Origin of the sequence: Anaeromyxobacter sp. Fw109-5 (assembly GCF_000017505.1) — a bacterium.
Lineage (GTDB): Bacteria > Myxococcota > Myxococcia > Myxococcales > Anaeromyxobacteraceae > Anaeromyxobacter.
Window position 1 is genome coordinate 1,129,655 of sequence record NC_009675.1, and the last position, 56,585, is coordinate 1,186,239.

The window sequence follows — 56,585 nt, forward strand, 5'->3', positions numbered from 1 at the left end:
GCGCCGCCCTCGCCGCCGCGCGGCTGCGGCCCTCGCGGCGCGATCACCGGGGGCTCGCGTGATCGCGCGCCTCGCGGGGAAGGTGGCGGAGAAGGGCGCGGATCACGTCGTGCTCGACGTGGGCGGGGTCGGCTACCTCGTGCACCTGTCGGCCGTCTCGCTCGCCGGCCTGCCGCCGCAGGGCGGCGACGGCACGCTGCGGATCTTCACCAACGTCCGGCAGGACGCGATCGAGCTGTACGGCTTCGCCAGCGAGGACGAGGAGGCGGTGTTCCGCGCGCTCATCGACGTGAAAGGCGTCGGGCCGCGCGCGGCGCAGAACATCCTCTCCGGCATCGACGCGCGCGAGCTCGCCCAGGCGGTCGCGGGCAGCGACGTGGCGCGGCTCACCAAGGTGCCCGGCATCGGCAAGAAGACCGCGGAGCGGCTCGTCGTCGAGCTGAAGGAGAAGCTCGCGCTCTTGGCGCGCGCCGCGGGCCCCGCGCGGGCGAAGCCCGGCGCGGGCGTGGTCGAGCAGCTCCGCCAGGCCCTCGTGAACCTCGGCTACAAGCCGCCCCAGGCCGACGCCGCCGCCGACGCGCTGCGCGACGAGGCGGAGGGGAAGAAGCTCGACGAGCTGCTCCGCGAGGCGCTGAAGCGGCTGCGGGGTTGAGCGTCCGACGCGACGCGCGCAAGCGTTGCGAATGGGGGACGCGGACGGTTCAGCTCGCCAGCGGCTCGGCGTCGGCGCCCACGACCGCAGGTCCGTTCCAGACCCTCCCACCCAGCATCCAGACGAGCGCGTCCGGCGCCCGTCCGAACACGGCGAGAATGCCGCCGTGGATGCAGCGCAGGTGATGGAAGGCGCACAGGCCGACCTGGTTCTCCGGATCGTCGCTGCCGCCGCGCGAGCGGAAGTCGATGTGGTGCGAGTGGGCGGCGCGGTGGCTGCAACCCGGGACCTGGCACCAGCCCCGATCCCGCTCGCGGACCTTCTGCGAGCGCGTCTTCGAGCGTCTTCCCGCGCGTCCCCACGAAGCGAGGAAGTGGAACGCGATGATGGCGAGGCACCTCCCCGTCGAGAGCACCCGCCCGAACCGCTCCCGGACGCCCTCGATGGCGGCCGCGAGCAGCATCGCCACCCGGCGGGGCAGCGGAGCGAGCAGCTCCTGGCGCGCACGCATCTAGGATGAAACGTGTCTGCCGCTCGCGCTCGCCCTCCACGTCATGCCTCAACGCGATGCACGTCGCATCCAGTGCCCGGGGAATCCACGGACCGATGTCGGTCTCGGGCAAGCGCGCCAGCACCCGCAGCTTCTCGTACGACACGCCGCGTCCCTGCGCCTCCCTCGGCGCCGGGGATTCCCAGAGCCGCCTCTCGAGGGCGACGCGCTGCTCCACCGCGCGCGCAGGGAGCCCCAGCCGCTCCTCCACGTACCGGCGGAAGCCGTCGTAGCCCAGCAGGCCGTGCATCCCGCTCCGCTTGACGGCGAACCCGCAGAACCCGATGAGCCGATCCCACCCCGCGCGCAGGCGGGCGAGCGCGCGGAGCCGAGCGTCGATCTCCTGCGCCGTCCGAGGTCTCCTCGAACGGGACGTCCGGCGCGGCGAGCTCCGAGACCGGGGGGAGCTCCGCCCAGCGTTCCGTCTCGTCGCCAACCGCGCCGGGTCGCGAGCCGGGGCCGTACGCCCGGAACCCTGGCCCCAGCGGGGGCGTCGCGTCGGAGTCCGCGTCCGTGGAGAACTCGGCGAGGTACTCCTGCGCGAGCGCCTCGAGCTGCTCGATCCGGGTCGAGGCTGGCATTTCTCCGCGGGCGGCGGCGAGGGCCTCGTCCACGATGAGCCGCTCGTCCGGCGGCAGATGCGTGCGCAGCCTGACCCAGTCCTCCTCGGACTCGCTCGGCTCCGCCCGCGCCACGCGGACCGCCTCCTCCAGCTCCCGGACCGTCTGCACGCGCGCGCGCTCGACCCAGAGCGCCTCGGCCTCGCCGATCGCGACCGGCAGCACCGTCTCCGCGGCTCGGAGCCGGACGCGCCCGGACCACAGCGCGTCGCGGAGGAGGGGACGGGTGCGCAGGTCGGCCGCGAGCCGGGCGAGGTTCTCGGCGGAGCGCTTGCCGAGGTCCAGGACCTCGCGGGCGTAGTCCTCGAGGTGATAGCCCAGCTCCGCCAGCCGGTCCCCGTGCCTGAGCGCGTCGAGCCCCTCGCCTATCGCGAGATCGAGGCTGCCCCGGGCCCGCGCCGCCCACGCGAGGAGCTGCTCGCAGGCGTCCGCCTCCGGCTCCCCGCCGCGGAACCACGTCTCGAGCTCGGCGCGGGTGAGCCGATCGCGGCGAGAGCCGCCGTGATCGAACGGGCGCGGGCGCCCGCCTCACCTCGCAGCGGCGCCGCGACACGCTCGCGGGAGCCTGGATCCCGTTCGGAGAGGACGACGAACCATGGCGGCAGATCCCGGTCGGTGTGACGAGTCACCTCCCGTGTCTGGCTGAGAGCGTTTGGCGCCGCGGACATCCTCTGGGAAGATTCCGTCATGAGTTCCATCCCACGTCCGCTCGCGCTCGCGTCTGTCGCGCTGCTCTGCGCGTGCACGCACGGTGCCCGGATCGCTGTACGCCCCCCTGCGGCGGAACCCGGCGAGGCGGCCGCAGCGCAGCGGCGCGCGGCCGAAGACGCGGTCCGCGACGTCGCCGCGATGGGCCGCCTCCGGTGCGAGGCGCCGAAGGACGGCCACGAGTTGCTCGCTTGCTGGCCGGAGGACATTCTCGCGCGACCCATGGTGAGCCTCCACCTCACGAGCGCGGACGACGGGTACTTCGTGTCGATAGGGGTGTCGGATGCACCGTCGCGAGTCCTATGCGACCTTCAGGATCGCCTCGTCGAGCGACTCGCGCTGCGGTTCGGCGCGGACGACGGAACCGTGGTGCTGCGGGACCCGAGCGTCTCGTGCGGAAGAAATCCTCGCTGAGGGGTCGCCCTGCACGTCACGATCGGCTCCGCCTCGTGAAAGGGCACCCTCCCTCGCGGCAGCGTCAGCACGGGATCCGAAGAGTCGGCGCGGCTGCCGCGTCGGACCCGCGTGGTAGCGTGCCACCCTCATGACCCTGAAGCCCGTGCGCGAGGTCTCCCCGGGATCGCAGGAGGGCGAGGAGCGGCTCGAGCAGTCGCTCCGGCCGGCGACGTTCGAGGAGTACGTCGGGCAGGAGAAGCTGGTCGAGAACTTCCGCGTGTACGCGAAGGCCGCGCGCGCGCGGGGCGAGGCGCTCGATCACGTGCTCCTCTCCGGCCCGCCGGGCCTCGGCAAGACCTCGCTCGCGCACATCCTCGCCCGCGAGCTGGGGGTCGCGCTGCACGTCACGAGCGGCCCGGCGCTGGTGAAGAAGGGCGACCTCGCCGGCCTCCTCACCGCCCTCGCGCCGCGCGACATCCTCTTCATCGACGAGATCCACCGGCTCTCGCCGGCGGTGGAGGAGGCGCTCTACCCGGCGATGGAGGACTACCGCTTCGACGTGGTCCTCGGGGCGGGGCTGGGCGCGCAGACGATGGAGATGAAGCTCGAGCGCTTCACGCTCGTCGGCGCGACCACGCGCACCGGGCTGCTCGCGAGCCCGCTCCGCGACCGGTTCCCCATCCAGGAGCGGCTCGGCTACTACGAGCCCACCGAGCTCCGCGAGATCGCGGTGCGGGCGGCGCGGAAGCTCGCGCTCCCGGTGGACCCCGCCGGCGCCGAGGAGCTCGCGCGGCGCGCCCGCGGCACGCCGCGCATCGCCATCCGCCTGCTGCAGCGCGCCCGCGACTTCGCGCAGGTCGAGGGGGACGGGACGCTCACCCGCGAGATCGTCGAGACGACGCTGGAGCGCCTCGAGGTGGACGGGCGCGGGCTCGACGCCATGGATCGCCGCATCCTGGCGGTCGTGCTCGACACCTTCGGCGGCGGGCCGGTCGGGATCGACGCCGTGGCCGCGGCGGTGGGCGAGGAGCGCGACACGCTCGAGGACGTGTACGAGCCGTTCCTCGTGCGCGAGGGCTTCCTCGCGCGCACGCCGCGCGGCCGCGTGGCGCTACCGCCCGCCTACGCGCACCTCGGGCGGGAGCGGCCGCAGGGCAAGCAGGGATCGCTGATCTAGGTCCGCGACCGCGACCGCGACCGCGACCGCCGACCTCGGACCCCGACCCCGACCCCGACCGCGACCGCGACCTCGACCGCGACCGCGACCGCCGACCGCCGACCTCGGACCCGCGACCGCGACCGCGACCGCCGACCTCGGACCGCGACCCCGACCGCGACCCCGACGCTTGTCATTCATCACATCGGCTCGTCCTGGACTCGGGACGAGGTGCCGACCGCGCGCCCGCGGTGGGCACGCGCGAGGGAGCAGTACGAGCGAGGGAAAGCGGCCTACGAGGGGCCGGAGGGGCGGCGTCGCCGCGCGTCCGCCGCGTCGCCGGAAGGCGCTGCGGCCGGAGTTGCTCCCGTTCCGTCGAGCGCGGTCACGTTGCCCACAAGCCCTGCTGAATGGCAGCTGGCGCCGGCATGCCCCGGCGCTCGGCGAGGTTTCCGCGCCGGAAGCGGTCCATGTGCTCGCGCCCGTAGGTCTGTTCGGCGTGCAACGTGTTGTGGGACTTGCAGGCGACCCGGAGGTTCTCGACCGTCGAGGGTCCGCCCAGGGCCTGCGGCTGGATGTGGTCGAGCTCCAGCTGCCAGCGGCTGTTGCAGCGCCGCCCGTCCGGAGCGACCCACGCGCAGCGTCCGCCGTCGCGCTTCCAGACCTCGAGCCGCACTATCGCCGGGATCGTGCTCGTGGGCGCGGCGGGCTCGGCAGAGGGCCGTGGGTCCCGGTCCGCCTTCCGCTGCCGCTGCGGCGCGACCGCGCCCTTGCGCCTGCCGTGCTTCTCGACGGCGCAGCGGATGGCCTCGCGGAGCACCGCCGCGAGATCGCCGTCCGGGATCTTGTGCGAGAGCAGCGCGGTGAGCGTCTCGAGGTCCTCCTTGCAGCCCCGGTCGATGGTGACCCGCAGCGACCAGCCGCTCTCGCTCACGGCGCGGGTCTCCGCCCGCGTCTTCGGGCGGGGAACGTCGGGCAGCGCGGAGACCGTGGGCGGCAGCGACCCACCAGCAGCCGCTGGCGGCGCGTGGATCGCCTCCTGCGGCTCGGCAGGTCGGGCATGGACTGTCGCCAGCGGCAGCGCCGGGGCGCTCGCTGCTGAGGCGCGGTCGGGCAGCTTGCGCACGCCCGCCCGCGGAGCGGTGCGCGCCTGGAGCGAGGCGACGAGGTGATCCACCTCCGCCTTGGTGCGGTACGCGGCCCGGGCGACGAGGTCGGGCAGGTTCTCCTCGGTCAGCACCTGGCCGAGCAGCTGGACGGTGGAGATGCAAAGGCGGCCATCTCGCAGGGCGTCCTCGAGGCTGGGGAACCGGCGCAGCACCCGCATCGCCTGGATGCGTCGCCCGGCCGCGCCCTCGCGCAGGTGGAGCACCTCCAGGCAATACGCCCAGAGCGAGGGGTAGCCGGCCTCCACGTAGGCGCGGCGGCGATCGAACACCTCGAGGTGGAGGAGGAACTCGACCTGAACGTCGCGCTCCTGGCCTGCGAGCTCGCGCAGGCGCTGGGCGAGGAGGGTCGAGTCGAGGGCGGAAGGGGTGATCGCGGGCATGGTGCACCTCCTGTGCACCCTTCGTAACACGCGATTTCCGCACCTCCCGAGACGCACCAGGATCGCGCCTGCGCCGCTTTCCGGGCCCGCCCCTTCGCCGTCCACGCGGCGCGCCGGACGCGCACGGCGCGCCCTGCCTACGCTCGCGAGGAGCGTGTTCCCGACGCGCCGAAGACGTGTGAGCGCGTTTCGTCTCGAACCTCGTCAAGAGGGCAACGTTCACCCACCGCAACTGGGACTCGAGTGGCCCGCAAGCGCTGTCGCTGGAGATAGCAGGGACTCCTAGTGAATGCCGCCGTCGGCCGAGCGGCGCGCAACTTCCTCGGACCTGCTCTGCCCGCTCGTCCAGTCCTCGCGCCGACGCCGGTGAAGACGCACCGCGTGATGGGCAGAGGCGCGCCGGGAACCGGGCGCTTCTCCCCTCGATGCCCGAGCCCCATCACGGGCGACGGCACACGACCTGCCCGCAGGCGTGCGCTGTCGCCGTGGGATGTGATGAATCGAGAGACCCCGACCCCGACCCCGACCTCGACCCCGACCCCGACCGCGACCCCGGCCTCGAACCCACGCCCGTCACCGGGCTTCGCTCTCCCGACGCGGCGAGGTCACCAGCTCACTCGGCGCGCGCGCCAGGTCGACCGCCGGCCCATGACGCGCACGAGCAGCCACCCGGCCACGAACCCGAACACGTGCGCGATCACGGCCACGCCCGGCGAGCCGCCGAAGACCACCGACAGGAGCTGCAGCACGAACCAGAGCCCGATGAAGAAGGACGCCGGCACCGCCACGAGCCGGACGAAGATGAAGATGATGAGCGCGGAGAGCACGCGCGCGCGGGGGAAGAGGGTCATGTACGCCGCGAGCACGCCCGCGATCGCGCCGCTCGCGCCCACCATCGGCACCCACACGTCTCCGCTCGCAGCGGACGCGACGCTCTGCGCGAGCGCCGCCACGACGCCGGACGCGAAGTAGAAGGCGACGAACCGGCCGCGCCCGAGCGCGTCCTCGACGTTGTTCCCGAAGATCCACAGGAACAGCATGTTCGACCCGAGGTGCACGAGCCCACCGTGCAGGAACATGCTCGTGAGGATCGTGAGCGGGACCGGCACGAACGCGCGCGGCCAGGTGTCGGTCAGCGTGAGGATCTCGTAGGGGATGGCTCCGCCGCGGAGCGCCGACGCGTTGAGCCGCTCGCTCATGTGCCCGACCACGTCTCCCCCAGAGGCCGCGATCGCGGGGAGCGCGAGCGCGTCGATCTGCCAGAGGAAGGCGAGGACGTTGACGACGATGAAGGCGATGGTGACGACCGGTGTGCGCTCGAGCGGGGTGTCGTCTTTGAGTGGGATCACGCGCTGGCCTCGGGGCGTGCGTGCTATAAGGCGCCGCCCCGAAAATAGTCGTTCACGCGTGCCCGCCTGACACGGATGTCGCGGTCTCGCGACAGGCGGATGGGGTGGGAGAGGCTCGGCGCCTCACGGCGGACGAGCGCTTGCCGGAGACGAGCAAATTCATCCGCAGCTACGAGGGGTTGCAGCACGCCTACGCCGGGGCGAAAACCGGCCGGATTTCGGGGTGATTGGCACATCGATTGCTCGGAAGGGTGCCGCCCGGGCCACCGAGCCCGCCGGACTCTCATCTATGACCTACTGGAATCAGCGGACGGTGGCCAAGCGCGTGAGCTGCACGGGCGTGGGCCTCCACTCCGGCAAGCCCGCCACCCTGACCCTCGCGCCGGCCCCGGCCGACTCCGGCATCACCTTCGTGCGCATGGACCTCGACGTCGAGGTGCCGGCGCGCAACGACCTCGTCGTCGACACGATGCTCTCGACGAGCGTCGCGCTGGGCGCCGCCCGCGTGTCCACCGTCGAGCACGTGCTCGCCGCGCTCGCGGGGATGGGGATCGACAACTGCCGCGTCGAGGTGGACGGGCCGGAGATCCCCATCGTCGACGGCTCCGCCGCGCCGTTCGTGTGCCTCATCCAGGAGGCCGGCACGCGGCAGCAGCGCGCCGGCCGCCGCTACCTCGTCGTCGATCAGCCGGTGGAGATCCGCGACGGCGACAAGCTCGCCCGCCTCGATCCGGCCGACGGGTTCGTCGTCGACTTCACCGCCGACTTCGACCACCCGCTCGTCACGAACCAGTCGTTCCGGGTGGCGCTCTCGGACCGCGCCTTCGAGCGCGAGGTGGCGCGGGCGCGGACGTTCTGCTTCCGGCGCGACATCGAGCGGATGCAGGCCGCCGGCCTCGCCAAGGGCGGCAGCCTCGACAACGCCATCGTCATCGACGAGTTCTCGATCCTGAACCCGGAGGGGCTGCGCTTCCCCGACGAGTTCGCTCGTCACAAGGTGCTCGACGCCATCGGCGACCTGGCGCTGCTCGGGATGCCGGTGCTCGGCGCGCTCACCGCAGTGAAGAGCGGTCACGCGCTGAACCAGGCCCTGGTCCGCAAGGTGCTCGCAGATCCGGGCTGCCATCGCGTGGTGCGCCTCACCTCCGACGCGGACGTCCCGGCGCGCCGCCCGGTGGCGCTGGGCCTGCCAGAGGCGATCTAGCGCCGGATGGCGGCGCCGGCGCTCTTCCACCGCATCGCCGAGCCCGACTCCGCCGCGGCGCGACAGCACGTCCTCGCGCTCGGGCTCGCGGGCGCGATCCAGTTCCGCAACGTCGTCTTCGACGCGCACCGAGACGCGCTCGCCGCCCTCGGGGGCGGGGCCACGCCTGCGCTCTGGGACGGCTCGCAGCTCCACTCGGGCCTCGCCGCCGTCCGCGCAGCGCTCGACGCGATGGCGCGGAGGTAGCGGGTTCCCGAGCGGCCTCGCGAGGTCGGCGAGGGGCGCAGCCCTCAGGGTTGATCACTCGTGTAGGACCCTGAGGGCGCAGCCCTCCGGCGGCGAACGGCCGCGTGCCCGCGGAAGCGGGCCCCCTCGACTTCGCGCCCGCTTCGCGGGCGCTACGCTCGGGGTGAGCGGGAGGTCGAGGGGCCCCGCCGAGCAGGGGTGAGGCTCCAGCGCCCCTCGGCAGGCTCAGGACGCCGGAGCTGGGGCGCGGCGCCCGGTGCGATCGTTCAGTGCGGATGGGCGTCGCCGGGGTGCACCTCGCCACGCCAGGCCCCGGTCTCGCTGCCGCGCTCCTCGATGAAGCGCTTGAAGCGCTCGAGATCGCCCTCCACGCGGCGTGACACCACGCCGAGCGCGTCGCCGACCTTCTCGACGAAGCCCTGGGGGTCGTACTCGAGCGCGAGCGTCACGCGGCAGCGGTTCGCGTCGAGCGGCGTGAACAGCACGACGCCGGAGTTGATGGCGCCCGCGCGGTGCCGCCAGGCGATGCTCTGGTCCGGGATCTGGTGCACGATCTCGGACTGCCACTCCTCTCGCTTCCCGCCGATCTTCGCGACCCAGTGCAGCGTCGTGTCGTCCAGCTGGCGGACCTCCTCGACGCCCTCCATGAACCGCGGGAACTCCTCGAACTGCGTCCACTGGTCGTAGACCATCCGGAGCGGCTTCTCGATCTCGATGTGCTTCTCCACCCGTGCCATGGCTCTCCCCCTCGTTCGGTCGTTCCGTCTCGCGTCGCGCCGCCGTCGCGGCGAGCGAGGCTGGGCTCGGATCGGAGGGCGACCCAGCAGCCGCGAGGCCGCCGGCCAGTGCCCTCCGCTCCTGCCCCGACAAAACGCTTCGCACGGAGGAGGGGATTGTCAGCGGTGGTGCTGGCGCGCGGCGGCATGCCCATGATCCACGCGGCTGCCAACGGAGGCGCCGCGACGTCGGGCGGACGGCGGCGGGGCGAGGGAGGGACCATGAGCGGAAGCTGCGAGGTGTGCGGGAACGAGTACGACAAGGCGTTCGAGGTGGTCACCGCCGGCAAGCACCACGTGTTCGACAGCTTCGAGTGCGCCATCCAGGCGCTCGCGCCGCGCTGCGCGCACTGCGGCTGCCGCGTGATCGGCCACGGCGTGGAGGCGGGGGGGAAGACGTTCTGCTGCGCTCACTGCGCGCAGGCGACCGGCGTGCACGGGCTCCAGGACCGGGCGCAGTGAAGCCTGGGCGTCCGCCGGGCGCTCCCGCCCGGCGGCGCGGCGCCGCGGACGCCCTGCTACGCGCGTGGCCTGACCGGGGCGGCGTGGCCGTTCGCGCGGGCGCGGGGCGGCGCCGCCGGGGTCGGCCCGATGAAGCGGTCCACGAGCCGCCTCGCCACCGCGGTGCCGGCCGCGACGCCGGCCGCCACCAGGATCTTGTCGCGCGTGGACTGCTCGGCGGCCACGCGGTCGGGGTGCTCGAGGAGCCGGGCGACGGCGTGGCTCACCTCGCGCGCGCGCCGGCTCGGGCGCCGCTGCTCGCGCCGCGAGCGCATCGCGAGCGCGACGAGCCCGCCGATCACCAGCGCCGCTCCCGCGGCCGCCACCGCGAGCGCGACCGGGTGGCGCTTCGCCTGCAGCTTGAGGTCGAACAGCTCGTGGCGGCGCCGGTCCAGCTCGGCGACGAGGTTGCCGATGTCGCTGCGGAGCGTGTCGATCTCGCCCGAGACCCGCGAGACAAGCTCCGGGGATCCGTCCTTCATGCGATCCGCTCCTTCGCGAACTTCACGTTGTCCTGGAGGGAGCGGCGGGTGGTGTCGAGCGGCTTCTTCACGCGCTTCGCCCAGCCCCACAGCCCGGCCGCGGTCCCGATCGCGAGCACCACCGCGGCCACGAGCAGCGACGCGGCCCAGCCCGGCATCACCTCCGCCTCGAACAGCGCGAAGACGACCGCCGTCAGGAGGAGCTGCAGGGTCACGAGGGCGCACACCCCCGCGACGCCGAGCCCGCTCGCCATCTTGATCTCCGAGCGGAGGTCCGCCTTCAGCTCGACCTTCGCGAGCTCGACCTCCTTCCGCGCGAGCAGGCTGGCCTTCTGGGCGAGCTGCGTCACGAGCTCCTTGACGCTCGCCGCACGCAGCGGGTCCATGGGCGTGGCGGGCGGCGTCCGCACCGCGCCCGCCTCGATCAACCGGCCATGCTGGTCCATCCGCTCCCCCTCCGCGCCGGTCGGGCGCGCGATGCTCGAGTACAGAGAAATTGCGCCCGGGGCGAGGGCGGCGCACCGGGCCGGCGGGCTGCGCCCCCACCGCGGACCGGGCCCCCTAGCGGGCCACCGCGCGCTCGATGGTCCCAGGACCGGGCAGGCGCTGCCGCCTGATGAGGACCGGCTCGAAGAGGTCGCCCCTCCGCTCGACCCGGGCGAGGACGTCGGCGGCCTCGAACACGAGGCCCTCGCCCCGCCGGGTGCGGGCCGCCTTCTCCACCTCCGCCCAGGTCACGGGCGTGGACACCGTGGGGCGAGGGCGCGCCCGCAGGGAGTACACGCACACGGTCGTCTTGTGCGGGTCGTTCTGGCTCCAGTCCACGAGCACCTTGCCGGCCCGCAGCTGCTTGGTCATCCGCTCGACGACGAGCTCCGGGTTCGTCCGCTCCATCACCTGGGCGACGGCGTGCGCGAGCGGCTTCGTGTCGTCGTAGCTCGCCGGGCCGTTGAGCGGCACGTAGAGCTGGAGCCCCTTCGAGCCGGAGGTCTTGGGGAAGGCCTCGAGCTCGAGCCTCGCGAGCAGGCGGCGGAGCAGGAGCGCCACGTCGCAGCAGGTGACCACGTCCGCGGGCGGCCCGGGATCGAGATCGAAGACGAGCAGGGTCGGGGTGTCCACCGCGCGAGCGAGCGAGAGGGAGGTGTGCAGCTCGAGATCCGCGATGCTGGCCGCCCACACGAGCGTGGGCAGGTCGTTCGCGACGCAGTAGTCGATGAACTCGTCGTTGCCCGCGCTCCACACCTTCTCGGTGTGGACCCACGCCGGCCGATGGCGCGGGCAGCGCTTCTCGTAGAAGAACATGCCCTCGACGCCTTCGGGGTAGCGCTTCATCGTGAGCGGGCGGTCGCGCAGGTGCGGGAGCAGCACCGGCGCGACGCGGGCGTAGTAGTCGATGACGTCGCCCTTCGTGAACCCGGCCTGCGGGTAGAAGACCTTGTCGAGGTTCTTGAGGACGAGGCGGCGGCCTGCGACCTCCACCTCGACGCCCGCCGCCCTCGACGGCGGCCGTCGCGATCCCTGCCGGCCCGGCTTCGCCACCGCCTGAGCACGCGCGGGTCCTGCGCGCCGCGGACTCACGAGCGCGCCTTCCGGGTGGCCTTGCGCTTCTTGCCGGCGGTGCGCGCCGCCGCCGCGGGTCGGTGGCGCCGCTCGCCGCGCGCCGGCGTCGCCGCGGCCCGCTCGCGCTCCGGCGCCTCGCCACGACGGCGAGCGGCGGCGAGGCTCGCGGAGAGCGCGTCGGCGAGGCTCACCACCCCGGCCGGCGCGCGCTCCGGCTCGGGCGCCTCGATGGTCTCGCCCTCGGCCTTCCGGCGGACGAGCTCGAGAACGCGCTCGCGGTGGAGGTCGGGGTACCGCTCCGGCTCGAACGCGGCGGCGAGCGAGCCGACGAGCTGCTCGGCCATGGCGAGCTCGCGCTCGGACGGCTTCGCGCGCGCCGGCAGCTCGAGCGCCGAGACCGGGAGGACCTCGTCGGCGCGGTTCATCGTGGAGAGCGCCAGCGCGTCGTCGATCGGCCGGACGCAGCAGAGCGACTCGCGGGTGCGGAGCACGAACGTCGCGATCGCCACCTTCCCGGAGCGGCGCATGGTCTCGCGCAGGAGCGCGTACGCCTTGGCGGCGCCGCCGTCGGGCACCAGGTAGTAGGTCTTGTCGAAGTAGACCGGATCGATCTCGGCGAGCTCCACGAAGTCGTGGATGTCGACGGTGCGCGTCGCCTTGGGATCGAGCTTCTCGAGCTCCTCCGGCGTGATCGCGACGTACTTCCCCTTCGAGAGCTCGTACCCCTTCACGATGTGCTCGTAGGGGACCTCCACGTCCTCCTTGGCGCAGAAGCGCTTCAGCTGGATCCGCCCGCCGTCGGCGTCGTGGAGCATGTGGAAGCGCACCTCCTTCTGCGTCACCGCGGTGACGAGCTTCACCGGCACGTTCACGAGGCCGAACGTCAGCGCCCCGCTCCAGATCGCCCGCGCCATCGGCTCCCCCTCTCCCTACGTTCGTGCGCCCGGCGGGCCGCGGCAACGCGGGCGGCGCGGACGGGGTGCCGCTTCACGGCGGCGGCGCGCGGCCGCACCTTGTGGGCGAGGGGGAGCACATGCCGCGAAAGCCAGAGGAAGAGCGTCCGCGAGGGCGCCGGGACGAGACCCCGGCGACGGACCTGCCGCCGAGGAAGGAGCCCTACTACGAGGGGTACTTCGGCACGGAGGAGGAGGAAGGCGCCGTGCGGGAGGAGGAGAGCGGAGACGAGCCTCGCCGGGGGATGACGGAGGACGCCGCCGGCGGAGACCGCGAGATCATGTGAAGGGAAGCGCCCGCGCGCTCGCACGCCGGGCGCGCGGGGCGCCGTCCACCGCCCCCTCGCTCAGTGGAGCGGCACCCGCTCGGCAGACGTCGCTGCGGACTGCAGCGCCTCCACGTCCACGCCGAAGTAGCGGAAGATGCGGAGCTGGTGCTGGCGCAGCCCGCGCATGAGCAGCCGCTGGCGACCCCCCGCCAGCCCGTGGGCGAGCGCCGCCACGCCGAGGTCGGCGAACTCGCGGACGAGGCTGAAGTCGAGCACGACCTCGGTCGCCGCCTCCTGCTGCAGCCTCTGAGCCAGCTCGGCCGCGGATGCGTGATCGAAGACGCCGGACAGGCGAATCACCGTCCGGCCGCCCTCGGTCTCGCGGAGGAACACGCATGAGCCGGGCATCCCCTCGCTCCTTAGCGACGCTCCCGCGTCGACAGCGGTGTGGCGGCTTCGTTTTGAGAATTTGCACGATCGGGGCTCGCCGCAACCGGGACGGTGCGTCCGAGTCCGCCTCGAACGGCCGTATCCTGCGCGCTTTCGCGCGGCGCGCGCGCGACGATCGCGGGGCGTGTTCGTGACTTCAGCGGCGGCGAGGCCGAGGGGGGAGACTTCACGGCCGACGGGCGGCCGGCCCGGCGCCGCTCACCAGCTCCCGAAGCGGCGGCGCGCCTCGGCGGCGAGCGCGTCGCGGTGCTTCGGGTGCGCGATCGCGATCAGGGCAGCCGCGCGCTGGCGCAGGTTCTTGCCGAAGAGATCCGCGATGCCCTGCTCCGTCACGACGTAGTGGACGTGCGCCCGCGTGGTCACCACGCCCGCGCCGGGCCGCAGGTAGGACACGATCCGCGACTCGCCGCCGGAGGTGACGGACGGCAGGGCGATGATGGGCTTCCCGCCCTCGGAGAGCGCCGCGCCGCGGATGAAGTCCATCTGCCCGCCGACGCCCGAGTACTGGCGGTCGCCGATGGAGTCGGCGCACACCTGGCCGGTGAGGTCCACCTCGATGGCGCTGTTGATCGCGGTGACCTTCGGGTTGCGGCGGATGACGGCGGTCTCGTTCACGTACGCGATGTCGAGCATCGCCACGAGCGGGTTGTCGTGGAGGAAGTCGTAGAGCCTGCGGGTGCCGAGGGCGAACCCCGCCACGATCTTGCCCGGGTGGACCTTCTTCGCCTCGCCGGTGATCACGCCCTTCTCGACGAGATCCACGACGCCGTCGGAGAGCATCTCGGTGTGGATGCCGAGCCGCTGGTGATCCCCGAGGTACGCGAAGGTCGCCTGCGGGATGGCGCCGATGCCGAGCTGGAGGGTCGCCCCGTCCTCGACGAGCTCGGCGCAGTGCCGCCCGATGGAGCGCTCCGCCTCCGTGAGCTCGTGCTCCGGCAGCTCGTGGATGGGCTCGTCCACCTCGACGAGGTAGTCGATGTCGTCCACGTGGATGACGCCGTCGCCGTGCGTGCGCGGCATGCGCGGGTTCACCTGGGCGATCACCGTGCGCGCGGTCTGCACCGCGGCGCGGGTGACGTCCACGGAGACGCCGAGCGAGCAGAAGCCATGGCGGTCCGGGGGGGAGACGTGGATCAGGGCCACGTCGAGCGGGAGCACGCCGGACCGGAACAGCTGCGGCACCTCGGACAGGAAGACCGGCATGTAGTCCGCCCGGCCCTCCTCGACGGCCTTGCGGACGTTGGCCCCCACGAAGAGCGCGTTCACCCGGAAGCTCTTCGCGTGCTCCGGCGCGACGTACGGGGCGCGCCCCTCGGTGTGCAGCGAGACGATCTCGACCACCCGCAGCTCGCCCGCGCGCGCGGTCAGCGCGTCGACGAGCCGCTGCGGCGCCGCGGCGACGCTGTGGATGAAGACTCGCTCGCCCGACTTGACGACGGAGAGGGCTTCCTCGGCGGAGACGTTGCGGCTCATCGCGGGGCTTCCTCCCGGCGGGGGTGCGTTCGCAGCCGGGCAGTCTAGCAGCGGCCGCGGGCAGGGGGGAGCCTCGCCGCGCCGTGTCATGGACCCCGCATGTCCCAGGCGAGCTTGGCGGCGAGCCCGAGCGCGACCACCACCACCACCCGGCGCACGAGCGCGTCCCCGCGGCGGATGGCGAGGTGCGCGCCGATCCAGCCGCCCGCGAGCTGCGCCGCCGCCATCGGCAGGGCGATTCGCCAGACGACGACCCCCCGGGAGGCGAAGAGCGCGAGCGCGGCCAGGTTCGAGGCGAAGTTCACCACCTTGGCGCTCGCCGAGGCGTGGGCGAGCCCGTCGCCGAGCAGCGCCGCGAAGGCGACGATGAGGAAGGTGCCCGTGCCCGGGCCGAAGAAGCCGTCGTACGCGCCGATCGCGAGCGCGATCGCGGCGGCCGCGAGCGCCGCGTGCCGGGGCGGCGGCGCGTCCGCGAGGCGCGGGGGAGACCCTCGGCGCAGCCCGACGAACAGCGCGGCGAACGCGAGCAGCGCCAGCACGATGGGGCGGAGGGTCGAGGGAGGGGTCGCGAGGACGAGCGCCGCACCGGCGAGGGAGCCGGCGAGCCCCATCGGAAAGGTGACGCGCGCCCGGCGGCCGTCCACCAGGCCACCTCGCGCGAAGCGGACCAGCGCCGCGAACGAGCCGAACACCGACTGGCCCTTGTTCGTGCCGAGCGCGAGGTGGGGCGGGAGGCCGGTCCACAGGATCGCAGGGATGGTGAGGAGCCCGCCGCCGCCCGCGATGGCGTCCACCGTGCCGGCGACGAGGGCCACCAGCGCGAGAAGGGCGATCTCCGGCGGGCCCACGTCGATCATGCGCGGCGCGTCATACCATGCCCGCCGGCGGTCGTTCGCCCGGCGGCGGTGGAGCTCCGGTCAGCCCTCTCAGCGCACGTTCCGCTCGACCGCCTGGAGCAGCTCTCCGAGCCCGATCGGCTTGAACAGGAACTCGGACGCGGTGATCGACTGATCCTCGAACCCCCGGCTCGCCGTCATGACGACCACGGGGATCCCGGCGAGCCGCGCGTCGCGGAGCTGCTCCTCACGGAACTGCCAGCCGTTCATCTCGGGCATCATGAGATCGAGCAGGATGAGGGCGGGGCGCTCGCCCTTGCGCAGGCAGTCGAGGGCCACCCGTCCGTTCTCGCAGAGGCGAGCGTCGTAGCCCTCCTCCGCGAGGAGCTCGCCGATCGTCTCCCGGAGATCGTTGTCGTCGTCCACGACGAGGATCGGGCGGCCGTCGATCATCTGAAGGGGCGCATCCTAGGCGAGCGAAGCGCGGAGGGCGTGCGCCCATCCGGGGAGCGCGCGCGTCACCCCGAGCCGGCCGAAAAGTCGGACGCCAGCCCGGCCCGGCGCCGAGGTATGAAGGCGGCTCCGGAGGTCTCCGATGCTCATGACGCACCGTGCCGCTGCCGTCCTGCTCCTCGCGCCGCTCGCCTGCGCCGCCTCACCCGCGGCCGCCTCGCCGGACCTCGCGTCACCCGCCGCCGGGGCCGTGCTCGCCGCCGCCGCGCCGGCCGCAGACGGCAAGCCCCAGGAGCGCATGATCCGCGTCACGGGCGACGGCCGGGTGCGGGTCCGGCCCGACGTGGCGATCGTGCACGCCGGCGTGGAGGCGACCGGGAAGGTCCTCGCGCCGACGGTCGCAGACGCCTCTGCGAAGATGCGCCGCATGCTCGACGCCCTCGCGAAGGCCGGGGTCGCCGAGAAGGACGTCCAGACGACGCGGCACGACGTGCAGGTGGAGCGTCCGTGGGTCGACGGCAAGCCGCGCGACATCACCGGGTACACGGTCGTGGACGAGGTCCGGGTCACGGTGCGCGATCTGGGGAAGCTCGGGGCGATCCTGGAGCGCGTCATCGCCGCGGGCTCGAACTCGCTGCGCGGGCTCTCCTTCGAGCGCGACGATCCCGCGCCGGAGCGTCAGCAGGCGCTCGCGCGCGCCGTGGCCGTCGCGCGCGGGAAGGCGGAGGCGATGGCGAAGGCGGCGGGCGTGACGCTCGGCGAGGTGGTCGCCCTCGAGGAGGGCGGCGCCGGGCCGCCCATCCCGTTGATGAAGTACCGCGCCGAGGCGATGGTGGCGGCCGACGGCGCGCCGGTCACGCCGGGCGAGCTCGAGATCGCCGCGAGCGTGTCCGTGACGTACGCGATCCGCTGACCTGCGCCGTCCGGGCGGGCAGCACCGCGCGGACCGTCGCGACCGCGACGAGCACGACGAACGAGACGACCGCGGACGTGGTCATTCGGACGGAGCCCCCCGGAGCCCATCCAAGCGCTTCGGCCGTCTGAGCGACAGCCCCGCGATCGCGGGGCACGGCCGGCCCGCGGCGTCCGGCCGCGGCTCACGGGCCACCGCGGCCGCGCCGGGGCGCATCCGGCGGATCGCTCGACGATCTCCTCGGCCGGTCAGGCCACCGGCCGCGTTCCGAGCGCGGCGGGGGCGGTGAACTGCCGCTCGAGCCAGCGCGCCGCCAGGCGGGTCACCGAGTCGAGCGCGCCCGGCTCCTCGAAGAGATGGGTCGCGCCGGGCACGACCGACAGCTCGCCGGCGCGCAGGTACGGCAGCACGGAGCGATTCAGGCGGAGGACGGTGGTGTCCCTGCTCCCCACGACGAGGAGCACGGGGGCGCGGACCTGCAGGAGGGTTTCCGCGCGGACGAGGTCGGGGCGACCGCCCCGCGACACGATCGCCGCGACCAGCTCGGGCAGCAGGGCGGCGGCCGCCAGCGCGGCGGAGGCGCCGGTGCTCGCGCCGAAGTAGCCGATGCGCAGCTCGCGCGTGCGCGGCAGCGACGCCACCCAGCGCGTCGCCGCGACGACGCGGCCGGTCAGCAGCGCGATGTCGAACCGGAGCTCGGTCGTCACCTCGTCCTCGAGCGCCTCGGCGGGCGTGAGCAGGTCGAAGAGGAGCGTGGCGAAGCCGGCGCGCTGCAGCCCGCGCGCGACGAGCTGGTTGCGGGGGCTGCGGCGGGTCGAGCCGCTCCCGTGGACGAACATCACGAGCCCCTTCGCGCCGGGCGGGACGGCCAGCTCCGCCTCGAGCACGCCGGGCTCGGGGCCGCCGTCGAACGGGATCGCGAGGACCTCCGGCTCGTAGACGGCCGCGGAGGGCTCGGCGCCGCCCGCCTCGCCGAGCCACTCGCCGTCCCAGAGCTCGCCGAGCTCGCCTTCCGCGGGCTCCGCTCGGCCGCGCCGCAGGCAGCTCACCACCTCGTCGTCGGACACCTGCGTGAAGCGCTCGTACCAGAGCCCCACCGCGTAGAACGGCTCGGGCAGCTCGACGGCGATCACCTCGTCGAAGTCCTCGCGCAGCTCCGGGAGGGCTCCTCCCGCGATCACCGGCGCCGCCAGGACGACCCGCGCCGCGCCGCGCTGCCGCGCGGCCCGAGCGGCGGCGCGCGCCGTGGCGCCCGTCGCGACGCCGTCGTCCACCACGATCACCGTCCGCCCGGCCAGCCCGACCATCGGGCGGTCGCCCCGGTAGACCCGCACGCGCCGCGCGAGCTCGATCGCCTCGCCCGCGGCGAGCTCCGCGACGTCCTCGTCGCCGAGCTCCAGCTCGCGCAGCGCCTCGCGACGCACGAACACCGCCCCGCCCTCGGCGATGGCGCCGAGGGCGTACTCGGGAGAGCCCGGCGCCCCGAGCTTGCGGACCACCACGACGTCCAGCTCCGCGTCGAGCGCGCGGGCCACCTCGAAGGCGACCGGCACGCCGCCGCGCGTGAGGCCCAGCACCACCGGGCGCGCCGCCCGGAAGCGCGCGAGCTCATCCGCGAGGAGCCGCCCCGCCTGCTCCCTGTCCCGGAACCTCATGGCCCGCCTCCTTCGACTCCGCCGACTCCGCCGGCCGCGCCACGACCGGCGCCCGACTCGACTCGACTGAAACGCTAGCGCCACGTGCGGGCGCCGCGCCGGGACCGGCGGGGCGGGCTGTTCGGGTGGGATCGCGACGCCGCCGGGCCGGGCGCCCGCACGCGCGCTCGCTCGGGCGCCGCGCCGGGTCGCGGGGAGGTGTAAGCGGCGTGGCCGCCGTACGTTGAAGTCCACGGACGGGAGAGGCCCATGGAGCGACCCGGGGATCACGCGAGCGAAGGGCAACGCGGCGCCGCTGGCGGCGCTCCCACGCCGGGACGAGCGCCTGCGAGGCCGGGCGGCCCGAAGCACCCCGAGCGGCGAGGCGGTCCGCCGGACAGCGCCCATGCGCACGGCGAGCACCCGCAGCCCGCGCACGCCGGCCACGACCGACCTCCCGAAGCGGGCGAGCACCGCGGGCACGATCGCCACGCGGGCCACAGCGTGGAGCTGTTCCGCACGCGCTTCTGGGTGAGCCTCGCCCTCACGGTGCCGACGCTGATCTGGGGGCACATGCTCCCGAGCGCGCTCGGCTGGCATCCCCCCGCTTTCCCGGGCTCGGCGTGGCTGCCGCCGCTGTTCGGCACCGCGGTGTTCGTCTACGGCGGCCGGCCCTTCCTGGAGGGGGCGGTCCGCGAGCTTCGAGATCGCCTGCCAGGGATGATGACGCTCATCGCCCTGGCGATCGGCGTCGCGTTCGCGTTCAGCGCGGCCGTCACCGTCGGCTACCCGGGCATGCCGCTCTGGGAGGAGCTCGCGACCCTCGTCACGGTGATGCTCCTCGGCCACTGGATCGAGATGCGCTCCATCTTCCAGGCGCGCGGCGCGCTCCGGGAGCTCGCGGAGCTGTTGCCCTCCGCGGCGGTGCGGCTCGTGGACGATCGGGAGGAGGAGGTGCCGCTCGCCGCGCTGCGGGAGGGCGATCTCGTCCTCGTCCGCCCCGGCGCGCGCGTGCCCGCGGACGGCTTCGTGCGGCAGGGCGAGAGCGCCGCGGACGAGTCCATGATCACCGGCGAGTCGCGGCCGGTGAAGAAGCGCCCCGGAGACCGGGTGGTCGCGGGGACCGTCAACGCGTCGGGCTCGCTCCGCGTCGAGGTCACCGGGACCGGAGAGCGCACCGCGCTCGCCGGCATCATGCGGCTCGTCGAGAGCGCGCAGTCGTCGCGCTCGCGCGCGCAGGCCATCGCGGATCGGGCGGCGCTCCTCCTCACCGTGGTGGCGCTCGCGGCGGCGGCGATCACGGCCGTCGCCTGGACGCTCGCCGGCGCGTCCGGCGCGTTCACCGTCGAGCGCGTGGTCACGGTGCTCGTCATCGCCTGCCCGCACGCCCTCGGCCTCGCCATACCGCTCGTCATCGCCATCTCCACGACCCTCGGCGCCCGCTCCGGGCTCCTCGTCCGCGATCGGCGCGGGCTGGAGGAGGCGCGCCACATCGGCACGGTGGTGTTCGACAAGACCGGCACGCTGACGCTGGGCGAGCACCGGGTGGTGGGCATGCTCGCCGCAGACGGCGTCGCCGAGGCGGAGGCGCTCCGCGCCGCGGCGGCGGTCGAGCGCGACTCGGAGCACCCCGTGGCCCGCGCGATCGTGCGCTCCGCGCAGGAGCGCGGGCTCGCCGTCCCAGCGTCGCAGGGCTTCGAGGCCATCGCCGGTCACGGCGTCCGCGCGTGGGTGGACGGCCGCGAGCGGTTCGTCGGCGGGCCGAACCTGCTGCGCCGCCTGCGGGTGGCGCTCCCGCCCGGGGTCGAGGCGTTCTCGCGGACGGCGGCCGCGCGCGGCCAGTCCGTGGTGTACCTCGTGGAGGAGGGCCGGGCCGCCGCCGCGTTCGCGGTCGCGGACGCGGTGAGGCCGGAGTCGGCCGAGGCGGTCCGGCGGCTCCACGCGATGGGCCTGCGCGTGGCGATGCTCACGGGCGACTCGCGCGCGGTGGCGGAGGCCGTCGCGGGAGAGCTCGGCATCGACTCGGTCCTCGCGGAGGTGCCGCCCGAGCGGAAGGCGCAGGAGATCGAGCGGCTCCGGCGCGGCGGCGAGCGGGTGGCCATGGTGGGCGATGGCGTCAACGACGCGCCCGCGCTCGTCACCGCCGACGTGGGCATCGCGGTCGGCGCCGGGACCGACGTGGCGGTGGAGGCCGGCGACGTGGTCCTCGTGCGCAGCGACCCGCGCGACGTGCCACGCATCGTCGCGCTGAGCCGGGCCAGCTACCGCAAGATGATCCAGAACCTGTGGTGGGCCGCGGGCTACAACGTGGTGGCCATCCCGCTCGCGGCGGGTCTGCTCGCGCCGTGGGGGTTCGTCCTCGCTCCCGCCGTCGGAGCGGTCCTCATGTCCGCGAGCACCGTCATCGTCGCCGTGAACGCGCAGCTGTTGCGCAGGGCCCGGCTGTAGCGGGCCTCGACCGCCCTCGGCCTGCCGGCGTGAGCGGGCGCCGAGGCTGCTCAGCCCTTGAGCGATCTGCGCGAGCTTCGAGAGACTCCCGCTTGGGCCGTGGGCCGGTCCCGGGGCGGGGACGCCGTTAAGCGTGGGGGATGGAGCGAGTCCTCACGGCCGGTACGGAACTTGCGGAGCTTCGGGCCACGATGGCCGCGATCTCTCGCCTCCAGCCCACAGACGCTTTCCAGGCGGCCGTGGAGGCGCCGGTCCCCGAGGGCGTACCCCGCGCGCGCGGGCTCCCCGGAGACCTCGTCCCGCTCGCGTTTCACCTCCCGGCCCTGGCGGTGCTGGCGCTGTCCGGCCTGTCGGCCAACCGGCTCGGGGTGGTGGCCCTCGCCGCCGCGGTCCAGCAGGCCCACTACCTCACGTGGCGGAGGCAGCCCGGGAAGCTCTGCGTCAACGCCGACATCGACCAGATCGCGTGGATGGTGGTCGCGCTGCAGGCGTGCTTCCTCTTCACCGCCGGGGTCGCCGTGGCGGCGACCGGGGGGGTACGCAGCCCGCTGCTCGTGACGATCGCGGGCGGCTACGCCGCGGGCGTCGCAGCGGTGGGCGACCGGCTGCAGACGCGGGTCCTCCTCGCGGCGACCGCCCTCGTGGTCGGGGTGATCGCGCTGCTGCCGCCCGTTCTCACTGGCCCGGGGCTCGCGGGCGCTGCGCACGGCCTCCTCACCGTGATGAGCGTCCTCGGGATCGGCGCGCTGCTCGCCCCGGTGCACGCGCGGGCGCGCAAGCGGCGTGACGCCTTCGCGCGCGCCCGCAAGGAGATGGCCTCCGACGCGCTCGCCCGCGCGCAGAGCCTGGAGCAGATCGGGTCGAAGGTGGCCCACGAGCTCAAGAACCCGCTCACCGGCGTGAAGGCGCTCGTGCAGCTCGGGCTGCGCAACCCCGCGGAGGCGACCTCCCACGAGCGCCTGGAGGTGGTGGACCGGGAGGTCACCCGCATGCAGGAGATCCTGCACAACTACCTCTCCTTCACCCGGCCGCTGCAGACGGTGACGCCGCGCCGCGTCCAGCTCGGGCCGCTCGTCTCGGACACGCTGGTGGTGCTCTCCGCGCGCGCGGACGAGGCCCGCGTCCGCCTGTACGCCCAGGGCGACGCGACGCTGGAGGCCGATCCGCGCCGCATCAAGGAGGCGCTCCTGAACCTGGTCGCGAACGCCATCGAGGCCACGCCGGCCGGCGGGGAGGTCGTGGTGGAGGTCAGGCCTGCCGGAGACGAGGCCGAGATCGTCGTGCGCGACACCGGCCGCGGGATGCCCCCCGACACCCTCCGGCGCATCGGCACGCCCTTCTTCACGACGCGCGAGGACGGCACCGGCCTGGGCGTGGTCCTCGCGCGATCGGTGATCGCGCAGCACGGCGGGTCGCTGCGGTACGAGAGCGAGCCCGGCCATGGGACCCGGGTCAGGGTCACGCTGCCGCGGGTCTCCAACGGAGCGCGCCATGGTCCGTGTTCTGCTCGTGGATGACGAGCCCTCGGTGCGCGTCGCCCTCAAGGAGCTCGTGGAGGCCCGCGGCTGGGAGCCGCTCCTCGCGCGCTCGGGCGCCGAGGCGCTCGATCTCGTGGACCGCGCCGACGCGGTGGTGACCGACTTCTCGATGCCGGAGATGGACGGGATGACGCTGCTGCGCGCCGTCCGCGAGCGCGACGCCAGCCTGCCCGTGATCCTGCTCACCGCGCACGGGTCGGAGCGCCTCGCCGTGCGTGCCATCAAGGCGGGCGCGTACGAGTACGTCACGAAGCCGTTCGACGTGGACGAGATGCTCGTCGCGCTCGAGCGCGCGCTCGAGGCGCGCGCGCTGCGGCAGCGGAACCGCCAGCTCACGGCGGAGCACGCCATCGGGCGCCGGGTCGTCTGCGAGTCCACCGTGATGCGCCAGCTCCTCGACGCGACGTCGCGCGTGGCGGGGAAGGAGATCACCGTGCTCGTGCGCGGGGAGACCGGCACGGGCAAGGAGCTCATCGGCTCGCTGCTGCACGCGCAGAGCCGCCGCGCCGAGGGGCCGCTGGTGCGCTTCAACTGCGGCGCCATCCCGGCAGAGCTGGCGGAGGCGGAGCTGTTCGGGCACACGCGCGGCGCGTTCACCGGGGCCTCCCAGGCGCGGGCGGGGTTCTTCGCCGAGGCGAACCACGGGACCCTGGTCCTCGACGAGGTGGGCGAGCTGCCGCTCGCCATCCAGGCGAAGCTGCTGCGGGCCCTGCAGGACGGGGAGATCCAGCCGGTGGGATCGGGCCGGGTCGAGAAGGTGGACGTGCGCATCGTCGCGTGCACCAACCGCGACCTCGCCGCCGAGGTCCGCGCCGGGCGCTTCCGCGAGGACCTCTACTACCGGCTCGCGGTGGTGGAGCTCGTGGTCCCGCCGCTCCGGGATCGCCGGGAGGACATCCCGGCGCTCGCGCACGAGTTCGCGTTGCGTTACGCGGAGCGGTTCGGCGCCGAGGAGGTCCGCCTCGCGCCCGCGCTCGTCGAGCGCCTGACCGCCGAGGAGTGGCCGGGCAACGTGCGCCAGCTCGAGAACGTGATCGCCCGCATGGTCGCGTTGAGCGGGGGCGGCGAGCTCGGGCCGACGGCGTTCGCCGGCAGCGCCGCCGTCGAGGAGAGCCCGAGGCCCCCGGCCGTCGATGCGGCGGACGGGTCAGGGGTCCACACGCTCCGCGAGCAGCTCGACACCCTCGAGCGCAGCGTCATCGCGCGCACGATGACGGCCGTCCGCGGTAACCAGTCGGAGGCCGCCCGGCGCCTCGGCATCAGCCGCAACACGCTCACCGAGCGGCTGCGCCGCTACGACATCGCGGCCGACTTCGGCGCCAGCGGCGCGAGCTGACCTCCACCCGTCCCGCGGCGCGCGGTGCTCACGCCGTGAGCGATCTGCGCCGCCGGCGGGCGAGCCCCCCGTCGTCCCGGGCGCGAGGGTCGCTGCGCTGCCGGGGCGGGATCGGGTGGCGCGCCGCCTGCAACCTCCGGTCGAGCGTCGGCGAGGCCGACTCTCGACAAGGAGGCGAGACATCATGAGCGTCTACCAGCTCCTCATCTTCGTCCACGTGCTCGGGGCCGTGGGCGTCTTCGTGGCGATGGGCATCGAGGCGGTCTCGGTGCCCCGCCTGCAGCGGGCCGAGACGCCCGCGGAGGCCCGCGAGGCGCTGCGCGCCGTCGCGCCGTCCGGGCGGCTCGGCCCCCTCGCCATGCTCACCGCGCTCGTCTCGGGCGTGTGGATGATGGCGGTGGCCTGGCGGCACCAGGCCTGGATCGTGACCGCCTTCATCGCGCTCGTCGGCATGGGGCTGGCCGGCGGCGCCGTCACCGGCCGCGGCCTGCGGCGGCTCGGCGCCGCCCTCGCCGCCGAGCGCGGGGCGGTGCTCTCCGAGACGTTCCGCGCGGTCCGGTCGGGCGTTCCGCTCGCGGCGTCGCTGCGCGTCCGCACGGCGCTCGGGGTCGGCATCCTGGCCCTCATGACCATGAAGCCGGACACCGGCGGCGCCTGGCTCATCCTGCTGGCGGCCGGGCTGGCGGCGCTCGTCGCGGCCGTGCCGCTCGCCGGCCGCCGCGCGCCGCTGGCGCCCTCCCCGGCGCGCGACGCGAGCTGAGCGGTGCCGGCGCCCGTGCCCGGCGCTGGCGGTCACGCCGCCGCGCCGGGCGCGCGCGCCTCCTTGTCGGCGAGGTACCGCTCGAGGGAGCACCCTTCGCAGACCGGCGTGTCCTGCGTCACCGCCGCGGCCAGCCGGCCGCACCCGCAGCGCTGCAGGCGCTCGACGAGGAAGGTGGCCGCCTCGGCGACGATCCGCGCATCCCGGAGGATGCGCCGGTGCCCGAGCCCCGACGTGCTGAGGAGCCTCGCGCCGGGCCAGGCCGCCGCCACGGCCGCGCCGTCGCCCCAGGGCACCTCGCCGTCGCCGCGATCGTGGACGACCAGCGCGGGCGTGCGGAGCGCCGCGGCGAGCCGCGGCACCGCCAGCTCCGCCATCCGGACCCCGACGCGTCGCTCGATGCGGAGTCGCAGCGCCCCGCGAGCGCGCGCGTCGAGCCGCAGGTGAGAGGAGAAGGCCTCCAGCCACTCGGTGGGGGTGCGCGGAGGCGCGACGAGCACCGCGGCGTCGAGCGCGAGGCCCCGGTGGAGCGCGAGCGCCAGCGCCGCGCCACCGAGGGAATGCCCGACGGCAGCGCGGGGGCGGAACCGGGCGGCGACGGCGCCGACGGCGGCGGCGAGCTCGGGCAGGCTGGTCGTCCTGCCCGTCGACGCGCCATGCGCAGGCCCGTCGAAGCTGACGACGGAGCAACCCGCCTCGAGGAGCGGCGGGGCGAAGGACGCGAGCTGGTCGCCGCGGCCGCCCCATCCATGCACGAGGAGCACGGCGGGCCCGCTCCCGGCGCGGAAGCCGCGCAGCGTCGCCCCGGGGGTCTCGACGACGAACGGCACCGTGCCGGCGAGCGCGTCCCGGCCGCGGCGTGGCTTCCGGGGCCGGGGGGGCGTCATGAAGAGGCGGGCGGCGAGCCGCGCCGCGACGGCGGGGGCGACGGACTGCAGGGCGCCCAGCGCCACGCGGGCGCCGCGCTGCGAAAAAGAACGACCGATCGTGCTATTTCCATGGCGTGCGCTCACGGCTCTCTCTCCTCTTCGGTTCGACGGCGTCACCTCCGCGGCCGCGCGCCGGCGAGGAGCCGCTCGAACGCGGCCTCCGCCCGCTCGCGCGAGCGCGGATCTCGAAGGAGCCGGCTGTGCGAGTTCCAGGCGAGCCCGATGCCGTGGATCTCGAAGGCCAGCTGGGCGGGGTCGACGTCCGCGCGGAAGTGGCCGAGCTCCTGGCCGCGCCGCACGATCCGCGAGAGCGTGGAGAGCCACTGGCGCTGGATCTCGACGAGGAGATCCCGGGCCGCGCCAGGCCGATCGTCGAGCTCCGCCGCGGCGGCGACGAAGACGCAGCCGCCGGGCTGACGGACCCGCTTCGGCCACTCGAACCAGTTCTCGAACAGCGCGCGCAGCCGCGGCTCGCCCGCCGGGCGGGCGAGCGCGGGGCGGACGACCACCTCGGCGAACCGCTCGGCGGCGCGCTCGAGCGTGCGAACCTGGAGATCCTCCTTCGACGCGAAGTGCGCGAAGAGCCCGCTCTTCGAGAGCGCGAGCTCCTCGGCGAGCCGGCCGATGGTCACCCCCTCGAGCCCGAGCTCGCTCGCCATCCGCAGCGCGCGATCCAGGATCACCTCGCGCGTCTTCTCGCCCTTGCGCATGACCCCCGAAAATAGAACGACCGTTCGTTTCTGGAAAGGACCCGCCCGGGCGGGACCGGCGCGCGCGCCGCTTGCTCACGCCCTGAGCGATCTGCACAGCGCGCTGCGCACCCGCCGGGGCGGGGCGCCGCGACCTCCCGAGAAAAGCGGCGCCGCGCGTGCGCGCCTCGGCTGGCGCGCGCGCTGCAGAGGCGCGGTCCGTCGGCACCGCCGACGTTCGACGCAGCACATCGCCGGCGACCGCCGGGGAAGGAAGGCAGGAGATGAAGGCTGCAAGGTGGAGTTTCGCTCTCGGCGCGGGGCTGCTGCTCGCCGCGGCGCCGGTGATCTCGAGCGCGCAGGGCTGGCGAGGGACGGAGGCCCGCGAGCAGACGCCTTACGGCGTCTACGTCCTCCTGGGAGGCGGCGTGACCGACTTCGCCGACGAGGACGTGAAGGACCGCTTCGACGTGGGCGGGACGTGGGACGCCCGCGTCGGGATCGGCAACCGCTTCTACGTCGGCGGCGAGCTGGCCTACGTCGGCTCGGCGCTGAAGGCGGTCGGAGCGGGCCCGGATCTCGTGACGAACGGTGCGGAGGCCGTGCTCCGGCTCCAGTATCCGATCGCCAACGGGAGCTGGCTCGTGGAGCCCTTCGCGTTCGGCGGCATCGGCTGGAACCACCTGTCCGTCCAGGACGCGGCGCCCGGCGTGGACGACACCGACGACGCGGGGGTCGTCCCGTTCGGCGGGGGGATCACCGTGGGCTACGATCGGCTCCTCCTCGACGCACGGTTCACCTACCGCACCGCCTTCGACGAGGATCTCGCGCTCGCCGCGGGCGACGGCCCGGCGAGCCTCGAGCGGTGGGCCGTCTCGGGATCCGTCGGGTACGCGTTCTGATCGTGAGCCCGCGGGCGCCGCTCGCGGAGCCGGAGGGACCCCGGCCGTCGAGGGGTCCCTCCCATCCATCCCCTCTAGCGCTGACGCAGGCGCGCGCCGGACCGCGCGCGAGGAGTGATCATGCCGGTGAAGGTCTTGCTCGCGGCTTGCGGGCTCCTCGTCGCGGCCAGGGCGGGCGCGCTCCAGCCGCTCGAGGAGTTCCTGGACGGAGCGCGGAAGAGCGGAGTCGACAACGCCGAGGCGCGCGCGCTCCGCAGGCAGGCCGGCGCCGAGGCGCGCGCCGAGCTGGGCCGCGCGCTGCCGCGGCTGTCGCTGCGCGGCGAATACATCCGCAACGAGTTCGAGACGGTGCTGCAGCTCCCCGGCGCGGGAGGGGGGCCGGCCGAGAGGGTGACGGTCACGCCGCGCGACCAGCTCGACGGCACGGCCACCCTCGTGGTGCCGCTCGTCGACCTCGCCAGCTTCGCGCGCATCGGCGCGGCGCGGTCCGGAGCGAGGGCCGCCGAGCGGCAGGAGACCTCCACCGACCTCGCCTCCCAGGCGCGCGTGGTCCAGGACTACTACCAGCTCGTGGCCAACGTCGCGCTCGTGGGGGCCTCGAGCCGAGCGCTCGAGGTGGCTCGGGCCGGCCTGCGCATCGCGGAGGAGCGTCACGACGCCGGCTCCACCGGGCTGCTCGACGTGGATCGCGCGCGGGCCGAGGTGGAGCGCAACGTCCAGCAGCTCGCGAGCGCGGAGCTCCAGGTCTCGCTCGTCGCGCGCGAGCTGCGCTCGCTCACCGGGATCGCCCCCGAGGTCGGTGGCGAGGCGCCGCTCGCGGACGATCTCCACGAGGAGCCCCCGCTCGAGCGGTTCCAGCCGGCGGACGACCAGCTCCCCGCCGTCGCGGCCGCGATCGAGAGCCGCGTCGCCGCGGACCGGCAGGCGAGGGCGCAGCGGTTCGTCCTCGTCCCCAGCCTCGACGCGAGCCTGACGGAGCGGGTCAGCAACGCCGAGGGCCTCGCGGGGAGGGACGCCTACTGGCAGGCCGTCGTCGGCCTGAGCTGGTCCATCGACCTCACCACCCTCGCCGGGATCCGGGCCCAGGAGGCGGCGGCGGACGCCGCGCGCGCGAGGGAGGAGCGCGTCCGCCTCGCGGCGCGAGACGACATCCACCGCGCGTGGGCGAGCGTGCGGACGCACATCGCGCGGAGCCGGTCCGCCCGCACGGAGGCGCAGGTCAGCGGGCGGGCGGCGGAGCTGGCGATGCAGCGATACCAGGCCGGCGCGGCGGCGCAGCTCGATCTCCTGCAGGCGCTGCGCGACGCCTTCAACGCGGACGCCGCGCGCATCCAGGCGGATGCCGACCTGGTCAACGCGCGGGCCCAGCTCCGCCTCGCCGCGGGCGAGAGCCTGCTCCAGCGTTCGGGGAGGGGGGCGCCGTGACGCCCGCTCGTCGTCTCGGCCGGAGCTGCTCAGCGCCTGAGCGATCCGCTCAGGCGATCCGGGCCCGCGGCGGGCGGACGGCGCCAAATCCACGCTGCGGCGCCTGCGGGCCGTGGCCCGCCGCCTGCACGCATCCTGGAGTACTCGCTTCCCCTGGGGGCCGTTCATGAAGAGCAGAACCCGGCAGTGGCTCGTGGTCGTCGTCGGTGTGGTCGTGGTCGTCGGCATCCTGGTCGGGGTGAAGGCGGGGCAGATCGTCGGCATGGTCCGCGCGGGCGAGTCGTTCGTGCCCCCTCCCGAGGCCGTCTCCTCGGCGAAGGTCGAGGCCACCCGCTGGGAGTCGGCGCAGGCGGCGATCGGCTCCCTCGTGGCGGTGCGGGGCGTGGTGCTCGGTGCCGAGCTGCCGGGCACCGTCCGCGAGATCGCGTTCGAGTCCGGGAGCACGGTGAAGCGGGGAGACGTGCTCGTGAAGCTCGACACGTCCGCCGAGGAGGCGCAGCTCGCCGCGGCGCGCGCCGAAGCGACCCTCGCGCGGCTCAGCCTGCGCCGCGCGGCGCGCCTGCGCGAGGGCGAGGCGAACGCGCAGGCCGATCTCGACGCGGCGGAGGCCAGGGCCAAGCAGGCGGAGGCCACCGTCGCGAACCTCACCGCGACCATCGCCAAGAAGACCATCCGCGCCCCCTTCGACGGGCGCATCGCGATCCGGCAGGTCGAGCTCGGGCAGGTGGTGTCGCAGGGCACCCCCATCGCCTCGCTCCAGTCCGTCACGCCGATCCACGCGGACTTCTGGCTGCCCCAGCAGGCCCTCGCGGAGCTCACGGCGGGTCAGCGCGTGCGCATGCGCACGGACGCCTTCCGCGACCAGGAGTGGGACGGCGAGATCACCACCGTCAACCCGGAGGTGGACGCCGCGACGCGCAACGTCCGCGTCCGGGCGACCTTCGAGAACGCCGATGGGCGGCTCCGGCCCGGGATGTTCGCCAAGGTGGACGTGCTCGCCCCGGAGGAGCGCTCCGTGCTGGTCATCCCCGCCACCGCCGTGATCTTCGCGCCCTACGGCGACTCGGTGTTCGCCATCGAGGAGAAGAAGGACCCGGGCGGGAAGACGGTCGCCGTCGCCCGGCAGAAGTTCGTCCGCACGGGGGAGCGGAGGGGCGACCTCGTGGCGGTGGAGGACGGCCTCCAGGCCGGCGAGACGATCGTGAGCTCCGGCGCGTTCAAGCTGCGCAACGGCGCCTCGGTCACCGTGAACAACGCGCTCGCGCCGCGGGCGCAGCTCACCCCGAAGCCGACCGACGAGTGAGGCGGCGGAGGCCCCATGAGATTCACCGACCTGTTCATCCGCCGCCCCGTCATCGCCATCGTCGTGAGCCTCGTCATCGTCATCGCGGGGCTCCAGGCGATGCGCTCGCTCAACGCGAGGCAGTACCCCCGCAGCGAGAACGCCCAGATCATCGTGACCACGAGCTACGTGGGGGCGAACGCGGAGCTCGTGCGCGGCTTCATCACCACGCCGCTCGAGCGCGTGATCTCCTCCGCGGACGGCGTCGACTACATCGAGTCGGAGAGCAAGCAGAACCTCTCCACCATCCGCGCCCGGCTGCGCCTCAACCACGACGCGACCCGGGCGCTCTCCGAGATCAGCGCGAAGGTCGACCAGGTGCGCGGCGACCTCCCGCCCGAGGCGGAGGTCCCCGTCCTGACCGTCGAGTCCGCCGACAGCGAGTTCGCGTCCGCCTACCTCAGCTTCTCCTCGGACATCCTCAAGCAGAACGAGATCACCGACTACCTGGTGCGGGTCATCCAGCCCCGCCTCTCCGCCATCGAGGGCGTGCAGCGGGCCGACATCCTCGGCGCGCGGACCTTCGCGATGCGGATCTGGCTCAAGCCCGACCGCATGGCGTCCCTGAACGTCAGCCCGGCCCAGGTCCGTGAGGCGCTCGCCCGGAACAACTACCAGGCCGCGGTCGGCCAGACGAAGGGCTCGCTCGTCCAGGTCAACCTCACCACGAACACCGACCTGCGCTCGGTCCGGGAGTTCGAGCAGCTGCCCGTGCGGGAGCAGGACGGCGCGATCGTCCGGCTCGGCGACGTGGCGAGCGTGGTGCTCGGCGCGGAGGACTACGACGCCGCGGTGAACTTCACCGGCCAGACCGCGGTCTTCATCGGCGTGTGGGCGCTCCCGAACGCGAACTCGCTGGACGTCATCGAGCGCGTCCGGGCCGAGATGGACTCCCTCCAGAAGGAGATCCCCAGCCAGATCCAGGGGCGGGTCGCGTTCGACGCGACCAGCTACGTCCGGGACGCCATCACCGAGGTGGAGCGGACCCTCGCCGAGACGCTGCTCATCGTGGTGATCGTCATCTTCCTGTTCCTCGGCTCGCTGCGCTCGGTGCTGGTGCCGGTGGTCGCCATCCCCGTCTCGCTCATCGGCGCCGTGTTCCTCATGCAGGCGTTCGGGTTCACCGTGAACCTCCTGACGCTGCTCGCCATCGTGCTCTCGGTCGGGCTCGTGGTGGACGACGCCATCGTCGTCGTCGAGAACGTCGAGCGCCACCTGCGCGAGGGGATGAAACCCGTGGACGCCGCGATCCGGGGCGCGCGCGAGCTCGTCGGCCCCATCATCGCGATGACCATCACGCTCGCCGCCGTCTACACGCCGATCGCCTTCCAGGGCGGGCTCACCGGCGCGCTGTTCCGCGAGTTCGCGCTCACGCTCTCGGGAGCGGTCGCCATCTCGGGCGTCGTCGCGCTGACGCTCTCTCCGGTGATGTCGGCGTTCCTCCTCCGCCAGGGCCGGGAGGAGCGGGGGCTCGCGGGCCGCATCAACCGTGGCTTCGATCGGTTGAGGGCGACGTACTCCCGGCACCTCGACGTCGGCCTCCGCTCCCGCGGGGCCATCTACGCAGCCTGGATCGCGGTGAGCGCCCTCACGCTCCTCATGTTCACCCAGGTCCCCAAGGAGCTCGCTCCGACGGAGGACCAGGGCTACGTGTTCGGCGTCGTCAACACGCCCGCCAACTCGACCCTGGATCAGATCACGCCGTCCACGCGGGAGGTGAACCGGACCGTGATGGCGATGCCGGAATCGGAGTTCACCTTCCAGATCACCTTCCCGAACGGCGGCTTCTGGGGCGTCGTGTTCGAGCCGTGGGAGAAGCGGGATCGCACGGCGTTCGAGCTGCTCCAGGAGATCCAGGGCAGGGTCTCCTCCATCGCCGGCATCCAGACCTTCCCGATCCTGCCGCCCGCCCTCCCGGGAGGCGGCCAGTTCCCGGTCGAGTTCGTCATCGCCTCGACCGCGGAGAGCGCGGAGATCCTGCAGTTCGCCAAGCAGCTGCAGGAGCGGGCCACGGCGAGCGGGATGTTCGCGTTCCCGCCGCTCATCGACGTCAAGCTCGACCAGCCCTCGTCGGAGATCGAGATCGATCGCGAGAAGGTGGCGGAGCTGGGCCTCGACCTGCGCACCGTCGGGCAGGACCTGGGATCGGCGCTCGGGGGGGACTACGTCAACCGCTTCAGCATCGGCGGCCGCAGCTACAAGGTGATCCCGCAGCTCGTGCGCTCCGAGCGCCTCAACCCCGAGCAGCTCAAGGACATCTACGTCACCGGCCCTGCGGGCCAGCTCGTCTCGCTCGCGTCCATCGCCACGCTGCGTGACACCGTCACGCCCCGGACGCTCAACCGCTTCCAGCAGCTCAACGCCGTGAAGATCAGCGGCGTCGCCATCCGCCCGCTGGATCAGGCGCTCGGGTTCCTGGAGGACGAGGCCTCGCGGATCCTCCCCGAGGGCTACACCCTCGACTACACGGGCGAGTCGCGCCAGCTGCGGACGGAGGGGGACCGGTTCCTCCCCGCGTTCCTCCTCGCGGTGGTGCTGATCTTCCTCGTGCTCGCCGCGCAGTTCAACAGCTTCCGCGATCCGTTCGTGATCCTCGCCGGCTCGGTCCCGCTCGGCATGTTCGGCGCGGTCGTCATGATGTTCCTGAAGATGCCGAACCCCAACCTGCCGTTCTTCACCGACGGCTGGACCACCACCCTGAACGTCTACTCGCAGGTGGGCCTCGTGACGCTCATCGGGCTCGTCTCGAAGAACGGCATCCTCATCGTCGAGTTCGCGAACAAGCTCCAGGAGCAGGGGCACACCAAGCTCGACGCGGTCCGCGAGGCGGCGGCCACGCGCCTACGGCCGATCCTCATGACCAGCGTCGCCACGGTCCTCGGCCACTTCCCGCTGACCCTCGTGAGCGGGCCCGGCGCGGAGGCCCGGAACAGCATCGGCCTCGTGCTGGTCGCCGGCATGACCATCGGCACGGCGTTCACGCTGTTCTTCGTGCCCGCCATCTACCTCCTCATCGCCCGGGATCACCGGGCGGACCAGAAGAGCGGCGCGCGCGCGCCCGCCGCCGCGCCGGCGGCCAGCGGAGGCTAGCGGACGTGACGGCCGGCGCCGCCACGCACCGGCAGCGACTGCGCGAGGCGCCTCGCGGCCTCGCGCAGCTCGCGCTCCGCGAGCCGGGCGAACCCCGCGCGCAGCGCGGCCGGGGGCCGGCCGTGGAAGGTGAACTCGCTCGCCGGCCTGAAGCCGACGCCGCGTTCCCGGGCGGCCGCCGCCCAGAGGTCCACGTCGACGTCGGGCGCCGCGCGGCACCACAGCGCCAGGCCGCCCGCCGGCACGGAGAACGCGAGCGCGCCCCCCAGCTCCTCCCGGAGGGCCTCGGCGAGCACGTCGCGGCGGGTCGCGTACGCGCGGCGCATGCGCCACACGTGCTGCTGGATCTCGCCGTCCTCGAGGAGCTCGGCGAGGGCCAGCTCCATCGGCCGGTCTCCCTGCCCGTCGACGTAGCGCCGATGGTCGGCGAGGCAGCGCACGACCTCCTCGGGCGCCTCGACGTAGCCGATGCGCAGCGCGGGTGCGAGCACCTTGGAGAGGGTCCCCACGTACACGACGACGCCGGCGGGGTCGTTGCTGGCGAGCGGCAGCACGGGCCGGCCGTCGTAGTGGAAGTCGCCGTCGTAGTCGTCCTCGACCAGGACGATGCGCTCGGCCGCGGCGAGCTTCAGCAGGGCCAGGCGCCTGCCCGCGGGGAGCGTGGCGGTGGTCGGGAGCTGGTGCTGGGGCGTGAGGTAGACGGCGCGCACGCGCTCGCGCCGGGTGAGCGCCTCGAGGACGTCCACCCGGAGCCCCTCGCCGTCCAGCGGGACCGGCACCAGGCGGGCGCCGACGGCGCGGAACGCCTCCCAGGCGGGCGTGTAGCCGAGCTCCTCCACCGCCACGACGTCGCCGGGCCGCACGAGGGCCCGCGCCACGAGCGCGAGCGCGTGCTGGCTCCCGCGCGTGACGATGAGCCTGGAGGGATCGGGATCCAGGCCGCGGGTGGAGCGGAGCATCGCGCCGAGCGCCACGCGCAGGCGCTCCTCTCCGAACGGCTCGCAGTAGTCGAGGATGCCGGGCCGCCGGAGGGCGCGGCGGTGGGCGCGGGCGATCGCGTGGACCGGGACGAGGTGGAGGTCGGGGACGCCGCCGCTGAGCTCGAGGGCGCCGGGCCCGGCGGGCAGGCGGCGAGCGCGCGGGCGCGGTCCGGGCTCGAAGGCGTAGCCGGCGCGACGGCCGCCGCCGCTCGCCTCGCGGCGGGCGACCCGCGCGCGCAGGGCGACCGGGATCTCGCTCGAGACGTACGTGCCCCGGTTCGGCGAGGCGTCGACCCACCCCTCCGAGGCGAGCTCCCCGTAGGCGGCCAGCACCGTGTTCCGGTGGACGCGTAGCGTGCGCGAGAGCTCGCGCGTGCCGGGGAGTCGCTCCCCGGGGCGCAGCCGCCCGGCGGCGATGTGGGCCGCGATCGCGCGCGCGATCTGGGCCACGACCGGGGCGGCGTCGTCGCGGTCGACGGCGAGGGTCAGGTTCCAGCTCCGCACCGGCACATGCATAAAGTCGGATCCGGTACTTTTTCAAGTACCGGCGCCATCGCATCTTCCCGGCGGATCCACCGGAGGAGAGACGATGGCTCGAGAGGAGTGCTCCCCGCACGAGCACGCGCCCAGCTTCGAGGCGGCGCGTCGTTGGCGCGCCTGGCGGGAGTGGCCGGGCTTCATGGGGCTCGCGACCGGCTTCGCCCTGTGGGCGTTCGTCGTGACCGGCGTGCTCGCGCCGCTCGCGGACGCGCTGGCGCGGTTCCGCTCGCCAGCGCTCGCCCCGCAGCCCGGCTGCGTGGTGCCCGGCGACGCCCCTTTCATGGACGAGCCCTCCTGGGCGCCGCACCCCCGTGCATCCGTGCTCGCCCGGCGCGCAACTTCGTGCATCCCGGCCGCGCCCTCGCGCGACGAAGATCCTTCGCGAGCCGCAGCGCAGCGGCCGAGCCGAGGAAGGCCGACATGACCGGGAACGCCAGGACCACACCGCCCCAGGGCGCCGCCGCTGGGACGAGGGAGCTCGTCGAGAACGGGACCACGAGCTTCCCGCGTCGCAAGGCCCCCGTCGTCGTGCGGGTGGAGCGCGGGACCGTGCTCGTCACGCGCGAGGGGGATCTGGACGACCACGTCCTCGAGGCGGGCGACGAGCTCGTGCTCCCGCCCGGCGGGCTCGCCGTGGGCTGGGCGTTCACGGCCGCCACGATCTCGGTGCGCGAGGACCGCCGCCGCGACCGCGCGCGCCAGGGGAGCGCGCCGGAGCTGCCGCGCGCCTGGGACGTCGAGGCGCTCGGGATGACGGTGGCGCACGAGCTCAAGAACCCGCTCACCGGCGTGAAGGCGCTCGTCCAGCTCGGCCTGCGCAACCCCGCGGAGGCGCGCTCCCACGAGCGCCTCGCGCTGCTCGAGCGGGAGATCACGCGCATGCAACGGATCCTGCAGCGGCACCTCTCGTCGTCGCGGCGTCAGCTCACCCGCGCGCCCGTGGCGCTCGGGCCGCTCGTCGCCGACGCGCTGGCCGTGCTCTCGGCGCGGGCGGACGAGGCGCGCGTTCGCCTGGTCTGGCGCGGGGACGCCACGGTCGAGGCCGATCCGCTCCGGCTCGAGGAGGCCCTCGTGAACCTCGTCGCGAACGCCATCGAGGCGACGCCGCGGGGCGGGGAGGTGGTGGTCGAGGTGCTCCAGCAGGGGGACAGCGCCGAGATCGCGGTCCGCGACACCGGCCGCGGGATGCGGCCCGAGACGCTCCGGCGCGTCGGCACGCCCTTCTTCACCACGCGCGAGGACGGGACGGGGCTCGGCGTGGCGCTGGCGCGCTCCGCCTTCGCCGAGCACGGCGGCTCCCTGCGCTACGAGAGCGCGCCGGGGAAGGGGACGACCGTCAGGGCGACGCTCCCGGCGCGACCGGCGCTGGAGGCGACCGCGGCGTCGTAGCGGCGAGCATCCAGCGGAAGAGGTCCTGGTTCACCTCGGCGCGCGAGACGGCGAGCTCGCGCGCGGCGTGCTCGGCGAGGGCGTCGCATCGCTCCGGCGCTACCGGCTCGCCCGAGGAGGCGTCGAGGCAAGCCGGCGATCCCCAGCGCCGCTCGGCGCCGAGCCACACCAGGGCTTCCGACACGGCGGAGCCGTCCGGGAGGATCACCGGGCGGGCGGGCCCGGACACGAGGCTGCGCCCGTGGAAGAAGGTCCGCTCCCGTGGGAGGCCGAGCAGGTCCGCGATGGTCGGCGCGACGTCCAGCTGACCCGCCGGAGCGTGGCGCACCTCCGCGACCCGCCCGAAGGGGAGGCGCACGAGGAGCGGGACGCGCGCCTCGTGCAGGAGCCACACGTCGGCGCGGGTCTCCGGGAGCCCGAGCAGCGCCGTGCCCGAGGCGCGGCGCGTCACGCCGTGGTGGTCGCCGTAGACCACGAGCACGGAGCGCTCGAGCACGCCGGAGGCGCGCAGCCGGTCGACGAGGGTGCCCAGGGCGGCGTCGGTGAAGCGCGCGGAGTTCAGGTAGTAGCCGACCTCTGTCCCCTCCAGCGCGCCCAGCGCGAGCGTCCGCGGGAGGTTCGGGTCGACGAAAGGGGCGTGGTTCGACAGGGTGACGAGCACGGCGTAGAACGGCTCCGGCAGCGCCGACAGCCGCTCCGCCGCCTGCTCGAAGAAGCGCGCGTCCGAGAGGCCGAGCCCGATCACCGGGCCTCGATCGAAGTCGCGGATGCTGAGGAAGCGCTCGTACCCCATCGCCGGGTACATGCGATCGCGGTTCCAGAAGTTGGGCCAGTTCGCGTGCATCGCCACCGTGGCGTAGCCGGCCTCCCGCAGCAGCTCGGGGAGACACCGGAAGTCCGCGTCGTAGCGCTCGGTGAACACGGCTCCGGTCTCGAGGGGATAGAGCGAGCAGCCCGCGAGCAGCTCCGCGTCCGACGTGGTGCCCTGGCGGATCTGCGAGAAGGCGTGGGTGAAGGTGAGGCTCTCGCGCGCGAGCCGATCCAGGTGCGGGGTCACGAGCGCGCCGCCCACGCGCCGCCCCGTGGCGAACGCCTGGAACGACTCGAGCTGCACCACGATGACGTTCCGGCCGCGCTGCGTCCCGGTCAGCGGGCCCGAGGGCGTCGCCCGCTCGCGGTGGTACGCGAGCGCCTCGGGCAGGGAGGCGCGCCCGGAGCGATCGAGGCGGCGCCGTACGAAGGTGGCGACGTCGAAGAGCTGGTACCCGATCACGTTCAGCTCCGCGGCGACCTCGCCTCGTGACACCCCGAGCCGGCGCGGGCCGGTCAGCGGGCGGTCGAGCAGCGGCAGCGCGGGCAGGGTGAAGAGGAGCGCGCCCGACAGCGCGAGCGCGTTCGCGTGCCGCCGCGAAGCCGGGCGCGGGCCTCCCCGCGCCAGCGCGGCCGCCACCGCGAGCGCCGCGACGTCCGCCCAGAGGAGCACGTCCGAGGGGTGCAACAGCGCCGCGATCGCTCCTCCCACGCGGGTCGCCTGCGCGGCGAACGCGAGCGCGGCCACCGAGGCCAGCTCCGAGAACTGCCGGTGGTAGAGGAGGTGGACGTGGTGGACCGCGGTGAGGGCGCCGTCGGCGAGGGCCAGCGCGACGAGCTGCGCGCGCCCTCGACGCCGGACCGCCACGCCCAGGACGAGCATCGCGACGGCCACGCTCGCCGCGACGGCGCTCCAGCGCACGGGAGCGTCGCCCTGCAGGGGAGGCGACCACAGGAGCTGCTTAGCGACGAGCCAGGCCCCGACCGCCGCCGGCGCGAGGGCGCGGCGAGCGGCGCGAAGGAGCGCGGAGGCGCCCGTCGCGGCGGGAGTCTGCTTCACTCCCGGAGACTAGCCTGAGCAGCCGCCGGCGGCCCGCGCCGTGGCGCTGCACCTCCCGCCGGTGACGGCTCGCCGGTCTCACGCGCCTGCGGCGGCGAGGCGGTCACGCGCTCGCCGGGACCACCGCGACCGCGAGCGGGGACGTCGCCGCGAGCTCCCGCCCGATGCTCGGCAGGAGCATGCGGTCCACCCCGGTGCGCCGCCGCGCGCCGGCGACGATCAGCGGGGAGCGCTCTCGCTCGGCGAACGCGATCGCCTCGTCGATGACGTTCCCCTGCAGCACCGTGGTGGTGTCGGGCCGAAGGCCGGCGGCCGCGACCCAGGCGGCGAGCTCGGGCTCGCCGTATCGCACCTCGTCGAGCCGCGCGCGCTCCAGCGAGGCGCTGGGCATGAACGGCAGCCCTCGTCCCGCGGGGTCGCCCACCACGTGCACGAGCGCCAGCTTCCGTCCCGTGTGCCTCGCCAGCGCGCTCGCGAAGCGGCTCGCCTCGAGGGCGTCGTCGGCGAGGCTCGTGAGGGCCACGATCGGCCCGGGTCCGACGTCTCCGAGCCGGAGGTCGGGTGGGACGACGACGACCGGCGACGGCAGGTTGCGGAGCAGTCGGCGCGCGACGCGGCCGAGCCGGACGATGCGGTGTCCCTCGCGTGCCGCGGCGCGCCCGATGACCATCGCCTCTGCGCCGGCGGCCGCGCGCACGAACTCCAGGCTCCGCTCGGCGTTCACGGCCTGGACGATCTGGAGGTCGCCGAGCCACTCCGCGCGCCCCTCACGCAAGAGCGTGCGCTTCGCCTCCTCGCGCGCGGCGTCGATGACCTCGTCGAGGTGGTGGTAACGCAGCATCGTCCGCAGGTGCTCCTCCTCGAGCACGTGCACGGGCACGAAGCGGTCCGCGCCCCCGGCGCCAGCGTTCGCCGCGAGCCACGCGGCGAACTGCAGGGCGCCGTGGCTCAGGGGGCGAAGGTCGATCCCGACGATCCAGTTCATGGCGGCACTCCCCGCGGCGCTCGCTCGAACGCGCCGCTCCGCGCGTCGAGGATTGCGCCGTTCGGCTCGAGATCACAGCCGGTCAGATGGGCCGGTCGCCCGAGCCACCGGCCCGCTCAGCGGGGCGTCACCTTCAGCAGGCGCCCATTCCGGTCGTCCGTGAGGAGGTAGAGGGCGCCGTCCGGCCCTTGCACCACCTCGCGGATGCGCGCGTTCTGGTCGGTGAGGAGCCGCTCCTCGCCGACGACCCGATCGCCCTCCACGACGAGCCGCACCAGCGCGCGGCTCGACAGCCCGCCGATGAAGAAGTTGCCGCGCCACTCCGGGAAGAGGTCCCCCGAGTAGATGGTCAGCCCGGAAGGAGAGATCACCGGATCCCAGTAGTACACGGGCTGCTCCATCCCGGGACCCTGCGTGGACTCGTGGATGCGCTCGCCCGAGTACTCCTCGCCGTAGCCGATGGTCGGCCAGCCGTAGTCCTTGCCCCGCTCTATCAGGTTGAGCTCGTCGCCGCCCTGGGGGCCCATCTCGACGATCCACAGCCGGCCTCGCGCGTCCAGGTCCGCCGAGAGGATGTTGCGGTGGCCCGACGTCCAGATCTCGGGGCGAGCACCCGCGCGGCCCGCGAAGGGGTTGTCCTTGGGGACCGAGCCGTCGGGGAGGATACGGACGATCTTGCCCAGGTGGCTGCCCAGATCGCGCGCCTGCACGCGACCCGCCAGGATCGAGCGCTCGCCGAGGGTCACGAACAGCGTGCCGTCGGGCGCGAAGACCAGCCGCCCGCCCGCGTGCGCCGTCGAGTCCAGCGTCGGCTGCATCCGGAACACGATCTGCAGATCCTCGACGCGCGGCTGCGCGCCGTCGACCAGGCGGGCGCGCGCCACGGCGAGCCCGTTGCCGCCGTCGCGCGGCTCGTAATACGTCCAGTAGACGAGCCGGCTCTCCGCGTAGTCGGGGCCGAGCTCCACGTCGAGCAGGCCGCCCTGTCCGCGGCCGTCCACCCTCGGCAACCCCGAGATCGGCGGCGATCTCCTGCCGTCGGGAGCGACGATGTACAGCGCGCCCGAGGGCTTCTCCGTCACCAGCATGCGCCCGTCGGGGAGGAAGGCGATCGCCCACGGCTCGTCGAAGCCGGACGCGATCTCGGTGACCTCGAACGGCGTCTGCGACTTCACGGCGGGGGCGCGGGTCTGGCCGGGGAACGCGGGCTTGAACTCGGGGACGTTGGGGGGCGCGGTCTCGACCGGCGCTCCGCCGGTGGTGGTCGCCGGGACCTTGACCTCACCGTTGCAGCCCACTGGCAGCAGCAGGGCGAGCGCGAGCGCAGCGGCGTCGAGCGGGTGGCGCATGCGGGGGGCTCCTCCGATGACGCGGCGGTCGTGCCGGTCGTGCTCCCTCGCGCCTAACGGCGAGCTCGGGGTCGCGCAGCCGATTGCGCACCGGCGGGCCCCCGCTCAATCGAACGCGTGGCAGGCCAGGCAGAGCGGCTTCGGCGTGACGCGGGTCCCAGGGGGCGGCGCGGCCTGGGGTTCGCCCTCGGCCTCGAACGTCGCTCGATCTGCGGGGTTCACGGCTCGTTTCGGAGTCGCCCCCGGCGGCAGGGCGAGGTGATCCGCCCACGGCGACCGCGGGTCGTGGCAGGTCACGCACTGCACCCTTCCATCCGGCAGGAACACGCCGCGGCGCACGACCTCGACGGCGGGCCGGAGGCTGCCGCCTCTCGCGGCGGCCGCGCCGTAGTCCGCGCCGACGGGGTGCGAGCTCGTGCCGGCATGCCCGGCGCCGTGGCACGAGACGCAATCCGCCACGAGCGCGGCGTCCGCCGCGAGGGTGCTGAGCGCGCAGCCTCCCGCGTCACCGGAAGGTCCAGCCGCTCCCTGGGCGCCCGTCTGTCCGGCGGCAGGGCTTGCCGCCGCCGGGATCTGCGCCGGGGTCCCGGCGAGGGGGACGATCGCCGTCAGGAGGAACGCGAGCGCCGTCACGCAACTCACGACGTAGCCATGGCCGGCCGCGGGCGAACCGGCCCGCCCGGAATCGGCGGCTGGTGGGGGCCCGTGCGGCGCCGTGCCGCCGAGGGCGCCCGGGAGTGCGCGGTATCCCGCGTGGTACGCTCCCCGCCGCCGCGGGAACGCCGGCGGCGAGGCCCCGAGTGCGCGCCCATCGCTTCTCCATCGTGCTCGTGCTGTTCGCGGTGTCCGGCCTGTCCGGCCTGATCTACGAGTCGATCTGGACGCACTACCTGAAGCTCTTCCTCGGCCACGCCGCCCACGCGCAGACGCTCGTGCTCGCGATCTTCATGGGGGGCATGGCGCTCGGCTCGGCGCTCGCCAGCCGGTGGGCAGGGCGATGGCGGGACCCGATGGTGGCGTACGCCTCGATCGAGGCCCTCATCGGCGTCATCGCGCTGGCGTTCCACCCGCTCTTCGTGACGACGACGGACGTGCTCCTCGGCCGCGTGCTGCCGCGCGTGCCGGCGGGCGTGGCCGTCGACGCCGTGAAGTGGACCGCCGCGGCGGCGCTGATCCTGCCGCAGTGCGTCCTCCTCGGGATGACCTTCCCCCTCATGACGGGAGGCGTCCTGCGCCGCTTCGGCGCGCGGCCGGGCAGGTCGATCGCGCTGCTCTACTTCACGAACAGCCTCGGCGCGGCCGCCGGCGTCCTGCTGAGCGGGTTCGTGCTCGTGCCCGCCGCCGGGCTGCCCGGGACGATCGCGATCGCCGGGTTCCTGAACCTCGCGGTCGCCGTGTCGGTCTGGTTCGTCGCCCGCCTCGATCCCACCGTCGCGCCGGTCGCGGCCCCGGAGGCGGCGACGTCCGGGAGGGATCACGCGCTGCCCGCGCTCCTGGCGGTCGCCGCCCTGACCGGCGCCACGTCCTTCATGTACGAGATCGGCTGGATCCGCATGCTGAGCCTCGTGCTCGGGACGTCCACCCACGCCTTCGAGCTGATGCTGAGCGCGTTCATCCTGGGGCTCGCGCTCGGAGGGCTCTGGATCCAGCGGCGCATCGACGGCGCGGCGAGCCCGGTTCGGCTGCTCGGCTGGGTCCAGGTGGCGATGGGCCTGTCCGCGCTGGCGACGCTGCCGGTGTACGGCCTGACGTTCCCCCTCATGCGCTGGATCGTCGAGAGCGCACCCAGGACGGATGGCGGCTACGCGCTGTTCAACCTGTCGAGCAACGGCATCGCGCTCCTCGTCATGCTCCCGGCGACGGTCTGCGCGGGCATGACGCTGCCCCTCGTCACCTACGTGCTGCTCGCGCGAGGTCACGGCGAGCGGGCCGTGGGCGCGGTGTACGCGTCGAACACCGCCGGCGCCATCGCCGGCGTGGTGTTCGCGATCCAGGTGGGGATGCCCGTGCTCGGCCTGAAGGGCCTCGTCACGCTGGGGGCCGCGCTCGACGCGGCGCTGGGCCTCGCGCTCCTCGTCCCTGCCGCCCGCGCCGTCCCGCGCCGCTTCGCCGCCGCCGCGGGCGCGTGCGTGCTCGCGGTGGCCGCGACGCTCCTCTTCGTCCACCTCGACCCGTACCGGATGGCCTCCGGCGTGTACCGCCTCGGGCGCATCATCGACCCGAGCCAGACCCGCGTGCTCTACCACCGCGACGGCAAGACCGCGACGGCGAGCGTCATCGCCGAGGTCGACGGCCGCGTGCTCATCAAGACGAACGGCAAGGCGGACGCGGCGATCAACATGGCCCCCGGAGGCGAGGCGGAGCCGGACGAGGCCACCATGGTGCTCCTCGGAGCCCTGCCGCACGCGGTGCGCCCCGGCGCGAGGACCGCCGCGTGCATCGGGTTCGGCTCCGGCCTCACCACGCACGTGCTGCTCGGCTCGCCGAGCCTCGAGTCGCTCGACACCATCGAGATCGAGCCGCGCATGATCGAGGCGGCCCGCTTCTTCCTGCCCCGGGTCGCCCGCGCGTTCGACGATCCGCGCAGCCAGCTCCACGTGGACGACGCCAAGACCTTCTTCTCCTCGCGGCAGCGGACCTACGACATCATCGTCTCCGAGCCCTCGAACCCCTGGGTGAGCGGGGTGGGCGGGCTGTTCTCCGAGGAGTTCTACCGCCACGTGCGCCGGCACCTCGCGCCGGGGGGCGTGCTCGTGCAGTGGATCCAGCTGTACGAGATCGACCCTGGCCTGGTCGCGTCGATCCTGAAGGCGCTCGACGGCAGCTTCGCGGACTGGACGGCCTTCGCCCCGAGCGACTTCGATCTCGTGGTCCTCGCCTCCGCGGATGGCGCCGTCGCGCCGCTCGCCCCCGGCATCTTCGGCGTGCCGGAGCTGGCGGCCGAGCTCCGCCGGGTCCGCATCCTGGGGCCGCAGGATCTCGAGCTGCGCAGGGTGGGAGATCGCCGCTCCTGGGCGAGGCTCCTGCGCTCGTACCCGACGCCGCCCAACTCCGACTACCACCCGGTCCTCGCCGAGGCCGCCCCGCGCGCGCGGTTCCTCCAGGCCACCGCCGTCGCGCTGGTGCAGGCGGCGCGGTTCCCGCTGCCGGCGCTGGAGGTCCTGTCGGGCGCGGTGCCCGGGTGGAGCGAGACGCGCGTGACGCCGTCGCCGCACTTCACGCCCTCTCGCCGCGCCGACGCCGCCACCGTCCTCCAGCACGCGCTGCGCGACGGCGCGCTGGGCAGGGGCGCGTGGCGGCTGCCCGAGGACCTCCTCGCCTCGTCGCAGGAGCTGCTCGGCTGGGCCACGCGGTGCGGGCCGCTGCCGGGGCAGAGCGCGCAGGACGTGGCCCTCGCCATGTTCCCTGCGCTGACCTCGGCGGAGGCCACGCTCGCCTGGCGGACGATCGTGGAGAGCCCCTGCGCCATGGCGCTGGCGCCCCATGATCGGCTCTGGCTCGAGCTGCTCCGGGCGGTCGCGGCGCGCGAGGGCGGCGCTGCGCACGCGGCGGCGTCGGTGCTGCTGGGCGACCCCGGGCGGCTCTCGCCCCCACAAGCGCGGTACGCGCTCGCCGCGGGCATGCTGGGTGCGCTGGGGGAGGGCGACCGCGAGGCCGCTCACCGGCTGTGGGAGCGTCACGCGGCGGTGGGCGAAGGCGACGACCTGCTGCTGCGCTGGCTCGTGGCCGAGAGCGCGGCGCGAGACGGCGTCGCAGGGGCTCGCCGCCCGCTGAGCCCGCGCGGCCCTCCGCGCGCGGAGCGGCGCGGGGTGGCTGGCGCTCGAGGCCGGGCTCGACGAGCACCCCGCGGCGCCTGCTGACCTGGGGCCTGGCTCGAGCGGCGGCTCGCGGAGTGACCGCTCACGCCGGCGAGGCCGCCGCTTCCTCCCGAGGCGCGGCGATGCTCACCCCCGCCGCCCGGGGGAGCCGCACGGTGAAGGCGGTCCCGCGCTCGGCGGTGGACTCGAACGAGACGGAGCCTCCGTGGGCGCGCACCACGAGATCGACGATGTACAGCCCGAGGCCGAGGCCACGCGCATGAGAGGCGTCCCGCAGGCGGGAGCCGCTGCAGAAGGGCTCGAACAGCACGGGCCTCAGCTCGGGCGGGATGGCCCCCTGGTTCTCGACGGTCACGGCCACCTGCTGGTGGTCGCCTCGCACCGTCACCCGTACCGGCGCTCCGCGGACGCCGTGCTCGAGCGCGTTCGCCACGAGGTTGGACACCACCTGCGCGAGCCGCGCCGGATCCCAGGTGCCGCGGCCGTCGCCCTCCAGCGCGACCTGGATGGTCCGGCGCGGATCGGCGGCGCGGAGCTCGTCGATCACGTCCTGGCAGACCTCGTGGAGATCCGCAGGGACGGGCGCGATGGGCAGCGCCCCCTTGAAGCGGCCGTCCGTGAAGTCGAGCAGCGTCCCGATCATCTCCAGCATGCGCCGCGCGGCGCGGTCGATCTCGCCCAGGCTCGCGTGGGCGCTGGCCGGGACGTCGCCGCGCCGAAGCAGGAGCGACGCCAGCGCGCGCACCGCGCCGAGGGGGTTGCGGAGATCGTGCCCCAGGATCCCCATCACCTGCTCGCGGAAGACCAGCGCGCGCGCCAGCTCCTCCTGCGCCCGCTTCTGATCGGTGATGTCGGTGGCGGCGCCGGTCAGGCCCACGATCGCGCCGGAGGCGTCGCGGAGCGGCTCCTCGGTCACGAGCAGGTGGCGCTGCTCGCCTCCCGGAGCGGTGATCCGCACCTCCTGCTGGACCGCGCGGCCGGACCGCAGCACGGCGTCGTCGAGCGCCTGCAGGCGGGAGGCGTCCTCGCGGGAGAGGAGCTCCGCGTTCGTCCGCCCGAGCACGTCGTCCACCCGATAGCCGAGCGGCGGGTTGTACATCCACCTGTACCGCAGCGACAGGTCCTGCTCGAAGAGCGTGATGCCCGAGTGGGCCAGCGCGACCCGGAACCGCTCCTCGGTCCGCCGGAGCTGGTGGTGGACGCGCGCGCTGTCCACGATCTGCGCCGCGCGCCGCACCAGCTCCTCGGCCAGCGCCAGGTCGTCCTCTCCGTACCTCCGCCCGGACTCGGCGGCGCTCATGACGAAGGTCACCGTCACGCGCGTCGCCGAGAGGCTCACCGGGACGACCATCACCGAGCACGGCTTCATCTGGGCGGCGAGACCGAGGTACTCGCCCTCCGTCTGCTGCTGGAGCTGCTCCTCGCCGTAGTCGCGGAGGAGCAGGGGTCGGCCGGAGCGAAGGGCCTGCGCGGCCGGGAGTCGCCGGCGCGCGGAGTGGTCCAGCGGGAAGGCGCGGAGGGCGGCGGCGAGGGACGCCCTCGCGGGGTCGCGGTGGGCCACCTCCATGCGGCGGATCTCTCCGTCGCCCACCTCGTCGACGATGCACCAGTCCGCCAGCTCCGGGATCGACAGCCGCGCGACCGCGGCGAGCGCCTCCTCGTAGTCGAGGATCCCCGCGAGCGCCCCCATCTTGGAGAAGATGGAGAGCCTCGAGAACGATCGGCAGCTCGTCTCCCCGGCGGAAGGATTCCGCATCCTGCAGCTCCCGGAGGCGCGGTCCGCCGTCCGGGGGCGCCGCGCCAGCCGCACGGTTCGATAGCGGTCCGGGGGTTCCCCGACCACTCAACCGTGGGGGGCCGAGGAAGAGGCTCGGCGCCCGGATGACGCATCGAGGCGGCGGCGAGCAGGCGGCCCGCTCAGGGTCGCGCCTTTCCGTACTGCACCCCGTCGGTGGTGAGGAGCGCCGGGCCCTCCGCGAGCACGCGCGCGTCGACGACCCGGCCGATGCAGAGGAGGTGATCGCCGACCTCGAGCGTCCGCACGACCTCGCAGTCGAGCCACGCGAGCGCGTCGTCGAAGAGCGCTGCGCCGGTGAAGCCCTCGTGCGTGCGGGCCACGTCGAGCTTCTCCTCCCCCAGGAAGCTCTGGCGCGCGAAGTGGCCGGCCAGCTTCCGCTGATCGGTCTTGAGGAGGTTCAAGGCGAAGTTCTTCGTCGACTTGAGGAAGTCGATCGAGAAGTGCTGCCGGTCCACCGCGATGAGGACGTGCGGCGGGTCGAACGACACGGGGCACGCCCACGACACCGTGAGCCCGTTCTCCGCGCCCCCGCGCCCGACGGTGACGACGCTCACCGGCAAGGGAAACCGCTTCAGGACGTCCTCGAATGCCACCGTCTCCGCGCGTGTCGCCATCTGGCCTCCTCCCTCGCGCATCCTGCCTCGGGAGCCTGCGCCGGGCCCTGGCTCCGTCGGGTCCCGAGAGGCGGGCGATCGCTTGCTCGAGAGGCTGCACGGCCGCCGGAGACGACGGGCGCGGGTGGAATTCCGGACATCCGCCGCCAGTTCCACACATGCCGGAGGTGCAGCGAGCAGGTCCTTCTTCTTCGGCAGAGCGAGAGAACGTGTCCATCGAGACGACGACCGACGTGGAGCAGGAGTTCGTAGGATCCAGGGGCGAGGCCCGCGGGCTCGGTCGCCCCGGGGCCCCCGCCCCTGGCATCGACGGAGAATTTCCGCTCGACTGGTCGAGCACGACCCTCGCGGAGCTGTGTCCAGCGGCGATCGAGGAAGTCGGCGCGAGCGAGGATGGCGCGATCGAGTACACCCCGGATCAGGGTCGCGAGGGCTCGGGCGAGTGGGACGCGAGGCGCGTCGCGTACGCCGTCACCATCCTCCTCGAGGACGCCGTCAAGCGGAGCGGCGGCGCCGGGCCGGTGTCGCTGCGCTGGCGCGAGTACGAGGACGAGGTGGTCCTCCGCGTCCAGTTCCCGCGTCCGCTCGAGCGCGGCGATCGCTTCGTCACCTACTTCGAGGAAGGCGTCCGGCCCGACGGCGCCGACGACAAGGTTGGTACGCTCCGCCTCGTCGTCGCGCGGAAGATCGTGCTGCAGCACGGGGGGCACCTCGCGCGCGTGCGCACACGCGCCGGGACCGCCTACGTCGCGACGCTGCCGCGGACCCGCGCCGCCGCGGGCCGCGCGGAACCCGGCCTCGAGCTCGAGTAACCGCCGGACCGCGTAGGCTCCCCCCGTACACGACGTCCTGTCGCGCCGCGGCCCGGCCGCGCTCCGCCACCTGGAGCGCTGCCGGGCCGTGGTCGTCCGGCGCCGAGCGAGGCGGGAACCCTCGCCGTCGCCAGCGAGGTCGCGCGGGGCGACGAAGGCGAGAGCCTCGGGGCCCGCGTGTGCCGCGGCTCGCCGAGGCGGCCGCAGCACATGACATCCGGGCCGAGAGATGATTCCGCGCTGACGTCACTCATCGTGTAAGTGTCGCGTCTACGCGGTCGGGCCGTGAGCTGCGCAGCCCGGGTGAGCACCTTGCCAAGGAAGTATGCAGCTCGCCCGCGTGACCGCTCCTGCGGCAGGCGGAGCCGGGAGTGGGGGCACCCATGCAAACGGGGCCTGACGCCTCGGTGCATCGGGGGGCCTGCGTGGCGGCCGGCGGATGGAACGTCGCGTGCAAGCTGTCCGCGCATGAAGGTCGCATTCGCCACCCGGGACGGCGAGCACGTGAACGAGCAGCTCCGCCGCGCACCCCAGCTCGTGGTCTTCGAGGTGACCGCGGCGGGGCATCGGCTCGAGCGGGTGTCCCCGTTCGAGCCCGACGGCCGGTACGGCACGGACGAGCGCATCCGCGCGATCGCCGGCTGCTCGATCGTGTACGTCTCCGCCATCGGCCCGTCCTCCGCCGCCCGGCTCGCCACGCGCGGGATCCGCGCGGCCACCGCGCCGGAGGGGACGCCGATCCAGGAGCTCCTCGCCGCGCTGCGCAGGTTGCTCACGTCGCCTGATCGCCTCGACCGATCGAGCGCGGCGCCGGGACGTAAGCTCTCCGGCCACGGCTGAGGGTGAGTCCGCGGACTCTTTCAGCAGCGACGGGAGCGGATCGCTCCAAGCTCGAGGAACGCCCGTACTCGGTCGCCGGTGATGCGGCTCGCACGGGCTCGCCGCCACGCAGGCCGAGACCTTCAACGCCGTGTGATGGCTGCGAGGTGCTCCGGCGGGGACTCGATCGGGAACGCCGGGATGCGCTCGACCAGCTCGTCGTCGACGTAGCACCAGGCCCAGTCCTCCCCCGGCTCGAAGGACTTCACCACGGGGTGCCCGAGCGTCTCGAAGTGTGAGGTGGCATGCCGGTTCTTCGAGTCGTCGCAGCACCCCACGTGTCCGCAGGTCATGCAGAGCCGGAGATGGACCCAGGCGTCTCCGCTCTCGAGGCACTCCTCGCAGCCCAGCGCGCTCGGCGTCACTGGGCTCGACCGGAGGCTGAGAAGGTCACTCAGGTGTCCGCACATTCGTTGGCTCCGTGGTCAATGGGCTCCGGGAGCCGGCGACGAAGCGTCGTGCAGCTTCGAGCGGATCCGCGGCAGCCTGGAACCGTGATTCCGTGTCTCGAGCCGCCGGCGTGTGCCGTGACGTTTCGGAGGACGATTGGGTAGTCGAGCGCAGGTGCACGCGCTCGCCAGCGCGCGGCGAGCTCCGGCCGGAGGGCCGCGGAGCCGATGCGCGCGCGTTTGCAGGGTCGGCTCCCCTCATCCCCGGAGCGCCCGTTCGCACGGCGCGGCGCTCGCCGGACAGCGTCTCGGCGCGCAGCGCTGCCGCGGAGCGAACGTCACATCGTCTCGGGCGAGCCGCCGACTTCGGTGGCTGCGGCGCCGATCTTCGTGGCGACGATGGGATCCTGCTCCGCGGTCCTCCACGGCACCGCCGGCCACCACGCCGCCGTCGGTGACGCGGGTGGCTCGATGCTCTCGCCCGGCATGGGGAGGGCCACCGTCACGTTGGCCTTCCGGGCCGCCACGAGCACGCGTTCGACCGGTTCGGTCCACGCGTGGAACGCCAGGTTGAAGAGGCCCCAGTGAACCGGCAGAAGCACCCTGGCCCGGACCAGCTGGCTCGCGCGAACCGCCTGCTCCGGCCCGAGGTGCCAGTCGGGCCACGAGCGGCCGTAGGCGCCCGCCTCGATCATGGCGAGGTCGAACGGCCCGAGGCGGGCCCCGACGTCGTCGAGTCCGGGGAAGAGCCCCGTGTCGCCCGAGTAGTACGCTCGGTGGACCGGCCCGATGAACGCGAACCCTGCCCAGAGGGTCTGGTTCTGCCGCGAGAAGGGTGACCGGCCCGAGGCGTGGCGCGCCGGCGTGGCGACGACCTCGACGTCGCCGAGCCGGGTCCGTTCCCACCAGTCGAGCTCCACGATGCGGTCCATGGGGATGCCCCAGGACTCGAGGTGAGCTCCGACGCCGAGCGGCACGATGAACGTGGTCTCCCAGTCCTTCATGGCCTGGATCGTGGGCCTGTCGAGGTGGTCGTAGTGGTCGTGCGAGACGACCACCGCGTCGACTGGCGGCAGCTGGTCGAGCGGCAGGAGCGGGTCGTAGAAGCGGCGCGGGCCGACCCAGGAGAACGGGGAAGCCCGCTCGCCCCAGACCGGATCGATCAGCACGCGCCGCCCGTCCACCTCGACGAGGAGCGTGGAGTGGCCGAGCCAGGTGACGCGCAGCCCGGTCGACGGCGGCCGCGCGAACCGGGTCCGGTCCACCGGCCGGGTGGGCACCGGTCCCTTCGGTCGCCGCTCGCCGCTCGCTCCGAACCAGTCGAGCAGCGCCCGCGTCATGTCGTTGTGAAGGGGTTGCGGGTTCTCGAAGCGCCCGTTCTTCCACTGCGGCGACCGCTCCATCCGCGCCCGTCGCCCGCCCGCCGGCTGCTCGCCGTGGGCGCCGCCGCCTACCGTTGCCACGCCAACCGTTGCGACTGCCAAGAAGCCTCCCAGGAGCCAGTAGCCGCGCTTCGGGCGACGCCCTCTCTTGAGCATGTAATCACTCATTCATCGGTCCCAAAAAAACTACGCCCTCGCGACCGCGTTCCAGAACGCCTCGAACCCGGCGGCGCTGTACCGCTCCGCCCGCTTCGGCTCCCGGGCGATGAAGTCCATGGTCGTCTCCGCGAGCGACCCCATGATCGCCGCGGCGAACGCCGGCGGATGATCGCGGAGCGCGCCGTGGGCCGTGCTCTCGCGCAGGAGCGCGTCCACCTCGGCGAAGGCCTCCAGGGCCTCCGCCCGGGTCCGCTCGTAGATCCTGTCCGACACGGCGAGCTGGGTCATCGCCTTGCGCTTGTCCGGATTCGAGACGCCCCACTCGAGGTACTTCCGCCAGGCATGGCGGGCGCGATTCTTCACGCTCTCGGCCTTGGGATAGTTCGGGAGCATGACGTCCCGCAGCTCGGCCTTGAGCGCGAGATACAGCTCGTTGAGGAGCTCGTCCTTGGTGCGGAAGTAGGTGAAGAGCGTGCCTTCCGCCACTCCCGCGAGCTGGGCGATCCGGGCTGTGGGCGCGCTCACGCCGAGCTCCGCGATCACCTGCGCGGCGGCGGTGAGGAGGGCGTTGCGCTTGTCTTCGCTCCTGGGACGGGCCATGAGTGACCACTCACTCATAGCCTCGCCGTGGGCTTCTCGCAAGGGCCCGCCAGCGGGCTCGATGAGCCGGGGCGAGGAGGGCGTGGTCCTCACGACCCGCCGCGCACAAGCGGTCATGAACGTGCGAGCGCCGACCGGAGGGCGGCCTCGACGAGCTTTCGCGGGGGCACGCCCGCGAGACCGTACAGCCGTCAGCCCAGGCCGACGCCCGTCGGCGGGTATGGGTCGATGTCGACGCCGTCCACGCGGACGGTCGGCGACCCCGGAAACGACCACCGGGCAGCGTCCTCGACGGTCGCGACGGTGATCGTCTCGATCTCGGCCCGGGGCGCCCGAGGGCGGCGACGTCCGCCACCGCTCGAGCGCCCGAACGCCGTGCCCGCAGCCGGGACTCATGAGTACCTGGATCTTCATCCCGCCTGAACGCTACCACCCAGCCGGCCGGCGTCGGCACGTTCAGACTCCCGCGGTATGGGAGCGCGCCAACAAGACCGCGGGGACGCGGTGGACGGCGTGCCGTCGAGGCGCGTGACAACGCATGCAGGCGGGCGCCGTTCCACCGGGCGCCAGCTCGCCCTGACGGGGGCCACGGCGTCCGGGCGGTGTGTGTACTAGCGTACATCCGTATGGACCGCGCCGTTCATTCGTTCCTGCGACGGCACAAGGACGACATCCTGGGGACGTGGCAATCGCGCGTCACCGGGGAAGAGCGCGACGTCGAGCTGGTCGGCAGCGCGCTACGGAACGACGTCCCCTCGTTGCTGGACGCGCTCGCCGATTGGCTGGAGAGCGATCAGCCGCCCGAACGCTCGCCAGTCGTCATCGAGGCATTGAAGCACGTGATGCAGCGCCTGGACGAGGGCTTGTCGCTCGAGCAGGTTTTCCGCGAGTACCGCCTGTTGCGCGAGACCATCATCGAGGCGGTCCTCGGAGCCGAAGCCGACGAGCAGGACCGCAGAGGCGCTTCGGGCGAACAGGGTCGCATCGAGCGGATCAAGGGCCTCGCACGCCTGAATGCCGGGCTCGACGTCGTGCTGTCGCAGTCCATCGTGGAGTTCGTCGCGGAGCGCGATCGGCGTGCCGCCGACGAACGAGCCCGCGCCCAACGCGATGTGCGGGATTCCGAGGAGAGATACCGTACGCTCTTCGAGACCATCGACGAGGGCTTCTGCATCGTCGACGTGCTGTTCGACGAGGCGGGGAAGCCGAACGACTGCCGCTTCGTCGAGGTGAACCCCGCGTTCGAGCAGCACACCGGACTCGCGAACGCCAGGGGCAAGCGCATCCGCGAGCTGGTCCCGCAGCTCGATGAGCGCTGGTACGAGGCCTACGGCAGGGTCGCCACGACCGGCGAGTCGATCCGCTTCTCGCACCGCGCCGAAGCCCTGAGCCGGGACTACGACGTGTACGCCTTCCGGGTGGGCGCACCGGAGATGCGGAGAGTCGGCGTCCTGTTCAGCGACGTGTCGGAACGCAAGCGCGCGGAGGAGTCGCTGCGCGAAGTGAACCGCCAGCTCCGCGAAAGCGACCGGCGCAAGTCCGAGTTCCTGGCGATGCTCTCACACGAGCTCCGAAACCCGCTCGCGCCCATCCGCAACAGCATCTACCTCCTGGAGCGCGCCGCGGCCGACAGTGAGCAGGCGACGCGCGCCAGGGAGGTCGTCCGCCGCCAGACGGAGCACCTGACCCGCCTCATCGACGACCTGCTGGACGTCACGCGCATCTCGCACGGCAAGATCCCGCTGGAGCGCAGCAGGGTGGACTTGCGAGAGATCGTCCGGAAGACCACGGATGATCTCTACTCCGTATTTACGCAGGGTGGCGTTCGCCTGCGGGTCGACCACGTCACCGCGGGCCCGATGTGGATCGAGGCGGACTCCACGCGCATGGCGCAGGTCCTCACGAACCTGCTGAACAACTCGATGAAGTTCACCCCGAGCGGGGGCGCCGTTCGCGTCAGTGTCGCCGCACGCGAGGGCGGCGCCGAGCTCTGCGTCACCGACGACGGGGTCGGGATGGATCCGAAGCAGATCGAGCACATGTTCGAGCCGTTCGCGCAGGCCGATCACTCGTTGGCGCGAACGAAGGGAGGCCTCGGCCTCGGGCTCGCGCTCGTGAAGAGCATCGTCGAGCTTCACGGCGGGACCGTCGCGGCGCACAGTGACGGACCCGGCCGAGGCGCCGAGTTCCTGGTCCGGATCCCTCTCGCAGACGCGGCAGCAGAATCGGAGAAGGCGCGCCACCGCAGCACTGGCACGCCGCCGCGATCCATCCTCATCATCGAGGACAACGTCGACGGAGCGCAGAGCCTCGCCGAGATCCTGGAGCTCCATGGTCATCGCGTGCGCATCGCTCGTGACGGCAGCTCCGGGATTGCGCTCGCGAGGAAGGTCCAGCCGGACGTCATCCTCTGCGACATCGGGTTGCCCGACGTGGACGGGTACGAAGTCGCGCGCACCCTCCGGAGCGATGGGCCGCTCCGGGACACGCGACTCGTGGCCTTGAGCGGCTACGCGCAGCAAGAGGATCGACAGCGGGCGCGGGATGCCGGGTTCGACGCACATCTGGCGAAGCCCGTAGACCTCGAGGCGTTGATGAGCACGCTGGCGAAGGACAGCTGAGAGCATCTTCGGCGCGTCGTTTCAGAGAGACATGGCGCGAGATCGGGTGCCTTCGCCCAGGCGCTGGGCAGGGAGAACTACTCTGGGTCGGGACGCTAGCTGGGTCGGGACGCTAGGACGCTAGGTGAGGAGCTTTGCGACGCGCCCGAGCGCATCCTGGCGGCAGGCGATGAACAGCGAGTCTCCCGGCTGCAGGACCGTGGTCCCGGACGGGATGAACACGTCCTCGCCGCGGATCACCGCCGCCACCAGGGCACCCTCCGGGAAGTGCACCTCGCGGAGCGGCTTCTCGACGAGATCCGCCCGCTCGGGCTTCTCGGGGACCCTGAACTCGATGATCTCGGCCTCGTGGTCCCCGAGCACCAGGCTCGACTCCACCTTCCCGCGCCAGACGTACCTCAGGATGGCATCCGTCATGGCGCGCTTCGGGCTGATCATCGCGTCCACCCCGAGCTGGTTCGCGAGGTGCGCGTACGCCGGCTTGTCGCAGCGGACGATGACCTTCCGGGCGCCGAGCGACTTCGCGAAGATGCCGATCAGCACGGACTTCTCGGGGTCCTCGAGCAGCACCAGCACCGCGTCGATCTTGGCTTCCTCGAGGTGCGTCCGGAGGTAGTCGGGATCCGAGCCGTCGCCGTTCAGCACGAGCGACCGCGGGAGCAGGCCCGCCACGAGCTCCGCGCGCTCCTGGTCCCTCTCGAGGATGGTCGCGGCGAGCCCGCGTGCCTCGAGCTCGCGGGCCACCGCGAGGCCCGTGTTCCCGCAGCCGACGATGAGGATCCGCTTCACGCGGAACCAGGGCTGCCCCGAGAGGATGGTGAGCTCCGTCAGATCCTGAGGGCGCGTGAGGACGAACGCGCGCTCGTCGACCCTGAGTCGATCCCCGCCGGTCGGGATGCGGAGACCGTCGCGGCTCTGCACCGCGACGACCAGCGACTGCTTCGGCAGGTCGCCGCGGAGCGCTGCGAGCGTGTCGTGCACCAGGGGGGAGTCCGGCGACAGCACCATCCCTACGAGCACCAGCTTGCCCCCCGGCAGCTCCCGAAGCTCCCCGCTCCCGGTGTAGCGAAGCATCTCGATCACCGCTCTGGCGATGGACTGCTCCGGGCTCACGAGCGCGTCGAGGCCGAGGTCCTCCGCGCTGAGCGCCTCCCCGCGGGCGACCTGCTGCGACTGGCGTACCCGCGCGACCACCCGGAGCCTCTTCCCTCCGTGCTTCCGCGCGGTCATGCACGCGATGAGGTTCACCTCGTCGATGGCGGTGACGGCCATCAAGAGGTCGGCCCTCTCGATCCCGGCGCTCTTGAGCACGTTCGTGTTCAGGCCCGAGCCGTGCACCACGAGGGCGTTCAGGGACGCATCGAGCCGGCGCGCCAGCGCCTCGTTGACATCGATGACCGCCACCTCGTGCCCCTCCTCCACGAGGATGCGCGCCACGTAGCTCCCGACCTCACCGGCACCGACGATGACGACGTACATGGGATCAGCGCCTCAGCATCCACGAGAGCAGCGCGCTCAGCAGCACGAGCACGGGGAAGATCTCCAGCCGGCCCACCCACATCTGGAAGATGAACACGATCTCGACCACGATCGGCATGCCGGGATCGGTGATGCCCGAGGAGAGCCCGACGGTGCTCTGCGCCGAGACGCACTCGAAGATGACGTCGGCGAGGCTGAAGTCTCCGCCCACGTAGTGCGAGACGAGGATGGTCGCGACGCCCAGCACGAGCAGGTACAGGAACGTGAAGACCGAGGCGTCCGTCACCTCCCGCTGCATCGCCTCGGACGGGAGGTTGCGATCGCCGAGCCGGAACGGGATCACGGCGTCGCCGGGCAGGAAGACCTTCCGGATGCGCCACCGCGCCGCGCCGAGGAGGAGGTAGGCGCGGATGAGCTTGATGCCGCCGACGGTGGCGCCGGCTGCCCCTCCGGTGATCATCGTCCCCCACGCGAGCAGCATCACCGCCGCGTCGTCCCAGGCGCCGATGTTCGAGGTCTGCCAGCCGGTGGTGGAGACGGCGCTGACGACCTGGAAGAGCCCCTCGCGAAAGGGATCGGCGACCGCCTCGGCGCCGACGAGGAGCAGGACCTGCGCCGGGATGGTGATCCCGAAGACGAGGATCATGGTGCGGAACTGCGCGTCCCGCCAGAACACGCGGAGCGAGCGGGCGCGCAGGAACGCGTAGTACAGCGGGAGCGAGATCGCGCCGAGGACCATCGGAGGTACGTGGACGAGGTCCATCGCGTAGGAGCGGTACCCCGCGATGCTGTCGTCGAGGGTGCTGAACCCGCCGGTGGACTGGGCCGTCATGGCGTGGTTGACCGCGTCGAACAGGCTCGGCCCGACGCCGTACCCGGGGAGGACGATCAGCGTCGCGGCGAAGAGGTACACGGCGACGAGCAGCGTGACCACGCTGTAGACCTTCCAGATGGCGCGCGCCGTGCCCAGGATGCTCGGCCGGAGCTTCGTCCCCGCCGCCTCGGACTGGTAGAGCTCCAGCTCGCCGACGACGTGGGGCCTCGGGATGATCGCGAGGGAGAGGACGATGACGCCGGCGCCGCCGATCCACTGCGCCAGCGAGCGGTAGAAGAGGAGGCCGTGGCCGATGGACGGCTCGTGCACGGCCATGGTGAGCCCGGTCGTGGTGTACGCGCTCATGCTCTCGAAGAGCGCGTGCAGCGGGTTCCGGAAGTACGCGAGGCTCGAGCCGTAGCTCTCGCCCGCCGGGACGAACCCCTGGGCGACCTCTGGCGGGGTCCAGTAGGCGGCGAAGAGGAACGGGAGCGCGCCGAAGACGGCGCTGACGAACCAGCCGCCACCCGCGATGATCATGGCGTGGCGGCGCTTCGGCTCGTCGGCGTCGCGGCCGGCCCGATGGGCCAGGGCCCCGAACGCCGCCGTCACGGCAGCGGCACCGAGGAAGCTCAGCGCGCTGTGGACCTCTCCGTAGAGGAGGCTCACGAGCAGCGACAGGAGCATCCCCACGCTGAGGAGCACCTGGAGCGCCCCGACGTCCCGGCCGACGATACGGAGGGCCGAGCGGCGGCGTTCGCCCTCGGCGTTCAAGGGCGAGTGGAGGTGCACGTCACCATCCCGTGGACGGGTCGCCGTCCCGCGCCTGCGTGGACCAGCCAGGAGACGTCGCTGCATACCCGATGGAGCCATCAGGGCGGCGTAAGAACCGGCCGTCCACGCATCAGGAAAGCGTAA

The 56,585-nt window shown here is 73.5% G+C and carries 48 protein-coding genes and 1 pseudogene (1 of these 49 cut by a window edge); 22 read left to right on the forward strand and 27 right to left on the reverse strand.

All coding sequences use genetic code 11. From position 1 onward, the window contains the following. Both ruvC and ruvA read left to right on the forward strand, forming a co-directional pair. Positions 1-62, forward strand: the final stretch of a protein-coding gene (gene ruvC / locus ANAE109_RS05075; RefSeq protein WP_011985307.1) for a crossover junction endodeoxyribonuclease RuvC. 559 nt of this gene lie to the left of the window's left edge; the window shows 62 of its 621 coding nt (coding positions 560-621); the start codon falls outside the window, past its left edge; it ends in the stop codon at positions 60-62. Continuing rightward, positions 59-652, forward strand: coding sequence for a Holliday junction branch migration protein RuvA (gene ruvA / locus ANAE109_RS05080; RefSeq protein ID WP_011985308.1), 594 nt, complete (start codon positions 59-61; stop codon positions 650-652). The genes ruvC and ruvA overlap by 4 nt, the downstream gene beginning before the upstream one ends. Positions 653-701: 49 nt before the next feature. On the opposite strand, the pseudogene ANAE109_RS05085 reads toward ruvA, so the two are convergent. Next, positions 702-2,299 (reverse strand): annotated as a pseudogene (locus tag ANAE109_RS05085) (HNH endonuclease); the annotation flags it as partial. 775 nt (positions 2,300-3,074) lie between these two features. Between ANAE109_RS05085 and ruvB the strand changes: the two are divergent. Then, complete coding sequence (gene ruvB, locus ANAE109_RS05095) at positions 3,075-4,103, forward strand: Holliday junction branch migration DNA helicase RuvB (RefSeq protein ID WP_011985312.1); 1,029 nt, start codon at positions 3,075-3,077, stop codon at positions 4,101-4,103. Positions 4,104-4,467: 364 nt separating this feature from the next. Here the strand turns inward: ruvB and ANAE109_RS05100 are convergent, their stop codons facing one another. Continuing rightward, complete coding sequence (locus ANAE109_RS05100; RefSeq protein ID WP_011985313.1) at positions 4,468-5,631, reverse strand: HNH endonuclease; 1,164 nt, start codon at positions 5,629-5,631, stop codon at positions 4,468-4,470. A 605-nt stretch (positions 5,632-6,236) separates the two neighbouring features. Further along, complete coding sequence (locus tag ANAE109_RS05105; protein ID WP_011985315.1) at positions 6,237-6,980, reverse strand: rhomboid family intramembrane serine protease; 744 nt, start codon at positions 6,978-6,980, stop codon at positions 6,237-6,239. Between the two features lie 289 nt (positions 6,981-7,269). On the opposite strand from ANAE109_RS05105, the gene lpxC reads away from it, so the two are divergent. Then, positions 7,270-8,184, forward strand: coding sequence for a UDP-3-O-acyl-N-acetylglucosamine deacetylase (gene lpxC, locus ANAE109_RS05110; protein WP_011985316.1), 915 nt, complete (start codon positions 7,270-7,272; stop codon positions 8,182-8,184). Between the two features lie 6 nt (positions 8,185-8,190). Continuing rightward, complete coding sequence (locus tag ANAE109_RS05115; protein WP_011985317.1) at positions 8,191-8,430, forward strand: hypothetical protein; 240 nt, start codon at positions 8,191-8,193, stop codon at positions 8,428-8,430. A gap of 266 nt (positions 8,431-8,696) precedes the next feature. Here ANAE109_RS05115 and ANAE109_RS05120 read toward each other — a convergent pair whose 3' ends face one another. Then, positions 8,697-9,167 (reverse strand): SRPBCC family protein, encoded by a 471-nt coding sequence (locus ANAE109_RS05120; RefSeq protein ID WP_011985318.1) that lies wholly within the window; start codon positions 9,165-9,167, stop codon positions 8,697-8,699. Between the two features lie 261 nt (positions 9,168-9,428). Between ANAE109_RS05120 and ANAE109_RS05125 the strand changes: the two genes are divergently transcribed. Beyond that, a complete protein-coding gene (locus tag ANAE109_RS05125; RefSeq protein ID WP_011985319.1) occupies positions 9,429-9,668 on the forward strand; it encodes a hypothetical protein in 240 nt (79 codons plus the stop codon). Positions 9,669-9,724: 56 nt separating this feature from the next. Here ANAE109_RS05125 and ANAE109_RS05130 read toward each other — a convergent pair whose 3' ends face one another. The 4 genes from ANAE109_RS05130 to ANAE109_RS05145 form a co-directional block, all read right to left on the reverse strand. Then, positions 9,725-10,189 carry a hypothetical protein gene (locus tag ANAE109_RS05130; protein ID WP_011985320.1) on the reverse strand — a complete coding sequence of 155 codons (465 nt, stop codon included), beginning with the start codon at positions 10,187-10,189 and terminating at the stop codon, positions 9,725-9,727. Then, entirely contained in the window at positions 10,186-10,635 is a 450-nt protein-coding gene (locus tag ANAE109_RS05135) for a phage holin family protein (RefSeq protein WP_011985321.1), read from the reverse strand. Before ANAE109_RS05135 ends, ANAE109_RS05130 begins: the two co-directional genes overlap by 4 nt. Positions 10,636-10,750: 115 nt before the next feature. Continuing rightward, the gene (ligD, locus tag ANAE109_RS05140; RefSeq protein ID WP_011985322.1) at positions 10,751-11,668 is read right to left on the reverse strand and encodes a non-homologous end-joining DNA ligase; all 918 of its coding nucleotides are present in this window, start codon (positions 11,666-11,668) and stop codon (positions 10,751-10,753) included. A gap of 95 nt (positions 11,669-11,763) precedes the next feature. After that, a complete protein-coding gene (locus tag ANAE109_RS05145; protein ID WP_011985323.1) occupies positions 11,764-12,663 on the reverse strand; it encodes a Ku protein in 900 nt (299 codons plus the stop codon). Between the two features lie 119 nt (positions 12,664-12,782). Between ANAE109_RS05145 and ANAE109_RS05150 the strand changes: the two genes are divergently transcribed. Next, positions 12,783-12,989: a hypothetical protein gene (locus ANAE109_RS05150; protein ID WP_143827900.1), complete on the forward strand. Its 207-nt coding sequence runs from the start codon at positions 12,783-12,785 to the stop codon at positions 12,987-12,989. A 60-nt stretch (positions 12,990-13,049) separates the two neighbouring features. Here ANAE109_RS05150 and ANAE109_RS05155 read toward each other — a convergent pair whose 3' ends face one another. From ANAE109_RS05155 to ANAE109_RS05170, 4 genes are all read right to left on the reverse strand, one after another. After that, positions 13,050-13,379 (reverse strand): STAS domain-containing protein, encoded by a 330-nt coding sequence (locus ANAE109_RS05155; protein ID WP_011985324.1) that lies wholly within the window; start codon positions 13,377-13,379, stop codon positions 13,050-13,052. A 240-nt stretch (positions 13,380-13,619) separates the two neighbouring features. Further along, positions 13,620-14,894, reverse strand: a complete 1,275-nt coding sequence (locus tag ANAE109_RS05160; protein ID WP_011985325.1) for an acetyl-CoA hydrolase/transferase family protein — start codon at positions 14,892-14,894, stop codon at positions 13,620-13,622. Between the two features lie 86 nt (positions 14,895-14,980). After that, positions 14,981-15,751: a TSUP family transporter gene (locus ANAE109_RS05165; RefSeq protein WP_011985326.1), complete on the reverse strand. Its 771-nt coding sequence runs from the start codon at positions 15,749-15,751 to the stop codon at positions 14,981-14,983. Positions 15,752-15,820: 69 nt separating this feature from the next. Next, positions 15,821-16,183, reverse strand: coding sequence for a response regulator (locus ANAE109_RS05170; RefSeq protein ID WP_011985327.1), 363 nt, complete (start codon positions 16,181-16,183; stop codon positions 15,821-15,823). A gap of 148 nt (positions 16,184-16,331) precedes the next feature. Between ANAE109_RS05170 and ANAE109_RS05175 the strand changes: the two genes are divergently transcribed. Beyond that, positions 16,332-17,096 carry an SIMPL domain-containing protein gene (locus ANAE109_RS05175; protein ID WP_158305867.1) on the forward strand — a complete coding sequence of 255 codons (765 nt, stop codon included), beginning with the start codon at positions 16,332-16,334 and terminating at the stop codon, positions 17,094-17,096. 248 nt (positions 17,097-17,344) lie between these two features. Here ANAE109_RS05175 and ANAE109_RS05180 read toward each other — a convergent pair whose 3' ends face one another. Then, positions 17,345-18,751 (reverse strand): phosphoribosyltransferase family protein, encoded by a 1,407-nt coding sequence (locus ANAE109_RS05180; protein WP_011985329.1) that lies wholly within the window; start codon positions 18,749-18,751, stop codon positions 17,345-17,347. Between the two features lie 483 nt (positions 18,752-19,234). On the opposite strand from ANAE109_RS05180, the gene ANAE109_RS05185 reads away from it, so the two are divergent. The 4 genes from ANAE109_RS05185 to ANAE109_RS05200 all read left to right on the forward strand — a co-directional run bounded on the left by ANAE109_RS05185 (position 19,235) and on the right by ANAE109_RS05200 (position 24,812). Next, positions 19,235-21,178: a heavy metal translocating P-type ATPase gene (locus ANAE109_RS05185; protein ID WP_234945244.1), complete on the forward strand. Its 1,944-nt coding sequence runs from the start codon at positions 19,235-19,237 to the stop codon at positions 21,176-21,178. Positions 21,179-21,369: 191 nt separating this feature from the next. After that, positions 21,370-22,695: a sensor histidine kinase gene (locus ANAE109_RS05190; RefSeq protein ID WP_011985331.1), complete on the forward strand. Its 1,326-nt coding sequence runs from the start codon at positions 21,370-21,372 to the stop codon at positions 22,693-22,695. Beyond that, on the forward strand, positions 22,670-24,052 hold the full coding sequence (locus ANAE109_RS05195; RefSeq protein WP_011985332.1) for a sigma-54 dependent transcriptional regulator: 1,383 nt from the start codon (positions 22,670-22,672) through the stop codon (positions 24,050-24,052). The genes ANAE109_RS05190 and ANAE109_RS05195 overlap by 26 nt, the downstream gene beginning before the upstream one ends. Positions 24,053-24,236: 184 nt before the next feature. Continuing rightward, positions 24,237-24,812, forward strand: a complete 576-nt coding sequence (locus tag ANAE109_RS05200; protein ID WP_011985333.1) for a hypothetical protein — start codon at positions 24,237-24,239, stop codon at positions 24,810-24,812. Positions 24,813-24,844: 32 nt separating this feature from the next. Here the strand turns inward: ANAE109_RS05200 and ANAE109_RS05205 are convergent, their stop codons facing one another. Both ANAE109_RS05205 and ANAE109_RS05210 read right to left on the reverse strand, forming a co-directional pair. Beyond that, entirely contained in the window at positions 24,845-25,765 is a 921-nt protein-coding gene (locus tag ANAE109_RS05205) for an alpha/beta hydrolase (RefSeq protein ID WP_234945245.1), read from the reverse strand. An 89-nt stretch (positions 25,766-25,854) separates the two neighbouring features. Beyond that, entirely contained in the window at positions 25,855-26,451 is a 597-nt protein-coding gene (locus ANAE109_RS05210) for a TetR/AcrR family transcriptional regulator (RefSeq protein WP_011985335.1), read from the reverse strand. 263 nt (positions 26,452-26,714) lie between these two features. Here ANAE109_RS05210 and ANAE109_RS23255 point away from each other — a divergent pair, with 263 nt between their 5' ends. From ANAE109_RS23255 to ANAE109_RS05230, 4 genes are all read left to right on the forward strand, one after another. Continuing rightward, positions 26,715-27,332, forward strand: a complete 618-nt coding sequence (locus tag ANAE109_RS23255) for an outer membrane beta-barrel protein (protein WP_011985336.1) — start codon at positions 26,715-26,717, stop codon at positions 27,330-27,332. 120 nt (positions 27,333-27,452) lie between these two features. After that, positions 27,453-28,757, forward strand: coding sequence for a TolC family protein (locus ANAE109_RS05220; protein ID WP_011985337.1), 1,305 nt, complete (start codon positions 27,453-27,455; stop codon positions 28,755-28,757). A 166-nt stretch (positions 28,758-28,923) separates the two neighbouring features. After that, positions 28,924-30,060 carry an efflux RND transporter periplasmic adaptor subunit gene (locus ANAE109_RS05225; protein WP_011985338.1) on the forward strand — a complete coding sequence of 379 codons (1,137 nt, stop codon included), beginning with the start codon at positions 28,924-28,926 and terminating at the stop codon, positions 30,058-30,060. A gap of 15 nt (positions 30,061-30,075) precedes the next feature. Then, complete coding sequence (locus tag ANAE109_RS05230) at positions 30,076-33,189, forward strand: efflux RND transporter permease subunit (RefSeq protein WP_011985339.1); 3,114 nt, start codon at positions 30,076-30,078, stop codon at positions 33,187-33,189. Here the strand turns inward: ANAE109_RS05230 and ANAE109_RS05235 are convergent. Continuing rightward, positions 33,186-34,673, reverse strand: coding sequence for a PLP-dependent aminotransferase family protein (locus tag ANAE109_RS05235; RefSeq protein ID WP_143827901.1), 1,488 nt, complete (start codon positions 34,671-34,673; stop codon positions 33,186-33,188). The two genes, ANAE109_RS05230 and ANAE109_RS05235, sit on opposite strands and share 4 nt — an antisense overlap. A gap of 85 nt (positions 34,674-34,758) precedes the next feature. Between ANAE109_RS05235 and ANAE109_RS25205 the strand changes: the two genes are divergently transcribed. Further along, a complete protein-coding gene (locus ANAE109_RS25205) occupies positions 34,759-35,133 on the forward strand; it encodes a hypothetical protein (protein ID WP_041448135.1) in 375 nt (124 codons plus the stop codon). Then, complete coding sequence (locus ANAE109_RS24540; protein ID WP_011985342.1) at positions 35,130-36,098, forward strand: ATP-binding protein; 969 nt, start codon at positions 35,130-35,132, stop codon at positions 36,096-36,098. The genes ANAE109_RS25205 and ANAE109_RS24540 overlap by 4 nt, the downstream gene beginning before the upstream one ends. On the opposite strand, the gene ANAE109_RS05250 is transcribed toward ANAE109_RS24540, so the two are convergent. From ANAE109_RS05250 to ANAE109_RS05265, 4 genes are all read right to left on the reverse strand, one after another. Further along, positions 36,046-37,968 carry an LTA synthase family protein gene (locus ANAE109_RS05250; RefSeq protein ID WP_011985343.1) on the reverse strand — a complete coding sequence of 641 codons (1,923 nt, stop codon included), beginning with the start codon at positions 37,966-37,968 and terminating at the stop codon, positions 36,046-36,048. The genes ANAE109_RS24540 and ANAE109_RS05250 overlap by 53 nt on opposite strands. Positions 37,969-38,071: 103 nt before the next feature. After that, positions 38,072-38,953: a universal stress protein gene (locus tag ANAE109_RS23260; protein ID WP_011985344.1), complete on the reverse strand. Its 882-nt coding sequence runs from the start codon at positions 38,951-38,953 to the stop codon at positions 38,072-38,074. 116 nt (positions 38,954-39,069) lie between these two features. Continuing rightward, positions 39,070-40,302, reverse strand: coding sequence for a PQQ-dependent sugar dehydrogenase (locus tag ANAE109_RS05260; protein WP_011985345.1), 1,233 nt, complete (start codon positions 40,300-40,302; stop codon positions 39,070-39,072). A gap of 105 nt (positions 40,303-40,407) precedes the next feature. Beyond that, a complete protein-coding gene (locus ANAE109_RS05265) occupies positions 40,408-40,935 on the reverse strand; it encodes a hypothetical protein (protein WP_011985346.1) in 528 nt (175 codons plus the stop codon). Between the two features lie 167 nt (positions 40,936-41,102). Between ANAE109_RS05265 and ANAE109_RS05270 the strand changes: the two genes are divergently transcribed. Next, positions 41,103-44,162: a spermidine synthase gene (locus ANAE109_RS05270; RefSeq protein WP_049768521.1), complete on the forward strand. Its 3,060-nt coding sequence runs from the start codon at positions 41,103-41,105 to the stop codon at positions 44,160-44,162. A gap of 40 nt (positions 44,163-44,202) precedes the next feature. Here ANAE109_RS05270 and ANAE109_RS05275 read toward each other — a convergent pair whose 3' ends face one another. Further along, the gene (locus ANAE109_RS05275; protein ID WP_011985348.1) at positions 44,203-45,876 is read right to left on the reverse strand and encodes an ATP-binding protein; all 1,674 of its coding nucleotides are present in this window, start codon (positions 45,874-45,876) and stop codon (positions 44,203-44,205) included. A gap of 161 nt (positions 45,877-46,037) precedes the next feature. Next, positions 46,038-46,532, reverse strand: coding sequence for a flavin reductase family protein (locus ANAE109_RS23265; protein ID WP_011985349.1), 495 nt, complete (start codon positions 46,530-46,532; stop codon positions 46,038-46,040). A 209-nt stretch (positions 46,533-46,741) separates the two neighbouring features. Here ANAE109_RS23265 and ANAE109_RS05285 point away from each other — a divergent pair, with 209 nt between their 5' ends. Further along, entirely contained in the window at positions 46,742-47,344 is a 603-nt protein-coding gene (locus ANAE109_RS05285) for a HAMP domain-containing histidine kinase (protein ID WP_143827903.1), read from the forward strand. 468 nt (positions 47,345-47,812) lie between these two features. Beyond that, positions 47,813-48,184 (forward strand): NifB/NifX family molybdenum-iron cluster-binding protein, encoded by a 372-nt coding sequence (locus ANAE109_RS05290; protein ID WP_011985351.1) that lies wholly within the window; start codon positions 47,813-47,815, stop codon positions 48,182-48,184. Between the two features lie 122 nt (positions 48,185-48,306). On the opposite strand, the gene ANAE109_RS05295 is transcribed toward ANAE109_RS05290, so the two are convergent. From ANAE109_RS05295 to ANAE109_RS05305, 3 genes are all read right to left on the reverse strand, one after another. Next, positions 48,307-48,633: a UBP-type zinc finger domain-containing protein gene (locus ANAE109_RS05295; RefSeq protein WP_011985352.1), complete on the reverse strand. Its 327-nt coding sequence runs from the start codon at positions 48,631-48,633 to the stop codon at positions 48,307-48,309. 317 nt (positions 48,634-48,950) lie between these two features. Continuing rightward, a complete protein-coding gene (locus ANAE109_RS05300) occupies positions 48,951-50,162 on the reverse strand; it encodes an MBL fold metallo-hydrolase (RefSeq protein WP_011985353.1) in 1,212 nt (403 codons plus the stop codon). Positions 50,163-50,180: 18 nt separating this feature from the next. Next, complete coding sequence (locus ANAE109_RS05305) at positions 50,181-50,753, reverse strand: TetR/AcrR family transcriptional regulator (RefSeq protein ID WP_011985354.1); 573 nt, start codon at positions 50,751-50,753, stop codon at positions 50,181-50,183. Between the two features lie 626 nt (positions 50,754-51,379). On the opposite strand from ANAE109_RS05305, the gene ANAE109_RS05310 reads away from it, so the two are divergent. Beyond that, positions 51,380-53,374 (forward strand): ATP-binding protein, encoded by a 1,995-nt coding sequence (locus tag ANAE109_RS05310; RefSeq protein ID WP_011985355.1) that lies wholly within the window; start codon positions 51,380-51,382, stop codon positions 53,372-53,374. Positions 53,375-53,494: 120 nt separating this feature from the next. On the opposite strand, the gene trkA is transcribed toward ANAE109_RS05310, so the two are convergent. Further along, the gene (gene trkA / locus ANAE109_RS05315; RefSeq protein WP_011985356.1) at positions 53,495-54,853 is read right to left on the reverse strand and encodes a Trk system potassium transporter TrkA; all 1,359 of its coding nucleotides are present in this window, start codon (positions 54,851-54,853) and stop codon (positions 53,495-53,497) included. Positions 54,854-54,857: 4 nt separating this feature from the next. After that, complete coding sequence (locus tag ANAE109_RS05320) at positions 54,858-56,459, reverse strand: TrkH family potassium uptake protein (RefSeq protein ID WP_011985357.1); 1,602 nt, start codon at positions 56,457-56,459, stop codon at positions 54,858-54,860. Positions 56,460-56,585: the final 126 nt, after the last annotated feature.

Bases quoted from the DNA above. Each gene is read 5' to 3' on its own strand.
- ruvB (WP_011985312.1), top strand. From the start codon at position 3,075: ATGACCCTGAAGCCCGTGCGCGAGGTCTCCCCGGGATCGCAGGAGGGC.
- ANAE109_RS05100 (WP_011985313.1), bottom strand. From the start codon at position 5,631: ATGCCCGCGATCACCCCTTCCGCCCTCGACTCGACCCTCCTCGCCCAG.
- lpxC (WP_011985316.1), top strand. From the start codon at position 7,270: ATGACCTACTGGAATCAGCGGACGGTGGCCAAGCGCGTGAGCTGCACG.
- ANAE109_RS05115 (WP_011985317.1), top strand. From the start codon at position 8,191: ATGGCGGCGCCGGCGCTCTTCCACCGCATCGCCGAGCCCGACTCCGCC.
- ANAE109_RS05120 (WP_011985318.1), bottom strand. From the start codon at position 9,167: ATGGCACGGGTGGAGAAGCACATCGAGATCGAGAAGCCGCTCCGGATG.
- ANAE109_RS05125 (WP_011985319.1), top strand. From the start codon at position 9,429: ATGAGCGGAAGCTGCGAGGTGTGCGGGAACGAGTACGACAAGGCGTTC.
- ANAE109_RS05130 (WP_011985320.1), bottom strand. From the start codon at position 10,189: ATGAAGGACGGATCCCCGGAGCTTGTCTCGCGGGTCTCGGGCGAGATC.
- ANAE109_RS05135 (WP_011985321.1), bottom strand. From the start codon at position 10,635: ATGGACCAGCATGGCCGGTTGATCGAGGCGGGCGCGGTGCGGACGCCG.
- ANAE109_RS05145 (WP_011985323.1), bottom strand. From the start codon at position 12,663: ATGGCGCGGGCGATCTGGAGCGGGGCGCTGACGTTCGGCCTCGTGAAC.
- ANAE109_RS05150 (WP_143827900.1), top strand. From the start codon at position 12,783: ATGCCGCGAAAGCCAGAGGAAGAGCGTCCGCGAGGGCGCCGGGACGAG.
- ANAE109_RS05155 (WP_011985324.1), bottom strand. From the start codon at position 13,379: ATGCCCGGCTCATGCGTGTTCCTCCGCGAGACCGAGGGCGGCCGGACG.
- ANAE109_RS05160 (WP_011985325.1), bottom strand. From the start codon at position 14,894: ATGAGCCGCAACGTCTCCGCCGAGGAAGCCCTCTCCGTCGTCAAGTCG.
- ANAE109_RS05165 (WP_011985326.1), bottom strand. From the start codon at position 15,751: ATGATCGACGTGGGCCCGCCGGAGATCGCCCTTCTCGCGCTGGTGGCC.
- ANAE109_RS05170 (WP_011985327.1), bottom strand. From the start codon at position 16,183: ATGATCGACGGCCGCCCGATCCTCGTCGTGGACGACGACAACGATCTC.
- ANAE109_RS05175 (WP_158305867.1), top strand. From the start codon at position 16,332: ATGACGCACCGTGCCGCTGCCGTCCTGCTCCTCGCGCCGCTCGCCTGC.
- ANAE109_RS05180 (WP_011985329.1), bottom strand. From the start codon at position 18,751: ATGAGGTTCCGGGACAGGGAGCAGGCGGGGCGGCTCCTCGCGGATGAG.
- ANAE109_RS05190 (WP_011985331.1), top strand. From the start codon at position 21,370: ATGGCCGCGATCTCTCGCCTCCAGCCCACAGACGCTTTCCAGGCGGCC.
- ANAE109_RS05195 (WP_011985332.1), top strand. From the start codon at position 22,670: ATGGTCCGTGTTCTGCTCGTGGATGACGAGCCCTCGGTGCGCGTCGCC.
- ANAE109_RS05200 (WP_011985333.1), top strand. From the start codon at position 24,237: ATGAGCGTCTACCAGCTCCTCATCTTCGTCCACGTGCTCGGGGCCGTG.
- ANAE109_RS05210 (WP_011985335.1), bottom strand. From the start codon at position 26,451: ATGCGCAAGGGCGAGAAGACGCGCGAGGTGATCCTGGATCGCGCGCTG.
- ANAE109_RS23255 (WP_011985336.1), top strand. From the start codon at position 26,715: ATGAAGGCTGCAAGGTGGAGTTTCGCTCTCGGCGCGGGGCTGCTGCTC.
- ANAE109_RS05220 (WP_011985337.1), top strand. From the start codon at position 27,453: ATGCCGGTGAAGGTCTTGCTCGCGGCTTGCGGGCTCCTCGTCGCGGCC.
- ANAE109_RS05225 (WP_011985338.1), top strand. From the start codon at position 28,924: ATGAAGAGCAGAACCCGGCAGTGGCTCGTGGTCGTCGTCGGTGTGGTC.
- ANAE109_RS05230 (WP_011985339.1), top strand. From the start codon at position 30,076: ATGAGATTCACCGACCTGTTCATCCGCCGCCCCGTCATCGCCATCGTC.
- ANAE109_RS25205 (WP_041448135.1), top strand. From the start codon at position 34,759: ATGGCTCGAGAGGAGTGCTCCCCGCACGAGCACGCGCCCAGCTTCGAG.
- ANAE109_RS24540 (WP_011985342.1), top strand. From the start codon at position 35,130: ATGACCGGGAACGCCAGGACCACACCGCCCCAGGGCGCCGCCGCTGGG.
- ANAE109_RS23260 (WP_011985344.1), bottom strand. From the start codon at position 38,953: ATGAACTGGATCGTCGGGATCGACCTTCGCCCCCTGAGCCACGGCGCC.
- ANAE109_RS05260 (WP_011985345.1), bottom strand. From the start codon at position 40,302: ATGCGCCACCCGCTCGACGCCGCTGCGCTCGCGCTCGCCCTGCTGCTG.
- ANAE109_RS05275 (WP_011985348.1), bottom strand. From the start codon at position 45,876: ATGCGGAATCCTTCCGCCGGGGAGACGAGCTGCCGATCGTTCTCGAGG.
- ANAE109_RS23265 (WP_011985349.1), bottom strand. From the start codon at position 46,532: ATGGCGACACGCGCGGAGACGGTGGCATTCGAGGACGTCCTGAAGCGG.
- ANAE109_RS05290 (WP_011985351.1), top strand. From the start codon at position 47,813: ATGAAGGTCGCATTCGCCACCCGGGACGGCGAGCACGTGAACGAGCAG.
- ANAE109_RS05295 (WP_011985352.1), bottom strand. From the start codon at position 48,633: ATGTGCGGACACCTGAGTGACCTTCTCAGCCTCCGGTCGAGCCCAGTG.
- ANAE109_RS05300 (WP_011985353.1), bottom strand. From the start codon at position 50,162: ATGAGTGATTACATGCTCAAGAGAGGGCGTCGCCCGAAGCGCGGCTAC.
- ANAE109_RS05305 (WP_011985354.1), bottom strand. From the start codon at position 50,753: ATGGCCCGTCCCAGGAGCGAAGACAAGCGCAACGCCCTCCTCACCGCC.
- ANAE109_RS05310 (WP_011985355.1), top strand. From the start codon at position 51,380: ATGGACCGCGCCGTTCATTCGTTCCTGCGACGGCACAAGGACGACATC.
- trkA (WP_011985356.1), bottom strand. From the start codon at position 54,853: ATGTACGTCGTCATCGTCGGTGCCGGTGAGGTCGGGAGCTACGTGGCG.